Source organism: Streptomyces sp. NPDC127117 (assembly GCF_042677325.1).
GTDB lineage: Bacteria > Actinomycetota > Actinomycetes > Streptomycetales > Streptomycetaceae > Streptomyces.
Window position 1 is genome coordinate 65,768 of the sequence record NZ_JBHXTM010000014.1, and the last position, 57,671, is coordinate 123,438.

The following is a 57,671-nucleotide window of genomic DNA, read 5'->3' on the forward strand; positions in this document are numbered from 1 at the left end:
CGGCGGTCTACCCCCCAATTCACCCCCCCCCCCGTTCCGCCGGCCGCGGCCCGCCGTCGTGCCCAAGGCGGGGTGTTGCGTACAGAGTCCTCGCGGCCACCGGACGCTCCGAAACCGAGCGCCCGGTGGCCACCGTCCTCGCTCCTGCTCAGCGGCTCACAGCCTCCGCCACACGGGTACCCGAGTCAGTGGCGAAACAGCGCAAGGCGCTCATGTAACTGGTAAGGAACTCCTCCGCCCACCCGACGCGGTACTCCCCCTCGTCCGTCCGCAGCTCGACCAGCGCATGGTCACCGCTGTCACGGATGTGCACCCGCATCCCGCCCCGGGGCACCTCGTCCCGGGCAATGCGCGTGGTGGTCACAGTCAGTCCGTCGGCCGTGAGCTTCCAGGAAGAGCCGCCCGAGGTGACGTCGAAGTTCACATACCTCGGCCCGTGGCCCGTCACGGAGGAGTACCGGATCCCGTAGTTGTCCGGGTCGAGTTCCTTGACCATCAGAGCATGTGGCAGCTCCTGGTGCCGGAGGGCCCCGAAGATCGTACGGCTCTCGCTCTGCGCCAGGTCCGCAAGCGAGTCCTCACCCGAGAACCGGGTGCGCAGCACGCAGGGGGTGGCGAAGTAACCGACGGCGCGCCGCAGGTCACGGTGGGTACGGTTGGCCAGCGATCCCATGATCGCCACATCGGATGCCGTCCCGTCGTTCTCGCCGAGTGCGAGCCGCCGGTGCCGCATGGTGACCTTGAGGGCCGCCGCGCACACCGCGGTCAGGGTCACGCGTTGCTGACGGACAGCATGCATCAGCTCCGCGTGCAGTTGCTGGTCGACGGTGAACCGGTGTATCCGCAGTTTGCGTTCCGCGCGGTCCGGAATCTCGGGATCCCGGAGCCTCGACAGGGGAACGGTGGCGACTCCGTCCAGCTTCCGGCGCCAGTAGCTCAGCAGCCTGTCGCGCTCCCGGCCGGCCAGGAAACGGCGCTCGGAGTGGGCAAAGTCGAGGAACTGGAAGGGAAGCCCGGGCAGTCCGGGGCCGCCACCCGTGCTGCCCCTCGCCTCGTAGAGGGCGAACAGATCCTCGGCGAGGATCTGGCACGACTCTCCGTCCGCGATGACATGGTCCAGGACGAACCCCACGAGGTGGTGCGCGGGTGCGACGCGGATGCACCGCACCCGCAGGAGCGGGCCGGTGGCCAGGTCGAAGGGGATGGCAGCGGTTTCGGCGACGAGCCGCTTCGCGGCCTCCAGGGGCGATTCCGTCTCGGTCCCCTCCACCGTCAGGACCGCGAAGTCCAGTTCGTCCGCAGGACGCAGGGCGATGTCGTTGGCATCCGCGGGGAAGACGAACCGCACGCTCTCGTGGCGCAGCTGCAGATCGGCCAGGGCCGCTTCCAGCCGGCCGGTGTCGAGTTCCCCCTCGACGGAGCAGGCGAAGACCAGCACATTGCTCTGCTGGCTCACCTCGCGTCCGTGCACCAGGCGTTCTTCCTGCGTGAACGACGCACTGTGGACCTGCGCGCGGTCGGCTTCGTACAGCTTCATTCTGAACACGGGGAGACCTCACTGCGGGAAAGGGCTGCCGCGAGGTCCCTCGGACGTTCGGCGGCACTGAGCAGGGCGCGGTGCATCTTCTCCAGCAGGCGGGGCGAGAACCCATCGGAGCGCCAGTCCTCGTAGCGCACTCCAAATCCCAGGTCGCACCACAACTGGGCGTTGTGGCCCTCGTGTTCGCCCGAGGGCTCCAGCAGCACGAGGGGGGTGGCCGACCACAACGAGTCCAGCAGGGTGCCGCCGCCCGGCTTGCTCACCATGGCGCGTGCCGCGCGAGCCAGATCGAACGATGAGTGGTGCACGCTGCCCCGTGCGTAGGTGACGTCCGCCGGGGACCGGCCCGGCAGCAGATGACCGAGCGGCGGGTATCCGTCGTCCAGCCATGGATGCCACGCGGGGTTCAGCGCGAAGTGGCGGGCCCTTCCGTTCGCGGGACCGGCCTCCTCGACGGTATGCACGACGACGTCGATGTCATGCCCCGCATCGACGAGCTCGGCGGCCCGGTCGCGGTAGGTCCCCATGCCCCACCCGCCTCCGTGCACCAGAAGGCGAGGTTCACGCCGGTCCCACTGCAACGGCGGCTCCCGAGTGACGGGGATCGTCCAGGGCAGCGCGGTGTCCGCCCGCGAGGCGAGCCAGACCTCCTCGGTACCCGGGAGTGGCGGCCCGGCCTTCCGGAAGGACGGGGAGGCGACCGAGTCCACATGGCAGACGACCACGCGCAGCGCTCGGCCCGTGCGTTCAATGAAGCGCCGGACCAGGCTCAGCCAGAATCCGGAGAAGACGACCACGGTGTGCACTTCGCCCTCCTCCCAGCGACGTACCAATGCGTCCAGCATGTCGGCGGAGATGGCCGGCACCGGGTCGGAGGCGATGCGCTGCCCCACCCGCGCCACACGGAAATCACGGCGGAACACGTCACGTGAGGCGCTCACGGCTGCGAGCCGGTCGGAGGACAGCAGCCGCTCCAGCACCTCGACCGTGACGGGAACGCCCCGCTCCCGCAGCCGTGACGCGAGCAGCAGGCCTGGGACGTGCACTCCCAGGGCGACCCCCGAGGTGAGCACCGCGATCACCGGGAGCCGCCACGGAGTCCCGATTCCACGTCCTCAAGGGCCGAGACGAGTTGGGGGCTCACGTGGCTCCGCGCCCACGCCCGGTCGGTGGCCGTAGCCTGCCGGGGCTCCAACTCCACCAGCATGATCAGGTAGAGGTAGGCCCGGTAGAGCGCGAGTCGCAGGCGCACCGAGTCGTCGAACTTGGCCTCTCCGCCGGCGCTCGCGTAGCCGGTCAGGAATGCCTTGTCATCCTCCATGTCGGCGAAGAGCGCCAGCGAGACGAAGTCGGCCACCGGGTCGCCCCAGAACATCCGCTCGCCGTCGATCAGGCCGCTGAGCCGACGGCCGCCGGGCGGCCCGGCGAGCATCAGATTGCCCTGCCACAGGTCGAAGTGGACCAACGCGGGCCGGGTGACATCGTCCAGTACGTACGATGCGGCGGCGAGCGTCTCCCTGATCGCGGCGGTGGAACGCGGCAGCCGTGCCGCATACCGCTCCGCGTCGTCCAGAACGGCGCCGGTCATCGCGGTGTACGCCTCCCGCCAGGTGGACGTCAACGGCCCCAGCGGCTGCGCGGGGTAGCCGAAGCCCGGCCCGGTGACCGCGTGCAGGCGCGCCACCAGCCGGCCCAACTCCTCTCGCAGTCGCAGCCGTTCGGTCTCCTCCAGGGAATCGGCTGCCGCATGCCAGGGAGCCCCGGGGCACGCCGTCATGATCAGGTAGGGGCCGGTGCCCGCATCGGCGTCGGTCTCGCTGTGGACGACCCGGGGCACGACGCCGGCGTCCGCAGCCGTCGCGGCGGACTCGTAGAAGGCGACCTCGCCGGTCAGCAGCGCCCGCTCGTAGGCCAGGCCTGCCGCCGAACGCGGCGGGACCTTGAGCACCCAGTCGCGGCCCTGGTCCAGAGCGATCCGGACGACAGTGTTGTACGTACCGCCGGACAGTGGCGTGTACAGGGCCGTCTCCCACCCGCGTACACCGGCTTCCCTCAGGACAGCCTCGGCCGCCGCAACCGTCTCCTCGTACGACGTGCTCACCATCGTTCCTCCGTGACAGGGCCGGATATCCGTTGTCGTGCTGCCGCATGGATCTGGTCCATGAGCGCGATACGCGGTTCGCAGGCGCCGAGCTCGGCACCCCAGTGCTCTCCCTCCCCCCGCACCAGCGCACGGATACGTGCGAACTGCTGCGCGTAGTACGACACCGCGGGGGTTGTGGTGACTGTTCTGCTGCCGTCGGGTGCGACGACCGTGATGTTCAGGGGAACAGCTCCGGCGATGGGGAGCAGTACACCTCGCACCCGGACAGTGGCCTCACGGAACTCGTACACGTGCTCGGTGGTACGGGCCGTACCGAAGGAACTCTCCAGCGTGGCGCGCTGCCCGGTGGACAGCAGGAGGGCCGCGCAGAAGCGACGGTCCACTCCTCCGGCGCCATCGAAGTCGGAGTGTCCCGTCCCCTGGGCCTCGGCGATGCCCACCGTGTCCTGGAGGGCCTGGAGCCAGTAGCCCGCGGAGTCGTAGAAGCATCCCCCGCCGAGGTCGGAACGCCAGCGGTAGCCCTGCCCGGGCTGCACGGAGAAGGCGAATCGACTGCGCACACCGACGAGTTCACCGAAGGATCCTGCCCGCAGCCAGTCGCGCACCCTGTCGTGCCAGGGGTGTCCGAGCGTGGGCAACGCCTCCAGTACGTGGCCGCCCCCGTGCCGCTGCGCGGCAGTGATCGCCGAGTGCTCCTGCCTGGTCAGACACAGCGGCTTCTCGACAACGACATGCTTGCCCTCCCGCGCCGCACGTTCCGCCCATCGCGCGTGTGCCGCAGTGTGCAGGGAAATGTAGACCAGGTCGACCGCAGGATCGGAGATCAGGTCCTCGTAGCCCGCGTGGACACGAGGGATCGCGTGGCGGCGAGCGTAGTCCTCGGCCCGGTCGGGCACGGATGCGGCCACAGCCCGTACGGTGACGTCGTCGTACTCCTGGCTGGGGCGCATCATGGTGCGCTCGGCTATCCCCGTCGCCCCGATCAGTCCGATGCCCAGGCTCATGCCGGGACGCCTCCTCGCTTCACGTGTACACCCGCCCGCCCGGCGCAGGCGAGGGTACGGGCCTGGAGCAGCGGGAACTCCTCCGGGGCGCAGAACGCGGCACAGAACAGGCGTCCCGATGTGGTGCGGAGCGAACCTCCGACGAGCGGCAGCACACCTGCCCCAGTTCCTTCCGCGTAGAGCAGCCCATCCTCGGAGAGTGCGTGCAGCAGCCGGTCGACTCCCGCCCCCGGCTCCACCGAGACATCGCTCTGCCAGAGCTGGGCGCTCAGCCCGTGACCGGCCACTCGCCCGTCCAGACGGAGGCTGAGCAGACCCAGCGAACTCCGCGCGTTGACCTCCAGGAGCGGAACCCACCCGCCGCTCTTCGTCAGCATCGAGTCGACACCCACGGGGCCGAAGTAGCCCTCCGCCACCAGGGCTTTGGCCACCTCGTCCAGGACCGCGGTGTATTCCCTGCACTCCGCGGTGCGTGTCACACCGGGCGTCGGTGGCCCCGAGGTGTGGTGCCGGTAGCCGTCGTTCGTCATGCCCCGCAGACCGAGGTAGTCCCAAGAACCGTCGCGCTCGACCCTGAGGTGGCCGGAGAAGTCCGCGCGCCGCCCATGACGCGGCTGTACCACGAACTCGACCCGCTGCCCCCGCTCCTCCTGGCGCCGGACGTGCCTGACCAGTCGGGCACACGCCCGGGGCGTGACGACCTCCGCAGTGCCCTGGCCGCCAACCCCGTACGCGTCCTTGACCAGGGCCGCACCATTTCCCACGGCCAGTACGCGCGTCACTGCGGCTTCCAGTTCCGCCGCGGAGCACACGATATCCCCCGCGCCGGGGAGCCCGAGGCGCTGCGCCAGCGCCGTCGACCACGCCTTGCCGTTGACCCGGGCCACCGTCTCCGCGGGCGGCACCAGGGAGGCCCGCCCCACACCTGCCAGCAGCCGCTGCGTGGCAGGCAGCACCGCGAAGGGGAGGACTCTCTCCTGCCGGGTCATGGCCCGCACCAGCTCCTGGTCCTGCGCGAGCAACTCCTCGACGGCGGGCTCGTCCACGGGTGCCGCCCCGTCGCCGTCCGCCGCGAGCGGGGACAGGCAACGGTAGTCGAGGTCGAAACCCGCCGCCGCTATCGCTTCCCGGTGCCGCGCGGTCAGCGTACTGCGGGTGACCAGCAGGTCGCCGGGCGAGGTGAAGCCGAAGAGCATCTCGTCCATCCTGCCGACCACGGGGTCTGCCCCCGACGACGCCAGCCGTGGCAGCTCTGCCAGGTTGTGCGGGCGCCAGTGACGTTCAGCACCGAACGTGCCGAAGTGGACAGCAGTAGTCACTTCTGCAAATCCTGCGGCTGCGGTCCTTCGCTGCCACCAGCCAGCGGCTGGACAGTCTCGGCGCCGAACTGTCGCACCGAGCGCAGGGTCTGAAGGCTGAGGTTCTCGTACTCCAACTCGATGTCGAACTCCTCCTCGACACGCAACAGGAATTCGATTGCCTGCAGGGAGTCGAGACCCAATTCCTCTACTATGTCCGCTTCCACAGAGATCTCGTGCGCTTCGAATTTACCCTTGAAAACATCGACAAGAACCTTCTTGACACGCATTTCGATGTCGGTCTCCGGCACCATGACTCACACTCCGTTCAGGTAGAGGAGAATGCACTTCGAACAGACCGGCATCATCCCGGTCTCGGCCAGGATCGAACGAACCCGCCGGAATTTTTCGCTCTGCCAGAGATCGATCACAGGGGTGTCATAGAGGTTTCCCACCACGAACTCCGGAAAGAACTTGCAGGAGCTGACGTTTCCGTCGGCATGGACTTCCATGCGGTTGGTGACGGCCAGACAGCGCTTGCGCTGCTGGGCCGGCTGCGAGGTGCCCCGGATGAAGGACTCGACCTCGCTCTCCTCCAACTGCGGCTGGTAACGGACACGGGGCCCCCACACCCTCCCCGCGAGCCGCGCCATCGAGTCCCGCAGCACCGGGATCAGCTCCTCGGGCAGTCGATAGGTGTACGAGTGCCACGTCGGCTGCGCCGTTCCGGTTTCGGGCTCCAGCCAGGCGAAATGCTCGCGGTACACCTCGTCCATGGAGTGCGCCACGTCCGGGCTGATGTACCAGGGGAACTGGAAGTAGACGGTGTTGACGCCGACTTCCTCGGCCCACTCCATGAACTCGTACATGCGGTGCACGGTGGCTTCCGACACCATGCAGGAGACGGACACCTCGCCCCGGAATTGCCCTTTCCGCTTCAGCTCGAGCATCGCCTGGATGTTGCGCACGGTCCGCCCGAAAGTGCCTTTTCCCCGCAGCAGTTCGTGATCGGCTCCCAGCCCGTCCAGGCTGACCAGGAGGTTCAAGTGGCTGCCGATCCTCAGCAGGTCGTCCATCTTGCGCTCGAAGAGGAGGCCGTTGGTACACATGTTGACCGTTCGCGGATAGCGCTCGATGAGCCGGGAGACCTCGTCGAAACGGCCGTGCATCAGCGGTTCGCCGCCCCACAGGAACAGTTTCCCCCTGACCTCCGCCGTCGCCGAGAGAACGTCCTCGACCACGCGCGTGTCCAACTCCGTCCGCTGCTTGGCGACATCCCAGTCTCGGAAGAAGCCCTGGTCGTTCCACTGGTAGCAGTGGCTGCAGCGCAGGTTGCAGCGGTAGGTGAGCTGCAGGCTGACCTCACGCGGCACTTCCGAGGCGTACGAGACGTCGGTGCGCAGCCGGGCCCGCGACTTGGACCGGATCGACACCGTGTGCTTGATGTCGGCGAACTCTTTGTCGGTGAGCGTGCGACGTGTCTGCGGATACACGGAACCCCTAAGGTCGACGGGAATCAACGGTTGGTTCGATGCCGTGCGTGACCTGTCCGGCTCTTACGGGTCGGCGCAGGCGGACAACGGCGGGTACGAGCAGCAGGGCGACACACCCCAACAGGAGAAAGGCGGTGGAACTCAGCAGCACGGCCGACGCACCGATTCCCGCCGCAACGGGGCCCGCCAGAGCTCGCCCCGCGGGGACCAGACCGATCGAGCCGATGACGTCGTAGGCGTGGATCCGGCTGAGCGCGTGCGGCGGGGAGTGCGACTGGACGGTGGTCGCCCACATCACGGCCCAGAAGGCGTTCGCCGCGCCCCCCATGACGAAGAGGAGAGCAAGCAGGAACAGCGGAGCTCGACAGGCGATCCCCGCAGGCAGTGGTGCGAATGCCAGCAGGCTCAGCACACCGACCGCCAGGGGTCTGGCGGGCTTGAACCACCAGGCGAGCATTCCACCGACCACGGCCCCGAGGCTGAAAGCCGAGATCAGTAACCCATAGGTCGTCGCCCCGAACCTCTCAATGAGCAGAACTGCTTTGAGTACATCAAAAGGACCGAAAACCAGCAGTCCGAACAGCGCGAAAACACCCACCGTCGACCACAGCCAGGGCCGTGCCGAGAACTCGCGCCACCCGACTCTGAGTTCGCGTCGGACGTTGGGCCGGCCTTCCGGCTTCCGGACGACCACCAGACGAATGCGCCACAGAAGCACAGCGCTGGCCGCGAACGAGAGCGCGTCCAGCGCGATGACAACCGAAGCGGAGGTAGCCGCGATGACGAACCCGGCTCCCGCAGGCGCTGCCAGGGAGACGACGGACTCCGCCGACCGCACGGCGGCATTGGCCGGCTGGGTGTCACCCTGCACAATCTGCTTGAGCAAACTCCCCGCACCGGGCTGAAAGAGAGCCTGGGCCACTCCGGTACACAGGGTGATCACAAGAATCTGCCACAGTGCCGGCCTGCCCGCGAGGAACAGCAGGGCGAGAACGGCTTGCAGCGCGAACCTCGCCAAGTCTGCGATCACCATGGGAGATCGGGGCTGGAAGTGATCGAGCAGGACTCCGCCGACGAGCATCAGCGTCACGACCGGGACCATGGAGGCACCCAGCACGAAGCCCACGGCCGACGCGCCGAAGTCCTGCTCGACCATGACCGCGGTGAGTCCGATGGGGAACACGGCGTCACCGGCCCGGGAGAGCGATCGCGCAAGGACGAACCGCCTCAGGTTCGGATCGCGCAGCAGTAGCTTCACCATGCGCCGACTCCTTCCTCACTCGCCTGGGCGTATCCGGGGCGGACCTGGGCGCCGACCGACCCAGCGGTGCGGTCACGCGGACCGCTGCCGCGAGACAGCGGCACTGCACCGATCGTTCTGTTCGGCCTACGCGCATATCTGGCCACTGACAGGTTTCAATCAAAAGGAAGACCCGGCTCACAACGAAGGGAGCGGATCCACATCCCGGAACCCCCAACGCCGGGAACCGACCCGGCGAACGGGCACGGCTCCGGGCCGCGACGCACCCACGAGACTCGTTCTACGTGGCGATTTGCCGTGCACTGGCATATGCGCGATGAAGAGTGAAGCGCACCACCAACCCGGTGTCAACAGCACCCAACTCGCCCCGCGCACAGGCATTCCGAGTTCATCACCATGCCTTCGACGGCCACACCAGGGCCACTCGACCGCCATTCACCTGCAGCTTTCTGGGACATGGCTAAATATCGACCATCGGGTACACCACCCCCCGTCCCCGCCCTGCGGCACCGACAGGCCAGCCCATTCTTTTCGATAAACACGGCACTTTTAGCCTTCCCACGTACACCAAACCTGACCAACAGGCACGTTGAGTTACATGTCAGGCATTCAAGTTGATCTTCCCCGCTATCACCCAATCCACAGTCGCCAATGCTACCGAGTGGCCGAAATCCCCTCATTGCGGCGCACCCAGCTCTGCTAGCATGCAGCCATGGTGGAATTCGCGAATCCTCGATATGGCGTCAATGAATTCCCTTCCGACGGGGCCGCCAGTGAAATCCTGAACATTCCTGATCCGGAAGGTCTCGGCACGAACAATCAGGAATCCGCTCCGGAGAGCAGCCGAAGGAACCGCCATCATCTTGCGATTCGCAAGAACATCGACTCCGCACCCCGCGCACATCACTCGCCGGAACACACCACCACGGGGGATGGCATGAATAATTTCAGTAGCCAACGAGCACTCATTCCCAGATGTTCACCCATGGAACTCCATCAAAGCCGGCCCGCGACACCGCGGCGGCGGGGAGTTCGCCCGCGACCCGAACAGAGCGGACTGCCGGGTCACCTCTCACTCGCATCCGTCGACAACACCGCCGCGCGACCGGAGAACACCGACGCCGGGTACAGGGTGGCCATCGCCCTCGACAGCACGGGCGAGCGACGCGGGAGCACAGTCGACGGCACTCACACCAGGCGCCCGAGCATGGACTTCCAGGTGCAGGCGTCACCGAACGCCCACCGGCGGCCGGAGCGCGCCGACGAGACCGCGCCGGTATCGCCGAGACGGTCTCGACGAGGGAGCCCGAGCCGCACACCCACCCCGGTGCGCAACTCGTGCCATTACTGCTGGATCTATTCTTCGCGCACGCCAAAAGCATAAACTCATGCCATCGATGTAAGCGCATACGTGCTTATAGGAATCATTCAATATCTCCATACTTCAGCCATGCCCGAACTGAGAACAGAGCCAGCCATCTGTGCTCCCACCTCACAGTCACCAGCGCTCGCTCCAAAATGGAGAGAACAAGTGATCTTCCAATCCCTGAATTCGAAACAGGTCCACGCAGCAATAAACAGTGCACGCCGGGAGGTCATCCTCACACTTCCTGGTGAATTCACCTGGGACGACAACTCGGAAGACTTCGCGGCCGCCTGTTCCGCAGGAAGATCAGAGCTGCGTGTACGCGTCTTCGCCGCGCCCACCACAAAGATTTCCAGGGCATCTCCGGAAAAGGAGATAGCCCGCCTCGCGAAGACCGGCGTCGAATTCTTACGCATTCCGGAATCCGTCACACGCATGGCAGTCATCGATCGGCGGAACCTCGTCGTCGCCCGCAACAAGTGCGACTACTCGGAGGGGGCATTGATTGGCCAGAACCTGCCATTTGCCCCGATGATCGCCAGCTCGCTGGTGAGCCGGCTTCCCCCACCGGGCGATGCCTCCAACCCGTCGCGTGAGAACCCCCTGCAGGAACCCCGCGCGCAGGACGTCCTGCAGCAACTCGCCCAAGGGGCCACGGATGAGGCCGCCGCACGGGAGCTGGGCATGGCGCTGCGGACCTACAGACGAGTCGTGTCCCGCCTGATGACACAACTTCAGGCGCGGAGCCGCTTCCAGGCCGGTCTGATGGCAGCGCAACGCAACTGGCTCTGAGTGGAAGGCATTGCCAGGGCCCGACGCGCTACGGCTTCCGGACCGTCCGCCGCGGCAGCCTCCTGCCACTTCATGGCCCGGGCGGCCCCGGGCGGGCGATCGCACGACACACTGCTCCAGGATTCGTTCCCACGACTTCTTGGAGACACGGCATGACCTGCTCCCGTCCGAGAACTACCGACCCACGTCGGCCGCCGTCGGTGCTGAGGCCAGGTCCTTGATCCCAGTCGGGCGCCGGGCGGCCGGGTTTCTGAGGGACAGGCTGCTGTTGGTGAACACCATGCGCGCTGCGCGAGGACCTCTCCTCCTCGCGCTCGCAGGTGCGCTCCTGGCAAGCGCGATGGCACCGACCGGAATCGCCGCGGCTACCGGCCTGCTCGTGAGTGGCCTCCTCGATGTGCCACGTGATGACGTAATGGCCGCCTGCGTCGTACCACTGGCGGCCTTCGCCGCAGTCGTCTTCGTCGGCCGGTCCGCCCGCAGCCTCGCCGATACGCTGCGCTACCTCGCCGTCCAGCGCATCGACGGAGCCCACCGCTCGGCTCTGATCCGGCTCGCGGTCGGCACCGGGTCCATCGACGTACTGGAACGCCCCCGCGTCCAGAAGCTGCTGCGAATCGCCCAGGCCGACCGTCAGTCACGCGTGGAGCGTACCCCCGGTGTCGGGGCCACGGCCCAACTCGACCTGCTCATCCGCGGCCTGGGAGCAGTCGCATCGTGCACCCTGCTCGCCGGCTACGCCTGGTGGCTGGTCCCCGCCCTGCTCGGGCCGGCCCTGGCCAGCCGCGCCTTCGCACGCCGCCAGTGCGTGCGCCACATCGCGGTGCAGCAGAAGGGGGTGATGGAGGGGATCCGTGCCGACCACTGGAACAGGCTGGCCACGGAGTGGACGGGTGGCAAAGAGGTCCGCACCTTCGGTCTCGCCGAGTGGGCCGTCGACCGGTCCCGGGAGCACGCTCTGGCGATGTTCCGGCCCCGTTGGGCGGCCGAGGCTCGCAACAACCGTGAACAGTGGATCACGGCTGTGATCATCGGCCCTCCGCTCGTCACGGTGTACCTGCTGATGGTGTTGAAGGCCGCACACGGCGATTTTCCGGTGGCCGGTCTCACGACGGTGCTGATGGCCGGCTGGGCGCTGCTGCAGACACTCGTCCCCACCGACGTCTTCGACATCGAGGGGGGGCTGGTGGGACTGCGGGCCTACGAGAGACTTCGCGCCGAACTCTCCGCCCACCGCGACAAGGTTCCGCACCGCTTGCCGGTCGGCCCCAGACCCCCCGTGGTCCGCTTCGAACGGGTCTCCTTCACCTACCCCGGCACCGACCGGCAGATCCTCCAGGAGTTGGACCTTGAGATCCGCCCCGGCGAACTGCTCGCGATCGTGGGTCTCAACGGAGCAGGCAAGTCCACCCTGATCAAGCTGCTGTCGGGGCTGTACCGGCCCACGTCCGGCCGGATCACCGCCGACGGAACGGACATAGCCCAGGTCGCAGCCGCCGAGTGGCACCAGCAACTCTCCGTGGTCTTCCAGGACTTCGTGCGCTACCGGTTCTCCGCGGCGGAGAACGTCTCGCTGGGCCGCGCCGGACGCCCGGCGGACCGGGCCGCCGTCCAAGCAGCGGCCGGGGAGGCCGGGCTCCATGAAGTCCTCAGCCGGCTGCCGCAGGGCTGGGACACTCCGCTCTCCCGCTCCTGCGCAGGCGGGGTCGACCTCTCCGGTGGCCAGTGGCAGCAGTTCGTCCTGGCCCGCGCCCTGTACGCGGTCCGCAGCGGGGCTCGCGTCCTGGTTCTCGACGAGCCCACGGCTCATCTGGACGTACGTACGGAGTTCGAGGTGTTCAAGCGACTGACCGAGCACCGGGCCGACGCAAGCGTCGTTCTCATCTCTCACCGCCTGTCCACGGTCCGGCAGGCCGACCGCATCGTGCTCCTCGACGGCGGCCGCGTCACCGAGTGCGGCACCCATGACGAGCTCATGGCCCTCGGAGGAACGTACGCGGACCTGTTTCTCACACAGGCGTCGCGGTTCGGTGAAGGCTTCGACCAGCTGGTCCAGGAAGGCGAGGTCCGGTGAGGCAGTACATCAGGTCCACGATCGCGATGCTGCGTCTGTCCTGGCAGACCACTCCCATCCTGACCTGCGGGTTGTTCCTTCTCGACATCGCTCTGCTGGTCTCGTCCGCGGGGCTTCCCCTCGCGCTGCGCGCCACCGTCGACGCCACGACTCGCGGTGCGGTCGACACAGCCGTCGGGGCAGCCGCGGCGGCCGCCGCGATCTGCACGGTGACCGCCGTCGTCAACTCGCTCCATGTCAGCATGCGCAATCGCGTCATCGACCAGGTTTCCGAAACACGGCTCAAGCCGCGCATCGCGCGGGACATCGCCACGCTGGACGGTATCGAGCACTTGGAGCGCAGCGACTATCTGGACCGCGTGACACTGCTGCGCGGGTCGGCCTGGGGGGTCGCCGAAGGCGCCTGGGCTGCGATCACCACTGTCTTCACCGCCCTGCGACTGGGTCTCGTGCTGCTGCTGATGGGTTCGGTGAGTCCCTGGCTGGTCGGCCTCGTCGTCTTCGCCGTCGTCCCCCTGTGGTGCAACAAACGGGGCCGCACCCTGGTGAACCGAGCGGAGATCGACAGCGCGGAGGCCTTCCGGCTGCAGCGTCACCTCTTCGACCTCACGACCTCCGCCGACGCGGGCAAGGAAATCCGGGTGGCCCGCGCCGGGGCCGAACTGACTCGCAGGCAGGCCGCGGCCTGGGACGATGCGATGGTCATCCGCTCCGGTGCCCGGTTGCGTGCGACCTGTTGGCGCCTGGTCGGCTGGGCCGCCTTCGCCCTCGGTTTCGTCGGCGCGCTGACCGTGGTGGTTCATTCCTACTCACGGGGTTCGGCCTCCGCCGGAGACCTGCTCCTGGCCGTGTCCGTGGCGGCGACCCTGGAGTCGGCCGTCCAAGCTGCGGTCAACTCGGCCGGGGAAGCGCTCGAAGCGGAGAGGCTGATGCATGCGTACACGTGGTTGCGCGAATACGCGGCAACTGAGCGGTCACGTGCCGTCGGCACGCTGCCCCCGCCCGAGGTCCTGCGCACGGGGATCTCTCTGAAGAACGTCGGCTACACCCACCCCGGCAGCCACAGCCCGGCCCTGGAAGCCCTGAACCTCAGCATTCCGGCCGGTTCCGTGGTCGCCGTCGTGGGCGAGTTCGGCTCGGGCAAGTCCACACTGGGAAAGCTGCTGTGCAAGTTCTACCGCCCCACCACGGGCACCATCGAGGTTGACGGCACCGACCTCACGGAGCTGGACACCGCTCTGTGGCGCGCCCGCACCAGTGCGGCCTTCCAGGACTTCGGCCGCTACCCGCAGACGACGCTGCGGGAATCCGTGGGGCTGGGGGATCTCCCGCGCCTGGAGGACGGATCCAGGGTGGAGCGGGCCATCCGTGCCGCTGACGCGGAGGCCCTGGTCGCGAGCCTGCCCCAGGGCCTGGACACCCCCCTGGGACAAACCTTCGGGGGAATCGACCTGTCGGAGGGGCAGTGGCAGAAAGCGGCCCTCGCCCGCGCCGGCATGCGCAGCGATCCCTTGCTGTTCCTCCTGGACGAGCCCACGGCGTCACTGGACGCTCCGAGCGAACACACCATCTTCGAGCACTACATGCGCCATGCTTCCGCGCTGGCGCGCCGGACGGGCGGCATCACCGTCATCGTCTCGCACCGCTTCTCCACCGTGGCAGGCGCCGACCTCATCCTGGTGCTCGGGGACGGCAGGCTCGTCGAACAGGGAACACACGAGGAGTTGATGGAACGCGGAGGTATCTACAGCGATCTGTACGACATCCAGGCGCGGGCCTACAGCCTCGGCTGACCGGAAGTGACCGGCACGGCCAGCACGGCGGCGAGCCAGGGAGCAGCACACCAGCTGAGCAGAAAGGGCGCGGCGATCAGGACATGCTCCGGCTCGACGGCGACGACGACCGCAAGCAGACACAGCGAGAGGGCGGGCGCGGCCGCCATCATGCGCCACTGGCGGGCCGGCCCCAGACCGGCGACGGTCTTGGAATCGCTCGCCGACGCGGTCCACTCCAGGACCTTCCGCCGGCTGATGAAGGTGCGGTAGAGGGACCGGAGAGCCGCATCGGTGTTGGACAGGCTGTAGTCGCAGAGAAACACCAGCCACAGGCCCCGGCGGACCGCTTCCCGCGCGAAGGCTGCCCGAGCGGTTCGAACGCGCGTGTGCCACTGGACCCCGTGGGTGCGTGACGTGGCGTCCGCGCGCGGAGCCTGTGGCCCCGGCAGCTCCAGGAGCGCGACGGCGGGACGCAGCACGACGGTCGCGTTCAGCGCCAGAAGCACGATCAGGGTCACTGCCGTCGCCGGGCCGGTGAGCCACCCGACGGCCAGCAGAGCGATCGCGGCACTGCCGCGCAGATGCTCCATCAGGTCGTTGAGGAGGTGCCATCTGTCCAGTGCTCCGAGGGCGCAGCGCCTTCCCCGGCCCGTCGCAAAGAGCCACGGGAGCAGATGGAAGTCACCGCGCACCCAACGGTGATGACGTCTGCGATGTGTCAGGTAGTCCTGCGGTGGGCACTCCAGATAGACCACATCCGGGGCGTACCCGACTCGGGTGTGCATCCCTTCCAATTTGTCATGGCTGAGCACGGAGTTCTCGGGAATTCTGCCGTCCAGGGCCGCCATGAATTTGCGTACGTGGTACACACCGAGCCCCAGAAAAATATCGCGACCCATGAAGTCCTGATATGTTGCCGGCCGGGGAACGGTACAGGTGTGTTCGTGCGAGGCGTCGTAGAGTCCGCTCGGACGCCCTGCGGTTGCCAGCCGAAAACGGGTGAGCCCGCCCGATTCTCCGTATTCCGGGCCGGGGCGCAGAACGACATGTGAGTTCAGCGGATGGGCAAGCGCCCCCACCAGTTTACGGACACCGTCCCGCTGAAGGCGGGCATCCGCGTCGAGCGTCAGGACATAGGTGACGGGGCGAAACGTTTCAACGGTCTTCTCATCGAGGATGAAGCTGGTTGTGCGCCACCCTCCGGAAATGACACGATTGAACTCCTCAAGCTTTCCGCGCTTGCGCTCCCAGCCCATCCAGGCCCGCTCCCGGGCATTCCAGAGACGGCGCCGGACCAGCACATGAAAAGTCGTACTTCCGACCCTCTGATTCATCTCATGGACAGTACGCTCCGCGCATTCGATGAGAGAGGCATCGGTGTCCGTCCACTCGGTGTCGGAATCCGGAAGATCCATCAGCAGCGCATACACGATGTTCTGCCCGCCGTTGCCCCGCTGATTGCGTTCCACGGTCTCCAGAGCCGATGCGATGTCCCACTCGTTCTGCACGATGACGGGGCTCGCCACGCAGGTGAAGCACTCCGCGGGCACCCCGTTCCGTGACTCCAGTCTCAGGAGCGGGCGCACGGGCAGGGGTGCGATCTGCAGCAATGACATGAGCAGCGACTTGCTCAATGGAATCATCAGTGGCACCAGGAGAAGCACACCGACAAAGCCCCATACCGGGCTCGTCGCGGGGACGACGACCCGGGCAGCTGTCCAGACGAGGGCTGCGGACAGCGCGAGTTGAACACCCAGATATATTCCGGACCTGACCTTCTCGGAACCGGATATCAGAGTGTCGCGCCAGGTACGCCGGCAGCCGATGGCGGTCAGGAACTCGTCCCGCCCTGCACCGATCAGGGCCCAGCCGACGTGAGCAGCCCCCGTTTCTCCCTTCTCCCCTTGCACGGAGCGCTGGGAACATAACTCCACCGCGGCACGAGCCGTATCCAGAGCGGACTTTCCAGATCTGTTCGCCAGTTCCAGAATGATGTGCTCATAGAGGATCCGGGTCGGCTCATCACAGTGGTCGTAGAGTCCGGCCGGATCGTTGCGCAAGACATCCGCTACCCTGCCCGCACCATCTCTGTTCGGCATCCCTGACAGCTCCCCACCCAATTCACCCGCCGCCCGACGGTCTCAAAACGCATCCAACTGTGGACGCCGAGCGCGGGTCAAGGAACATGGCAGGTTCTGGCCGGGCCATTGCCCAGGGGCTCGCCGATCTGGTCCTGTAGGGCACATCCCCCAGCCGAACGAGGGACAACCATGAGAATCCTCTTCGCCGGAGCACCTGGAATCGGACATGTGATGCCGCTCGTGGCGCTGTTGAAAGAATTCCGCAGAGCAGGCCATCACACGGCACTGGCCGTGAGTGACGCTTTGCCGCAGGAGATCTTTCCACCTGGTGTGCCTCGCTACTCCAAGGGGGCGGAGTCCTTTCCGGTGGACCCGCCGACGCGCGGCCCTGCCCGGGAGCAATGGTGGGGCGAACAGAACCGGAGGATGGCCTGGGTCAGTTACCGGGACACCGCGCGCATCATCGGGGAGTTCCAACCGGACCTGATCGTGCGTGACTTCGCGGAGCGCGGTGCCTTGCTGGCCGCGGAGTCCGCCGGAGTCCGCCATGCCACGATGCTGACGGACTCCACCACCGCTCTGGAGCGGCAGCTCACGCGGGAGGGGGCCCTCATGGCCCCCCTGCGTACCGCGCTGGGGCTGACGGAGGACCTCGACGGCGCCTGCCAAGTGCCCCTCATGGGGGTGTCCTTGATGCATCCCGACTTCTACGGCACGAACGCCCGGCTCATCCCGAACGCGCGGTTCTTCCGCCCGCCCGCCCCACGCAAACCGGCCGTCCCGGCCGAGCGCGCCGGTCACGTCCCACGCATCCTGATCACCATGGGGACCACGGCGACGGTTCCCCATCTCGACTTTCTGAGTGTCGCGCTCAGCGGCTTGCGTGGCTCTGGCGCCGAGGTCGTTGTGGCCGCTCCGGACGAAATCGCGGGCCAACTGGCTTCCAGGTTCTCGTACGCCACCATCCTGGGGTTCGTCCCACTCGAACCGCTCATGGACGGGGCCGATCTCGTCGTGGGGCACGGCGGATTCGCCACCATGACCGCGGCCTTGAGCCGGGGCATCCCCCTCCACCTCACCCCGTTCCACAGCGACCAGTTCTTCAATGCCGAACGAGCCCTGTCCTGCGGATTCGGCACAGCGCTGCGATGGGAGGACTGCTCGTCGGCAAACCTCGCCGAGAGCCTCCTCACCACCGTGCACTCCACAACGATCAGAACGGCCGCCAGGGAGTTCGCTCGGCGTATGCAGACGCTGCCCGCACTGGCGCAATGCGCCGAACTGCTGACGGAGCCTCTGAGGGGAGCGGAAATCCTGTGAGTGTCCGGATCGACAGGGACTGCGGCAGCAGCAGGACCACTCGGATCGCCGAGTCCTGCCGTCGCCGCCCGCCGGCCCCGAGGTTCGCCCCCGAGCGGTGGAGGCGGACGCCCCGGAGCACGAGGCGGGCAGCAGTTCCAGCTGCAAGCGGCAGATCCCGCCGTCCGTCGTGGCATCTCACGCACTGCATCCCGAAGCTGTCCGTCCCGACCAGAACAAGCCCACAGCTCGGCTCTCCGACGAAGTCCTGGCCGGGGCCGGAACTCGTCCGCTGCCAGGAGAAGGGTGTGGATCATGCGTCAGTTGCTGGCTGACTTCAGGGACGCGCAGTGCGCGCAGCGCGTGGACTTCGCGGCTGAGGAGGCGCCGGACCGCATCGTGAGAGCACTTCGTGAGCGGGGATTCGCCCTCGTCGCGATGGGGGGATCCGGAGAGGCCGACGTAGCGCTCAAAACCCTGGCCACCGCACTGCACCTGGGCGACCCGTACGTTCCCGCCCTCTATCAGAACGCGTCGGCACGCGAGTACTCCGCCTCCTACAGTGACATCCGCAGCGATGCCGAGGACCGGCATCCGGGCTTCAGTACGACCGCGGGGCAGGGCTGGCACGTTGACGGTCTTCTCGACGCCATCGGTGTCATCAAGACCACCGTTCTCTTCTGTGTCCGGGCCGCCCATCGAGGCGGCGAGACGCTGCTCTTCAATTCGCCCGCCGCGTTCGCCGCACTCCGCAGGACTGACCCGGCGGCAGCGAAGGCACTTCTCTCACCCGTCGCCCTCAGGCGCCGGGCCACCATACCGGGCGTCGATGCGAGCGCCACGGGCCCCGTCTTCCGCACCGAGCCGAACGGTGACCTCATTACCCGCTACACGGACAACGAGACCTGTGAATGGGCCTTCTCCGCCGGGCCGCCCGGCGGGCTCCACCGGGCGCTGGAGTTCCTCCGCGCGGCATCCGAAGAGCCGCGGTACCGGCTGTCGGTGCGTCTGGCGGCGGACGAGGCTCTCGTCTTCCGCAACGACCGGCTCTCGCACGGCCGCCAACCGTATGAGGACACCCCGGACACACGCCGGCACCTCGTCAGGGCTCTCTACACGAAGGCCCCCACGGCGACCGGCCTGCCTGGCCCCCGCTGATCGCGTCGGCCCCGATTCCCGACGAAGGAGAGACAGTGGAAACAACGCACCGACACGGCACGGCGCCCACTGCCGAGGCGAGCGGCATCACGCGCATCCGGCAGGCCCTCACGCGGTTCCGCCGGCACGAGAGGTCCGCCGTCGATGCCGTGAACCTTGTACCCAGCGAGAACCGGATGTCGCCGCTCGCGCAACTTCCTCTCCGCAGCGACTTCTACAATCGGTACTTCTTCAACGACCGGCTCGACCCTGCCTTCTGGCAGTTCCGCGGCGGCCAGGAGGCCGCTGAGCTGGAAACGGATCTGGCCCTCAACAGCCTCGCCCACCTGGCCCGAGCCCCTCACGTCAACGTGCGGCCCATATCCGGGATGTCGGCCATGATGATCGCCATGGCCGGCCTCGCAGGCCCGCCCGGCGCGACGGTGGTGTCCATCGAAGCCTCGTCCGGAGGGCACTACGCCACGTCTGACGTGGCCGCGCGGCTCGGGTTCTCCTCGCGTACCGTGCCGGTCACCCGGGGCGTCGTCGATCCGGAACGGCTGGGGCGCGTCCTGCGCGAGGAGCAGCCGCGACTCGTCTACCTCGACCTGCAGAACAGCCTGCATGAGCTGGATGTGCGTGGCGTCGTCCGCCTCATCGAGGAGCACTCCCCCAGCACTCTGCTGCACGTGGACTGCAGCCATACCTTGGGCCTGGTCCTCGGCGGGGCGATGGCCAACCCTCTCGACGAGGGCGCGGACAGCACGGGCGGCTCGACCCACAAGACCTTCCCCGGGCCGCACAAGGGCGTCCTGGTCACCCGGGACGCCGAGCTGCGGAACCGCCTACGGGACGCGCAGTTCAGGATGCTCAGCAGCCACCATTTCGCGGAGACCCTCGCCCTGGGCTTCGCCGCGGCCGAGTTCTGCCACTTCGGCGCCGACTACGCGGCACAGGTGCTCGCCAATGCCCGGCTGTTCGGCTCCCTCCTCAGGGAGGCTGGCTTCAATGTCGTTGCCGACGACGACGGGCCTGCCACCAGCACCCACCAGGTGTGGGTACGGATCGGCTCAGCGGCAGACACCGACGGCTTCTCGCAGGCGCTGTACGACCTCGGGATCCGGGTCAACGTCCAGGTCGACCTGCCCGGGGTGCCAGGGCCCGTGCTCCGGCTGGGAGTGAGCGAGCTGTCCTTCATCGGCGGCGGTCCGGAGGCCTTCACCGCTCTCGTCGACGAGTTCAGGAACGCGCGGGACGGTCTCCATCAGGACGGCAAGGGCGGTCGGCGTGTCCTTGAAGTCTGCGGGGCCCCGCACTACTTCACGGATCTTGGCTAGGGCCGTCCCGCATTCCCCGGCAGGCGCTCGACTACAGCTATGACACCTCGCCACGTTGCCGGAACATCCGAACACATCAGGTATGCGGACATCATCCTGCCCTGCGATGCTCCGCAACCAACGCCACGCGCTCATCCACCGGGGCCGGCACGTGGAGCGCCTCTACGAAGTCACCTTGAGCGGCTTCATGGACCGGCTGGCCACCGAGGTACGTGCAGGGTGAGCCGCATCGCGTGTGCGGGACCGCTGAGTGCGGGACTGTGCAGCGAGCACCGCCCATCTACCGGTTCATATCCAACAGACCGCTAGCCAATGGAGTGAGATCATGGAGTACCGGGACATCGGGATTCGACCCGTCGTGACCGCGCAGGCCAACTCGACCCCGCTCGGTGGGTGCACCCTCAGCGAGGGCGTGGTCGCGGCGATGAGCAATGCCGCGAAGTACCACGTCAACATGGATGAACTCTGGCAGGCCGCCGGCGACTTCATGGCCGAGGTGACAGGGACCGAAGGCGCGTGCCCCGTCACGGGCGCAGCCGCCGGGATGGCCATTTCCGTTGCCGCGTGCATTGCGGGCAGCGATGCCCTGAGCATCCAGCGCCTGCCTGATGCCGGTGGGCTGCCCAATGAGATCGTGCTGCAGAAGGGCCATTCCATCAGCTACGGGGGGGCACCGATCACCCAGATGATCGCACTCGGCGGCGGAAAGGCCGTCGAGGTGGGCGCCGTCAATGAAACACAGGTGAGTCACATCGCCGGCGCCATCACGGAACGGACAGCGGCGCTGGTATACGTCACATCTCACACGCACGCGGTCCACCGAAAAGGGGTGTCGCTCGACGAGATGATCGCTGTCGGCCGGGAGCACAACGTCCCCGTCATCGTTGACGCCGCGGGCGAGGAGGACCTGCGCCGCTGGCCGACGTCGGGAGCCGACCTGGTGATCTACAGCGGTCCCAAGGCGCTGGGCGCCCCGACTTCTGGTTTCGTGTGCGGGCGCGCGGACCTGATCGCAGCCTGCCGTGAGCAGTACCACGGCATTGCCCGGCCCATGAAGGTCGGCAAGGAGAACCTGCTGGGGCTGCTCCAGGCCATCCGTGAATACACGTCCGTCACGGCGGACGAGAGGGCCCAGGCCCAGCGAGTCAGGATGACGCGGCTCTCGGATCGGCTGGACAAGATGCCCGGCCTTTCCACCCGCGTGATCCAGGACGAATCCGGGAGAAGCATCTACCGGGTGTTGCTGACCATCGATCCGATGACGGCCGGACGGAACGCCACCACCCTCGCGAAGGAGATGGCCGACGGTACGCCGTCCGTCTACCTTCGCGACTTCAAGATGCATCTGGGCCAGCTCGAGGTTGACCCCCGCGGGCTCACTGCGGACGGCGAGGAGGCGGTTGTTCGCCGGCTGGGGGAACTGCTACGGGAAAGGGCATCATGAAAGGGAACGCCCCGGCCGGCGTCCGGTACGGCGCCGAATGAACCGACCGGGGGCACGGTCCCGCTGGTCGGGCGCCGAACTCCCCGGCCATCCGCGTCATGCCGCACAGTACGCGCAGGAAGGTGACGCATCGCCGGTCGCGGAAGCACTTCGGGACGACGGCCTTGTCGTCCCGCGTCTGGAGGAAACACCTTCGAGGCGCCGCACCGGGCACAGGGAGCTGCGAGGCCGGTGAGGTGTATATCAACGGCTGGGGATCGAACCGCTGACGGTCTCGAAAACGATCCGGCGACGGATCTCGCAGCTGCCTGGGTCATCCTCCCGGCATCGGCCAGGCTTGGGAACCAGCCCTCCCCGGGGGTCGGAAAACATGGGGGCACCGCAGACCGGCGGGCGCACGGTCGCCTTCTCTCCCAAAGCTGTTGATCAAAATTCAGCATGTTCTCGCCGCACCGTCGGACCCTGATCAGGTCCGACGACACCGCGATTCGGACGCCTCCCCGTGCACGTAGGCGCCGAAGGCGAAGGCATCCACAACGAGGCCGGCCACGCGCTTGCCCCGTCGAATCGATGTGTGACTCTCCAACCGCCCTCCACCGCCGCTGCCGCGCCCTGGCATCGACGGGCCGGTCAGGGGGAAAGGCAGCTCCTTGCCCACCGCAGGGGCGCACGCCTAGGCTGAATGCGCTTTCAGTGGAAGAGGAACCCGGGCACCGGAACGCCGCGACACCGGGCAGCGCATCCCCACAACCACGCGCCACCAATTGGCAGGAGAGGCTGAGCATCAGTATGAGCACCCCCACGGTGTACGACGTCGCCGCACGGGCGGGCGTCTCCATCGCGACAGTGTCGCGCTTCTACCGGACCCCGGGGGCGGTGCGACCCGAGACCCGCGACCGAGTGCAGGCAGCGGTGGATGAGTTGGGCTATGTGCCGAGCGGAACCGCACGTGGGCTCGCCAACCGCACCACTGGCGTGCTCGGCCTCTGTTTCCCCGACTTCCACGACGCCGGGGCGGCCAACGCGGCGCAGGCCGATGACACCGAACTGATGTTGTACTCCGACGAGGTCATCCGCGGCATGCAGCGTGCGGCGGGACGTCACGGCTACGCACTGTTGCTCACCAACTCGCGCGATCGCCATGCCGGCGAACAACTGGCTGAGGCTGCCGGACGGGTGGACGGGATGGCCGTGCTCTCGAAAACGGTCTCGCCCGAGACACTGGAGGTGGTGTCGCGTCGATTACCCATCGTGATGCTCGCCGGCCGACGGGATGATGCTCACGATCACGTCCAAGTGGCGAATTCCAAAGGCCAGTTGGAGCTGACTCGGCATCTCATCGTCGATCACGGCCTTCGCCGGCTCACCTTCGTCGGTGGCCCGTCGGACTCTCCCGACTGTGAAGCCCGCTTCCAGGGATTCCTGGCCGCCCACCATGAAGCCGGCTTACCACTCCCCGAACAACCGCACATTCGGGGCGACCTCACCCAGGCCGCCGGGCACCGGGCTGTCATGAAGATCCTGGACGGACGGGGCGAGCGACCTCAGGGAGTGGTCCTGGCAAACGATCAGATGGCAGTGGGTGCCTTACGCGCCCTGGCATCGCGCGGCATCCGTGCACCGGAAGAGATGGCCGTGACCGGCTTCGACGGGATCGCGCTGAGCCGACTGGTACAGCCCACATTGACAACCGTACGGCAGCCCATGGCGCGTCTTGGCAAGGAAGCTGTGGAGCTGCTCATCGCACGGCTCAAGGACCGGAAGCGGGCCGCTGTGGCACGGCTGTTGCCGGTCAAGGTCGTCCGCCGGGCAAGCTGCGGCTGCGAGCCCGACAGACGCGGCTCCGAATGACCCGACAAGCGAGGGACTGCGCTGCAGCCCGGTGTCCGGGAAATGCCTCCCACCATTGAGGCGCACGTAGCCGAACCACCGCGGAGAGCTACGAGACCCCGTACGGGCGGTTCCGGATCCAGAACAAGGACGCCTGGATCGCCGGATGCCGGGGCGCGTGCGAGCGCGAGAGGCAAGCACGGGGAAAACGGCGACCTATAGCAGGGCAGTGGTGATCGCCTGCCCCCGCACCGCGCTGTCCAGCACCGTGAACAGGGCCAGCAGCGCGACGAGGGAGTGGCCGGCCAGACCGCACACCGCGACGGCGAGTCCGATGCCGAGGACGGCGCGGACACTGCTGCGCAGCCTCAGCCGGCCCGGGTCCGGGGCGACGAACATCCTCTTCAGCACCAAACGCTTCGCGGCCCCTGACTCAAGCCGGGCAGGTCCACTGGGCCATTGGCACATTCACTGCCGGGGCGGTGCGCCATCAGTAAGCCAACGGACCGGCGGGGTACCGAAACCCCGGCCGGTGACCGCACCGCCCCCGCGCCGATCGCTACTCCTCGCCCGGCCGCACCGCCGTGACCTCATCGGCCGGGGTCAGCAGGTCTGTCAGACGGCGGGCCGAAGCGTCCCAGGACCAGGACTCCCGGACCCACTCGCGGCCCGCGGCGCCCATCGCCGCCCGGTCGGGGTCCAGGAGTATCCCGGTCAGCGCCTCGGCGACGGCCGCGGGGTCGGTGCCGTCCACGACCCGGCCGGTCCTGCCGTCGAGGACGGTGTCCGGGGCGCCGCCCGAGTCGCCGACGACCACCGGCAGACCGCTCGCCGCCGCCTCCAGGAACACGATCCCGAGCCCCTCCGCCTCCAGACCGGCCCTCCGGGTACGGCACGGCATCGCGAAGACGTCCGCCGCGGCGTAGTAGGGCGGGGTGTCGGTGTGCGAGACGCCGCCCGCGAAGTGGACCGCTCCCTGACCGTGCCGCGCCGCGAGTCTGCGCAGCCGGGCCTCGTCGGGCCCCCGGCCGACCACCACCAGCTCGGCGTCGGGCACCTTGCTGCGGATCAGCGGCAGGGCCCGGATGAGGGTGTCCTGGCCCTTGCGGGGGACGAGCCTGGCCACGCAGAGGATGACGCGCTTGCCGTGCAGGGCGAGTTCGGTGAGGGGGTCGGGGCCGTCGTCGACGCGCGGCCGGTACACCTCGGCGTCGACCCCGGGAACCAGCCGGCTCATACGGGCGCGCGGGCCGAGCGCGGGCTCGATCCGGGCGCGGGTGTACTGGCCCAGATACGTGACCACGTCGACGCCATCGCCTATCCGGCGCATCAGCCCGCGCGCACCGGGGGTTCTGGCCCACCAGATCTCGTGGCCGTGGGTGGTCGCCACGATGCGCCGTACGCCGCTGCGCCGCAGGGCCGGTGCCATCAGGGCCAGCGGGGCGGCGGCGCCGAACCAGACCCGGTCGCAGCCGTGGGCCCCGGCGATCTCGACGGCCCTGCGGGTGACCCGGCCGGTCGGCAGCAGTGTGCGGGCGGCATCCCGTACGACGGGGAACGGCAGGCCCACGTCGTAGGCGGTGTCGCCGGGCTCGTGCGAGGTGTAGACGACAACGTCGTCGTCCGGCACCCGGGTGGCCATCGCGTGCACGAAGGTCTCGATGCCGCCCTGGCGTGGCGGGAAGTCGTTGGTGATGACAAGGGTGGAGCCCATGGACTCTTCGGTTCCTTCGGTCGTGGACGGAATCGGTCGGACCGTGTGCGGAGGGCGGCTCATCGCCGTGGGTCGCGGGGCGCGACGACTCGCCGGGCGGCCCTCGGCCGCTCGGTGGTCCCGGGTCGTACGCCCCTGGGCTGTGGCGCTCCTGCCGTCATTCGGGCATGCCGGAGCGATCGACGTGCGCGGGCGCCGTGTTGTGTGCGCTGCGTTGTGCCGGCGGGTCTTGTTGTGCCGGTTGTGTTGTGCTGGTCGCGCGGTGCGGGGTGTGTTGTGGGGCCGGCTCAGTAGCCGGAGGGACGCACCAGGCCCGTTTCGTAGGCGTGGACCGCTGCCTGGGTCCGGTCGCGCAGACCCAACTTGGCCAGGATCCTGCCCACATGGGTCTTCACGGTCTGTTCGGCGACCACGAGACGCACGGCGATCTCGGTGTTGGACAGGCCCTGTGCGATCAGGGCCAGGACCTCGGTCTCACGTTCCGTCAGCTCGCCGGTACGGTCCTTGAGCGGGGCTCGTGGGCCGGCGCTGACCCGGGCGAACTCGGCGATCAGCCGCTTGGTGATGTTCGGCGCGAGCAGGGCCTCGCCCTCCGCCACCACTCGTACCGCATGGGCGAGTTCGTCGGCAGAGGCGTCCTTCAGGAGGAACCCGGACGCGCCCGCGCGCAACGCCTCGTAGACGTACTCGTCGAGATCGAAGGTGGTCAGGACGAGAACCTTCACGGTGGCACCGTCGGCCCCGGTGATGACGCGTGTCGCCTCGATTCCGCCGAGCCGGGGCATGCGGATGTCCATGAGGACGACGTCCGGGGCGAGTTCGGCCACCTTCTCCACGGCGTCGGCACCGTCCACCGCCTGGCCGACGACCTCGATGCCCGGTTCGGCGTTCAGCAGCACCGTGAAGCCCTGCCGGACCATCATCTGGTCGTCGGCGATCAGTACGCGGATGGCCGTCATCGGGTGTCCTCGGCAGGGTCGGCGGGAGCGGCGGAACCGGCGGGCTCCGCGGTGGGTGGTGCGGGCAGTATCGCAGTGACTTCGTAGCCGCCGCCGGGGGTCGGGCCGGTGGCGAGTTCGCCGCCCAGCATCGCGGCGCGCTCGCGCATGCCGAGCAGGCCGTGGCCAGCGCCCGTGGTGGGCGGGGCGGGGCGGTCCGGCGCGGTGTTGGTGACCCGTACCGTGACCCCGGCCACCCGGTGGCGGATCTCCACCCGCACCCGGGCCCCCGGTGCGTGCCGCATCGCGTTGCTGAGCGCCTCCTGCACGATGCGGAACGCGGACAGCTCGACGCCCGGCGACAGTGGGCGCGACTCCCCGGTGGTCTCGGCGGTGACCTCGACGCCGGCGCCGCGTGCGTTGCCGATCAGTTCGTCCAGCCTGTCCAGCGTGGGCTGGGGGGCGTGCCGCGCGGCCTGGGGCAGGGGGTCCTCGGAGCGCAGTACGCCGAGCACCCGGCGCAGTTCGGTGAGCGCATCGACCGCGTTGCGGCGGATGCCCTCGACGTTCTCCCGCAGTTCGTCGGACGGGTTCTCGACCAGGTGCGGGACGACCTGCGCCTGGATGGAGATGACCGACATGTGGTGGGCGACCACATCGTGCAACTCGCGGGCGATGCGGTTGCGTTCCTCCAGCAGGGTGCGTCTGGAACGCTCCTCTGCGGTGAGTTCCTCCTGTACGACCAGCTTCGTACGGACCACCACGAGGCCGCGCAGGGCACCGCCCACCACCACGGTGAGAACGAGGGCGGCGATCGCGAGGCGGATGTCGTGGGCGCTGCGCCACGGCGTGCTCGCTCCGCAGGCGAGCCCCAGCAGCAAGGTGATCGTCAGGGTCTCGGCGGCGATCCGGGGACGCACCCGTAGCGCGAGCAGGAACAGCACTCCGGCCTGCATCGCGATCCCGGCCCCGCTCCAGGGGTACGCCCCACTCCACGGGAACGCCCTCTGACCGGCGTTCGCGGCGAACGGGGTGACCATCACCATCCCGATCATCGACGCCCACCAGGCCGGCACCGGCCGGTACAGCGCGACGACGAACGCCACCGACTGGATCCCGGCGAACAGGATGCCGAGCTGGATGCCCATCCCGAAGTCGAAGGCGTACTGGTTGGTGCCGACGATGAGCACCGCCACCGCGAGCATCACCAGCGGCACCATGATCACCGGCCGCCATTCCAGCCAGCGCGGCCGCCCCACCTGCCCGTTCGGATCGGCCGCCAGTGTCAGGAGGTCCTTGCGCAGGATGCCGGGCCATGCCCGCAGTGCCTGCGCCGAACGTCTCGTCATGTCCCCCGGGTTCACAGCTCGCACCTTAGGGCCTTTCATTCGGATCATGCCGGACGCGTCCGGACCGGAGGCCCCAGGACGGGCTCTGGTCGTACCGCGGCGCCACCGGCCGGGTGGTGCGTCCCTCGCGGACGACCAGGCTCTTCCTTCGCGGCCGCCGCTGTTCGTGGCCGCGGAAGGCCAGCCAGCAGATCAGCAGCGCCACCGCGAACGCCGGCAGCCAGGCCAGCCGGGCCAGCACCCAGCCGGGTTCGTCGGGCATGGTGTGCAGACCCGGCAGCGACCCGCCCACCCACAGTCCGGTCGCGGTGGCCGCGATCATCGCCGTCTGGTGCCACAGGAACACCGTCATCGCCGAGAGGTTCACCGTCGCCACCACCGCCCAGAGCGCGGGGCGTCGCAGTGCCCGGCGCAGCGGGCCGATCAGCAGCAGCGCCGCCCCGCACTGCGCGAGACCGAAGGTGACCACGGCGAGGGTCGGCGGGTCGAGGTTGGAGACGGCCACGCCGGGGACGCCGACCATGGCCGCGGGGTACCCGGCCCACAGGATGAGTGCGACGGTGGCCGCGGCGCCGCCGAGCAGCAGTGTCCAGCCGGTCCGGCGGCTCTGCAGTTCGCCCCGGGACCAGGCCGCACCCAGGCAGTACGGCACCAGCCAGCCGGCCGCCACATTGACCGAGGCTAATCCGCCGGGCGCGTCCAGGCCGAACCGGTAGAGGTCGACGACCACTACGACGGCCAACGGCCACAGCGGATGGAGCTTCGCCACCAGCGGGGTCGCCGCCGTCAGCGCCGCGAAGACCACGAGGAACCAGAGCGGGGACCACACCAGTTTGCACAGTGCGCGCACGGTGTCCTGATCCACGCCGGAGGCGAGCATCACGCAGGCCGCCACGGCCCACACGACGGGCACCACGGCCAGCGGGCGCAGCAGCCGGCTCATCCGGGCACGGAGCCACCGGCCGTAACTCTCGCCCCTGGCGCGGGCGCAGGCGTGGCTCTTCGCGCCGACGAGTCCGCCGACCAGGAAGAAGAGCGCGAGGGTCTGGAGCAGCCAGGACACCGGTGTGAGTCCGGGCAGGTACCGGAGCGGGCTCGCCCCGTGCACGGTGCCGCTGTCGACGACGAGTGCGGTGACCAGCCAGTGGCCGAGGACGACGCCGAGGATGGCGATGGCGCGCAGTGCGTCGACGGCCCGGTCGCGGTCGGCGGGGGTGGCGGATTCGATCCGCCGGGCGAAGTCACCCATGGCGCTCTCCCGTGGGCTCTGCGGATCCGGCCGCCCCGGCCACGATCCGGGCCATGTTCCTCAGCGGTTCGGAACCGGTCTTCAGGTAGTCGCTGTGACCGCCGGATCCCGCCTCGAAGGGTTCGGCGCCGAACGCGGGCGAGACCGGGTCCGTGCCGAACCCGATGCCGGCGAAGGGCAGGCGGAGTTCGATGTGAGGTACGCCGGCGATCCAGTCGCCGCTGCCGCGGCCCGCCCAGACGGTGGCCGGGGTGTGCAGGGCGGCGGCGTTCCGGTAGCCGGTGCCCGGGCTGCCGTACAGGACGATGTCGGAGACGCGCAGACCGTGCGCGGCCCGCGCGCAGACGACGGAGCCGTAGGAGTGGCAGAGCAGGGTGGTCCGGGCGGCGGGCCTCAGACGTGTCAGCTCCCCGATGAATCGCGCCAGTTCGGGGGCTGCCTCGATGGCCCGGGTCGAGGTCAGCGAGGCCGGGCTCACCGTCGTCGGCGTGCGGTATCCGAGCCAGGCGACCACCGCCGAGCGCCCGCCCAGCTCCTTGCGCAGGGCGCGGGCGCCGTTGCGCAGCCGCCAGTAGTGGTCGATGTCGATGCCGGCGCCGGGGACCAGCACGGCGATGCGTTCCGCGTGGGACAGATCGCCGACGACCTCGGCGGAACGGCCGCCGTCCCGGCCGTCGAAGGTGAGGAAGCGGCGGCCGGGGTCGGCCAGCTCGTGCAGCGCGGCGGCCCGCTTGTGGTCGCCGTGGCCGGCCGCCGCCCGCTCGGCCGCGCCGATGTCGGCCCGGGTCTCGGCGTACCGCTCGGCCAGGGCATCGGGCGTGGCGGTGCGCAGCGGGACGTGGGCGGCCGGGGCGGGTGCCGGAACGGCCGCCGGGACCGCGGCGCCCGAGACGGGGACGGCCACCGAGGCGGCCACCAGTGCGGCGAGCAGGCCGCGGCGCAGCCGGGATCTGCGCGGATGGGACTGCATGGCGGGTTGTTCCTCCCGTACCTGGTGGCTGTGGTGCTCAGGTACAGAAGCTATGAACAGCGCCCCGTAGTCGGCGTCCAACCGGGGTGTGAACCTGTTCCGTAGCTCTCAGGGACTACAGGTATGACACGTGGGCCGGGGCGGGGTGGCTCTCCGCGACGGGGGCTGCTGTGCCGTTGGTACAGTCGCAGCCCGGATCGTCGTACCAGAAGGAGGCCGGTGGACCATGGCGGTGGACGCCCTCGACACCCGTATCCTCCGGTTGCTCATCGAGCAGCCGCGTACCAGCGTCCGTGAGTACGCGCGCATCCTCTCCATCGCCCGGGGCACCCTCCAGGCCCGGCTCGACCGGCTGGAGCGGGACGGTGTGATCACCGGCACCGGACCGGTCCTGTCCCCCGCCGCCCTGGGGCACCCGGTGCTGGCCTTCGTCCATCTCGAAGTCACCCAGGGGCATCTCGACGAGGTGGGCGAGGCGCTCGCCGCGGTGCCGGAGATCGTCGAGGCGTTCTCGACGACCGGCGGCGGGGATCTGCTGGCCCGGGTGGTGGCCCGGGACAACGGGCACCTGGAGGATGTGATCCAACGGCTGATCCAGTTGCCCGGAGTGGTCAGGACGCGTACCGAGGTGGCGCTGCGGGAACGGGTGCCGCACCGGCTGCTGCCGCTGGTCGAATCGGTCGGCCGTACGGCGGCCGGCGGCCGGATCTGATCGGCGCGACGGGGGCCGCGTACGGCCGGCCGTTCACGGCGTCACGATCCCGTCCCGCGCCCGCCCGGCGGGATCCGGCTTCCTGATCTTGCCGGTGGCCGCCATCGGGGCGGTTCCACCCGCGCCCCGCCGGCCACCGCTGCCTGGCCGAGCGGTGAACCGGGCGGGATGGGCCTGGAGGGCGCCGTACAGCTCGCCCACCGCAAGGAACTCGCGGCGATCATGGACCCCGGGGAGCGCGAACGGGTCTTCCGGGAGCGGGTCGCAGAGCTGTACGAACACGGCAAGGCGGTCAACGCCGCGGCGGCTCTGGAGATCGACGCGGTGATCGACCCGGCGGACTCTCGTGCCTGGATCCTCTCCGCGCCGGACGGCTGGGCGCCGGACAACGCGCCCGGCGGTCGCCGCCCGTTCGCCGACACCTGGTGTGAAGACCGCTCCGCGGCGCCGGATATCCGGCCATTCGACCGCCCTGAGCGGACAGAACCGCTCCACGGGACCGCGAGGTCCGGCGGCCCGATATCCTGATCTTGCCGCGCGCCCCCCACCTCGCCCCGACCCCGTCGGGTCGCCGCCGTGGCAGCAGAAGCGGCCCACAATTCGAGATTGGTGCACAGTGCTGGTAGCTGGTCGGTACCGGTTGGTTTCCCCCATCGGCCGTGGCGGCATGGGTGAGGTGTGGCGTGCCTCGGACGAAGTCCTCGGCAGAGCGGTCGCCGTGAAGTTGCTGCTCGGCGACCACGCGGACGAGTCGGCCACCGCCCGGTTCCGGCTGGAGGCGCAGACCGCGGCCCGGCTGAGCCACCCCCATCTGGTGGCGGTGTTCGACTTCGGGGCCTGGGAGGACCGCTTCTACCTCGTGATGGAGCTCGTCGAGGGCAGAAGCCTGGGCGATCTGCTCGCCGCCGAGGAGCGGCTGGGGGCAGGACAGGTCGCCCGGATCGCCGGTCAGGCGGCGGCGGGGCTGGCCGCCGCCCACCGCCAGGGCGTCGTGCACCGCGACATCAAGCCCGGGAACCTGATGCTGGACGCCGAAGGGTCGGTCAAGATCGGCGACTTCGGTATCGCCCAGTTCGTCGACGACCCCTCCGCCGCGCTGACCACCACGGGGCAGATCGTCGGCACCAGCCTCTATCTCGCCCCGGAGCGCGCGCTCGGCCGTACGGCCGGTGCGGCGTCCGACATGTACTCCCTCGGCTGCGTGATCTACCAACTCCTGCTGGGCGATCCACCGTTCCGCTCGGACACGGCGACCGCCACGCTCTATCAACATGTCGACACAGCTCCGGTGCCGCTCCGTCAGCGGGGCGTCGACCTGTCCCCGGCCTTCGACTCCTATTTGCTGGGGCTGCTCGCGAAGCAGCCCGAGGACCGGCCGAACGCCCAGCAGGTCGCCGAGTGGTTCCAGAGCGATGCCTGGCGGGGGCAGCCGGAGCCGCTGCCGATGTACGCGCCCACTCCTCACCCTGCGGCACCCGGCGTTCCGCACGGACCCGCCCCGGCCGGCACGGGTCTGCCCCGCACTCCGGCGCCCGCCCCCGCGTACGGCTCCGCCGAGCAGAGTCCGGGCCCGGCGACGTACCGGCTGCCGCAGTCCGGTGGCCGCAGACGGCGCCCGGCGGAGCGGACCGTGCCCGTCCGGCGGCGCACCGGCGCCCGGGAGGCGATCCGGCGCCGTCCCAGGGTGGCGAGCGCCATCGCCGGTACGGTCGCCTTCATCGCGGCCGTGTACCTGGGGATGACCCTGTTCTCCCCGGACTCCGCCCCGGCCGACACCCCGGACACCGGCTCCACCGCCTCCACCGGCCCCGAACCCTCCGGTCCCGCGTCGGCACCGCTGCCGCCGGCCGGGGACGAGGAGGACGAGGAGGACTGACGCCGCCGGGCCGGGCGGACGCGGGTTCTCCTCGACCCGATTCCGCCGGGCCGGGCCGACGGCAGTTCCGCTCGGCCTGACCCCGCGTCAAGCAAGCGTCAGGACCCCGCAGCTCCGCATCAGCGGTTCGTCAACGCGGGGCCTGCGGGCCGGTCGGCTGTCTAGCGTCGCTGCCATGCAACGCCACATCGGCCTGCGGTGGCCGTCTCCTCCCGGCATGACCGCCCATGACCACGGCTGGGCCGCGGATCTGCGCTTCGCGGTCCACTGCGCCGTCGCACTCCTCGGGCTGCTGCTGGCCGTCGATGCGGCGGCCCGTCATCTCACCTGGCCGCGTGCCCTGTTGTGGGCGGGGCTCTCCGCCCTGTTGTGCGCGGTCCTGGTGCCGCCACGGGTCCGCGCGGGTGCCGGATGGCTCTCGTCTCGGGGACTGCTGTACGAGCGCTCGGTGCGCACCGACCGGCTGGTGTCGGCGCGTTGGTCGGACGGAATCGCCCAGCGGCTGGTGCTCCGGGATTCCGACGGCAACCGGGTCGAGGTCGACCCGGAGGTGTTCCTCGCGAACCCGGCGCTGTGGCACCGGCTGGACGAGGACGTGCGCGGCTGCGTGCAGCGCGGGACGCTGCGGTGCGGGGTGACGGCGCTGCGGCAGCTGGCCGACCGTATCGACCGCAGACACGCGCGAGCGGTGTTCACGGCCTCCGGGCTGGAGTGACCGCCCCGCCCATCACCGGTGTTGTGCGATCCCACCAGCGCGGCTTGACCAAACTTGCCAAGTCCCCCGGAAACCTTCGCAGTTCATTGACGAGTCCATGACGACATGTGAGTGTTCGGTCGCTCGATCACGGACACCACGGGCGCGGACGGCCGACGACGGCCGGGGCAAGTGCGTCATCGTACGCGGCTGCCCGTGATCGAGGCCCCCCGAGTCAAGGAGCCTCGATGAAACTCAGACCGTTGACGGCCGGGACGACCCTGGCCGTCCTCGCCGCAATGCTGGTCGTCACCGGCGGGCAGTCGGCGTCCGCCGAACCGTCCCCGCCCGCCCCCTCCGCGCTCTCGGCCGCCGTGTCCGCGGCCGACCGGGCGGTCGCCAGTGGTCTCGACACCCTGGCGAAGGGGCCCGAGGAGCGGTACGAGCGCCAGATGGTGACCCCGTGGGTCAAGGGCATGTACTCCGTCGCGTACCAGCGCACCTACCGCGGACTGCCGGTCGTCGGCGGGGACGCCGTCGTGGTGGCCGACTCCGAGGGCCGGGTCCGCGGCACCCAGTCCGCGGTGTCCCGGCGGATCAACGTGGCGACCGTGCCCACCGTTTCCGCGAAGGCGGCCGAGACCACCGCCCGCAAGAAGCTCCGCACGGTGAAGCGGGTGGAATCGCGCCGGCTCGTGGTCCGTGCCACGGACAAGTCCTCCCGGCTGGCGTGGGAGACGGTGCTCACCGGGCGCACCGCCGAGGCCCCCAGCCGGCTGCATGTCTTCGTCGACGCGGGCACCGGCAAGGTGATCGACAGCTACGACGACGTCAAGGCGGGCACCGGCAACAGCCAGTGGAACGGCCCGTCACCGCTGGCCATCGACACCACCGCCTCGGGCGGCAGCTACTCGCTGCGCGACCCCAACCGGCCCGGTCTGAGCTGTGCCGACTACAGCACGGGCAGTGTCTTCACCAAGTCGAGCGACTCCTGGGGCACCGGCAACGCCTCCAGCAAGGAGACCGGCTGCGTCGACGTCATGTGGGCGGCGCAGCACGAGTGGAACATGCTGAAGGACTGGCTGGGCCGCAACGGACACAACGGCAACGGCGGCAGCTGGCCGGTCGAGGTCGGGCTGAACGACGTCAACGCCTACTGGGACGGCTCATCGGTCTCCATCGGCCACAACAACGCCAATCAGTGGATCGGCGCGATCGATGTGGTGGGCCATGAGTTCGGCCACGGCATCGACCAGTACACACCCGGCGGCGCCAACAACGAGTCCGGTCTCGGGGAGGCCACCGGCGACATCATGGGCGCCCTGACCGAGGCGTACACCAATGAGCCGGCTCCGTACGACGACCCGGACTACACCGTCGGCGAGAAGATCAACCTGGTCGGCAACGGGCCGATCCGGATCATGTACAACCCGGGCCAGATCGGCGACCCGAACTGCTACAGCTCCTCGATACCCAACACCGAGGAGCACGCGGCGGCCGGTCCGCTCAACCACTGGTTCTACCTGCTGGCCGAGGGCTCGAACCCGGGCGGCGGCAAGCCCTCCAGCCCCACCTGCAACAGCTCCTCGGTCACCGGTGTCGGCATCCAGAGCGCCGGCAAGGTCTTCTACGGCGGCATGCTGCTGAAGACGAGCGGGATGACCTACAAGCGCTACCGCACGGCAACACTGACCGCCGCGAAGAACCTCGACCCCGGCTGTGTGCTCTTCGACCGGACCAAGGCCGCCTGGGACGCCATCAGTGTCCCCGCGCAGAGCGGCGACCCGACCTGCACGGCCAGTGGCAACAACGACTTCACGATGTCCATGGACCCGGCGTCGGGCTCGGTGAAGCCGGGCAGTTCGGTGACGGCCGCGGTGCGGACCGCGGTCAGCTCCGGGAGCGCGCAGTCGGTCGCCCTGACGGCGAGCGGCCTGCCGAGCGGTGTCACCGCGGCCTTCAGCCCGTCGTCGGTGCAGGCCGGGGCGTCCTCGACGATGACCGTGTCGGCGTCCTCGAACGCCACGCCCGGCGCGTACACCTTCACGGTGAAGGGTGACGGCACCCAGAGCCACACCGCGCAGTACACCCTGACGGTCGACAACGGGGGCGGCAATCCGGGCGGCAGCGCACCGGACATCAGCGTCGCCAACGTACAGGCGCACCTGACGCAGCTGAACACCATCGCCACCCAGAACGGCGGCAACCGCCGGGCCGGCAGCGCCGGTTACACGGCCTCCCTCGCCTATGTGAAGAGCAAACTGCAGGCCGCCGGCTACACCGTCAGCGAGCAGACCTGCACCAGCTGCACCTACCGCGGCAACAACCTGATCGCCGACTGGCCGGGCGGCCCGTCCGACCAGACGATCATGTTCGGTGCCCACCTGGACGGCGTTTCGGCCGGCCCCGGCATCAACGACAACGGTTCGGGCTCGGCCACCCTGCTGGAGAACGCCCTCACGCTGGCCCAGCGCAACCCGACCATGACGAAGCACGTCCGCTTCGCCTGGTGGAACGGCGAGGAGCAGGGGCTGCAGGGCTCCGAGTACTACGTCGGCCAGCTCAGCTCGGCCCAGCGCAGCGCCATCAAGGCGTACTACAACTTCGACATGGTGGCCTCGACCAACGGCGGCTACTTCATCAACAACGTCAACTCGGCCGCCTCGGCGCCGATGAAGGAGTATTGGGACTCGCTGAACCTCTCGCCGGAGGAGAACGTGGAGGGCCAGGGACGGTCCGACGACTACTCCTTCCAGCAGGGCGGCATCCCCACCTCCGGGTACGCGACCGGCGCCAGCGACACCAAGACGTCGGCGCAGGCCGCCAAGTGGGGCGGCACGGCGGGCCGTTCCTACGACTCCTGCTACCACTCGTCCTGTGACACCACGGCCAACATCAACGCGACCGCCCTCGACCGCAGCGCCGACGGAGTCGCGTACACCGTGTGGAAGACCTCGGTCGGCAGCACCGCGCCCGCCGACGACTTCTCCGTCTCGGTGAAGCCGGTCTCCGGCAATGTCCAGCCGGGTGCCTCGGTCACCGCCACGGTGTCCACCGCGACCACCGGTGGCTCCGCACAGTCCGTGCAGCTGACGGCCTCCGGCGCGCCGAGCGGCGTCACCGTCTCGTTCGCCCCGGCGTCCGTGCAGTCGGGCTCCTCCTCGACGATGACCGTCTCCGCCGGGGCCCAGGCCGCGGCGGGCACGTACACCATCACGGTGACCGGCACCGGCAAGGCCACCCACACCACCACGTACTCGCTCGTCGTCGGTGGTGGCGGCAGCACCTGCCAGGCCCGGCAGGTCGTCGCCAACGGCGGCTTCGAGGACGGCGTCGCTCCCTGGACCCAGTCGGACGGAGTGATCAACAACCGGACGTCGGAGAAGCCGGCCCACACGGGTGCGTACACGGCCTGGTTCGGGGGCTGGGGATCCACTCACTCGGACACCGCCTCGCAGTCGCTGACCGTTCCGTCGGGCTGCTCGACGTACAAGCTGTCGTTCTATCTGCGCACCGACACGGACGAGTCGGCGGGCGATCCGACCGCGTACGACACCTTCACCGTGAAGCTGGGGACCAAGACACTCGCGACGTACTCCAACGTGGACGCCGCCGGCTCCTACGCCCAGAAGACCTTCGACGTCGGTGCGTTCGCCGGCCAGACGGTCACCCTCGGATTCACCAGCAGTGAGGACGCCTATCTGCAGACCAGCTTCGTCGTGGACGACGTGACGCTGAACGCAAGCTGATTCCAAGGAAGTTCACCATCCGGGGCGGGGCGTGTGCACACACGTCCCGCCTCCGGCGCGTCAGCGGACGACGGCCGCCAGCCTGCGGGTGAAGTCGTCGGTCTCCGGCCGGTTGTCCTGCCGGGCCGCCAACCGGGTGTGCAGTCCCCGCAGTTCCTGCCCGAGCAGCGTCGACGCGGTGACCTCGGTGGTGTCCAGGACCGGTCCGGCGATGGCGATCGCCGCCTGCGGGTCCTGGGCACAGGCATGGGCGTCCGCCATCCGTACCTGGAACAGCATCCGCGCCGAGTGCATGTCCGGCGGGAGCAGACCGAGCGCGGAGCCGGCCGCGTCCACGGCGCGCAGCGCCAGCCGGCGGTCCCCGGTCACCGCTGCCAGGTCCCGCAGCGCCCCGGCGGCGCCGGACTCCACCCGCAGGCGCACGGAGGCGACGGAGAGCCATGGCGCCTCCGTCTCGTCCTGTTCACCGACCCGGTCCAGCTGCGACCAGGCACGGTCGATGTGGGCCAGGGTCTGCCGGGCGTCGCCCCGTACCGCGTGGCCTCGCGCCAGGTACAGATCGCTCATCGCACCCGCCCAGTACCGGCCTGCGGCGGCCTGCCGGATCGCGCCTCCGTAGGCGAGAGCGGACGGGCCGTCGCCCTCCAGCCGGGCCAGGGTGCTCATGTCGCTGAGCGCGGCCACCTCCGTGCCGACATGACCGGCCAGCTGGGCCCAGACCAGCGAGCGGTCGAGCCAGGCCATCGCCGTCGCGTTACGGCCCCACAGCAGCCGCAGACAGCCGGCGGACTGCGCGTACTCGGCCGCCAGGGGTGCGAGTTGGCGCTGATACGGCGCCGAGGGCAGCGCCATCCAGCGGAGCATCGCGTGCAGGGTGCGCTCGACCACTGCGGTCGCTCCGGGCCAGGCACGTTCCTCGTCGGCCCGCAGGCAGACGGCGAGGAGCGCCGTCAGGGCGTGCACCGTGTCGATGTCCAGCGGAGGGTGCGACACGTCGGCCGGGCCGAGCGAACAGAAGGCGGAGTGCAGGGCGATGACGTCGGCGAGCACAGGGACGGTGCAGCCGTCCCGGCCGTGCACCGGGCACATCAGCCCGTAGCTGGGCAGACCGCTGGGCAGGACGGTGTCCGGCGGCAGCATCGCGAGCAGGGTGCCGCCCGCGGGCTCCCCGGGCAGCGGGCCCTGCCGTGCGGGGGCCGGTGCGGGAAGTGTTCCCACACTGTCCTCGCCCGTGCGGCCCGCTCCTTCGGCCTCGGCCGCCTCGCAGGCGGCGAGCAGGGCGCCGCCCGCCGTCATCAGCGCGTCCAGCCTGCGGGCCAGCGGCAGCGGGGTCCTGCGGGTGCCGTGCTCCAGCTTGCTGATGGCGGTGTGGTCGTAGCCGACGCGGGCCCCCACCTGGGCCTGGGTGAGCCCGGCACGCCTGCGCCACTGGCGCAGGCGGGTACCGAAGACTCGCCATGCCTCCGCGGTGCGGGCATCCGGCGCCGGGCCCATGCCCTCGGTCACCCGGAACTCCGCGGAGCCCCGCCGGATTCCCCACCCGTGCCATGCTCATGGCTCATAGCCGGGAAGGATAGCGAGCGCGCGGGCGCGCTGTCCCCCGGGCGGCGGGAAGACGGCGCCGCCGCTCGACTCCCCTGCCCGGACGGCCGGTCAGGAGGGACCGCCCGACCACCCGGGTTCGGTCCACCGGGCGGTTCCGGGCAGCCCCGGCCGGAGTCCTGCCGGTGGGTACCGGGACGGCTGGAAGGAGACGGCGGCGAAGGTACGCAACGGCCGGCCGGGAACCCGGGCCATGCAGACCGGTACTGATTCGTCGGCGAGCGGCCCGGCATCGCGCACGGTCCTGTCCCGGGGCAACTGCCCCTCCAGGACGCGCAGTCGGGCCTCCGAGTCCTGGACGCGCCCCTCGGCCCGCAACTCCGCCGGCGCGCCCGGATCGATGTCCGTTCCGGCCAGGGGGTGGTTGGTGTGGATGACACGGCTCCCCTCGGCCTCGGCGCCGGTCACCGCGCCGCCCGCCGAGCGGGACGCCCTGGCCGTGCTGCCGATGCTCGTCCATGTGCCGTCGCACCATCCGTCGGCCGACCGCACGAGCCGGTGGGCGAGCCGCTGATCCCGCTCGACCGGTCGCTGCGGCCCCCGGCCTGGGTCTTTCGTTTGGATCGGGCCGGATCAGGGAGTGGGGTCCGGTGTCGTGCGTCGCAGGGCGGATCAGGGAGCCGGGTCCGGTGTCGTGCATCGCAAGGCGGAGGAAGGAACCGGATCCGGTGTCGTGCATCGCAAGGCGGAGGAAGGAACCGGATCCGGTGTCGTGCATCGCAAGGCGGAGGAAGGAGCCGGATGGAGTCTCCCCCGGTCGAGCGGGGCCGAGAGCTCGGGGAAAGAGCCCTGGCCACCGAGGACAACGCGGCGAGGTGCGGCACCGGGGCACGCGAACCCGGCATGATCCAGACGAGAGGCCCAGTCCTCCGGGAGGCGGTGACCGGCGGCGGGCTGGTCGCCGGCGATGTCGTCGGGGGCGAAAACACCCAGGTGGCCCAAGCGCCGGCGGCGGCCGGCCGGGGTGGAGCCGTGGTCTGTGACGATCCGCGTTTCGGGCCGGTGGGCGTACCCGTCAGCGTGGTCGGACATCCGCCGGGCATCCGGCTCCTCGCCGTCCGTGACCGGCGGCACCGCGCCGCGGGACTGGTCTCGGACATGCCGCAAGGACTCCAGGACTTCCGCGTGGACCGGCACGGAGAGCCGATCCTGCCCGAGTCCGACAACGCACCACCTGAACCGACGGGCCGTCATGTCACGTCGGGCACAAGCGGGATGGGGGAATTCGGCCAGGTGAACGCAATGGCCGGAAGATTCACGCGGAAGCCGCATGAACGGGTCGCCCGCCGGGCATATGACGGGAACCGACTGGGGGTGGTGGCAATGGGCCGCATCAGGATCGTCCGACGACCGCAGATTCCGTCCCGCCCGCCGCCCCTCGACCTGAGGACCCCGTCGGGCCGCCCGTTGCCGTACTGAGCGCGGAGCCCGGCACCTCGCCGCACGTCGCGGAGCACCGCCCGCCCGGTCCGGTGGGCACGCCTGGGGCGTCCTCCTGCGTGATGATGACGGGCAGGGACCGTCGCGGCGAGCGGCCACAGCCGGAAGCGTCGCGTCGGCCGACTCGGAAGGTGCGGCCGTCATGCACTCATTCGGTACGCGGAGGCCGGGCGCCGCATCAGCGGTCGCGCTGGCACTGCTCGTCGCCGCACTGGCGGGCTGCCGGAACGGCGGCGCGACTTCCGCGCCGAGCAGCTCCGAGCCGTCCGGGCCTGCCGGATCGCGCGCCCATGTCCTCGCCGTGAAGATCGACAACGTCGGACCCGCCCGCCCCCAGACCGGGCTCGACAAGGCGGACATCGTCTATGTGGAGCAGGTCGAGGCCGGCCTCAGCCGTATGCTCGCCGCCTATTCGTCCCGGCTGCCGTCCGTGGTCGGCCCGGTGCGCAGCGCCCGGGAGTCGGACCTGGAGCTGCTCCGCCAGTTCGACCGGCCGGCGCTCGCCTTCTCCGGCGCGCAGAGCAAGCTCCTCCCGGCCATCGCGGCGGCCCCGCTGGAACCGCTGACCCCCGAGACGGACCCGGACGCGTACTTCCGGGCCGACGACCGCGCCGCACCGCACAACCTCTATCTGCGTCCCGGGCGCGCCTCCCGCACGCCCACCGGCGTGAGCGCTGCCGAGGACATCGGGCTGCGTTTCGCCGCCGCCGTGCCGGGCGGCAAACCCGTAGCCGGTCGCACGGTGCGCTACCCGGCGGCGCGCTTCTCGTTCACCTGGTCGGCCGAGCGGAGTCAGTGGCTCGTCTCCATGGACGGCACCCCGGCCCGTACGCCGGACGGGGCCCGGCTCGGCGCGGCCGACGTGGTGATGCAGTACGTGAAGGTGCGCCCCTCGCTGTACCAGGACCGGTGGGGCAGTAAGTCCCCGTACACCGAGACGGTGGGTTCGGGCTCCGCCGTGGTGCTGCGCAACGGCAAGGAGTACGACGTCGTGTGGTCGCGCCCGGCGGCCGGTGCGGCGACCTCCTTCACCACCCGGGACGGCGAGCGGATGACCTTCGCCCCGGGCCAGGTCTGGATCGTCTTCGCATCGAAGTGACACGACCGGCCGGTGCGGCAAGCCCCTCGGCACGGAGCCACCGTTACGGAAAACCGCAGGGTGGCGGGTGCGGAGAACCGCATCCGGTGCGGCGGCAATCCTCGTACCGGCGCCGGTCGTGGGTTCCTAGCGTTGCCGGTGAGGCGCAGCGGACTTCTCGCGCCTCACCGCAACGGCGCAGGAGTCGGTTCATGGATCTCGTCATTCTCGGTCTGCCCCAGGAACCCGCGGGCGGTGTCGCCGGCTGGGCGGCCGGCCTCGTCGACACCATGGGAGGTCCGGGAGCCGGCCTCGCCATCGCCCTGGAGAATCTCTTTCCGCCGCTGCCCAGCGAGGTCATTCTCCCGCTGACCGGGTTCGCGGCGGGCCAGGGTGTCATCGGTCTGGCCTCCGCGCTGTTCTGGACCACGCTGGGTTCGGTGGTGGGGGCGGTGGCTCTGTACTGGATCGGGATGCTCTTCGGCCGCGAGCGCATGCACGCGATCTGGGCGAGGCTTCCGCTGGTGCGTGGCTCCGATCTGGAACGTACGGAGCAGTGGTTCGCCAGACACGGCACCAAGGCCGTCCTGCTGGGCCGCATGGTGCCGATCTTCCGCAGTCTCATCTCCGTGCCGGCCGGGGTGGAGCGCATGTCGCTGCCGCTGTTCGTGGCACTGACGGCCATGGGCAGCCTGTTGTGGAACTCGGTGCTCGTGATGGCCGGTTACTGGCTCGGTGACCGCTGGGATCTGGTGGAGACCTATGTCGGGTTCCTGTCCAAGGCCGTTCTCGTCCTGGTCCTGGTGGCCTTCGCCGGGTACGTGGCGGTGCGGCTGCGCTCCAATGGCCGGGCGCAGCACCGCCGGGTTCCATGAGCCCGGCAGCGAGCCCCCGTTCGTCGCCGGTGGCCCCCGCCGCCCGGCCGGAAGGATCTTGTCGTGCCCCTGCCGCGCGACTAGCCTCGACAACCGTGCAGGGGGACTTCGCGGACGGTACGACCGACCGGCCGCCACAGGCGCCCGGTCAGGAGCGCGACGGGGCGGGCGTGCCGGCGACTCGGCCGTATCCATGGCCCCGCAGGGCCGTCGGTGCTCTGCTCGGGTGCGGCACCGCCCTGTTCGGACTGTTCTACTTCGCCGTGCCGGGCGGGTTGTCGCTGCCGTTCGTGCTGTGGCCCCGTACCCGGCCGCGTGCGCTGGCCCTGCTGAGTGCCGGGGCTCGCGGGCTCACCGGGCTGGAGCGGGTCCGCCGCAGTGTCTTCTTCGGCGATGTGTTTCCCGCGCACCACGTGTCCGACCGGGATGTCCTTCGCTACCTGGCCGCCCGCACCTGCGCGGGGATCCTGTTCGCCGGGGTGCTCGCGCTGCTGGGATACGGGGCGGTGCTCGCCGGACTGCTGGCGGCGGGGGTGGTCCGAGACCCCACCGACTGGCAGGGGCTGCTGCCCCAGGCGCTCCTCGGCGGGATCCTGCTCTTCCTCGACGTTCAAGGGGTCGTCTCGCTGAACGCGCTCGACTCCCGGTTGGCGCGCGAGCATTTCGGGCCCTCCGAGCGGGAGTTGCTGGAGCTGCGCATCGCCGAACTGGCCGCCAGCCGGGCCGGGGTGCTCCGGGCGGTCGACACGGAACGCAGACGCATCGAACGCGATCTCCACGACGGGGTGCAGCAGCGGCTCGTCGCGCTGGCCATGCTATTGGGCCGGGCTCGCCGCAACCGCAGGCCCGAGCAGGCCGAGTTGCTGCTCCAGCAGGCCCACCGGGCCGCCCAGGAGGTCCTCATGGAGCTGCGTGAGGTGGCCTGGCGGGTCTACCCGTCGGCGCTCGACGACCTGGGACTGGAAGAGGCCCTCGGCGGCGTGGCCCGACGCTGCGGCATTCCCCTGCACATCGAGTTCTCACTGCCGCTGCCGTTGCCCCGGCCGGTGGAGACCGCCGCCTACTTCGTGGTCTGCGAGGCCGTGACCAATGCGGCCAAGCACGCCCGGGCGACCCGGATCCTTGTGCGTGTCCGGGGCGACGGGGACCGGGTTTCGGTCTCCGTCGAGGACAACGGCACCGGCGGCGCGGATCCGCTGGGCGGCGGACTGTCCGGGCTGCGCAGCCGGGTGGACGCGCTGGACGGCCGGCTGTACATCGACAGCCCCTGCGGGGGGCCCACCACGATCACCGCGGAGTTGCCGTGCGCGTAATGCTCGCCGAGGACTCGGCCCTGCTCAGAGAGGGCCTGGCCCTTCTGCTCGCCGAGGAGGGCCATGAGGTACTCGCCTCGGTGGGGGACGGCGACTCCCTCGTCCGGGCGGTCGAGGCGGACCGGCCGGACCTCGTCGTCGTCGATATCCGGATGCCGCCGACCCACACCGACGAGGGGCTGCGGGCCGCGCTGGAGATCCGCGAGCGGTGGCCCGCGGTCGGTGTGCTGGTGCTCTCCCAGCACGTGGAGCGCAACTACGCGGTCCGGCTGCTGTCCCAGAACGCCGACCGGGTCGGCTATCTGCTCAAGGACCGGGTGGCGCAGGTGGACGAGTTCCTTGAGTCGCTGGAGCGGATCCATGCCGGCGGGGCGTCCATCGACGCGGAGGTCGTACGGCAGTTGGTGGTGCGGACCACGCATGCCGACCCCCTGGCGAGGCTGACTCCCCGGGAGCGCACCGTGCTGCAGGAGCTGGCGCAGGGCCGCAGCAACGCGGCCATCGCGCAGCAGCTGCACCTCTCGCTCAGTTCGGTCGAGAAGAACCTCAACTCGGTCTTCGAGAAGCTGGATCTGCCACGCACCACCGGTTACAGCAGACGGGTGCTCGCGGTGCTGCGCTATCTGGAGTCGTAGCGGAGCCCTCCGGCCGGCCCGCCGCGGCCCGGCTCCACCGAGTGACACTCCGTCAGAGGTGTTCACCTCACCGGGCGGCCGGTCAGCAACGGGGAGTTGCCATGGTTTCGGACGGTCCGCGTCTTGAGGTTCCCTCAGGAGGGTGCGGGATTCCCGGACCGGGTCACACACGGGCCGTCCTTGATCGATGATGAGGCGGATGGCTGCCGTCCCCTGTACGGCACCGGCTCCAGGAAGGGGTTCCCGATGCGGGAAACGACGCCAGACCGGTCCGGGTCCGACGCCCGGTCCGACCACGGCCCGGACGAGGAAGCCCAGGTGATCGTGGTGGGGGCGGGGCCCGCGGGTTCCGCGGCGGCCTTCCACCTCGCCAGGGCGGGCGTCGATGTCCTGCTGCTGGAGAAGTCGCACTTCCCCCGCGAGAAGGTGTGCGGGGACGGTCTGACGCCCCGTGCGGTGCACCAGCTCATCAGGATGGGCGTCGACATCAAGGCTCCGGGGTGGACCCGTTCACGCGGCATGCGCTGGGTGGCCGGGGAACATCAGGTGCACATCGACTGGCCCGCGCTCGGCCGGTACCCGGACTTCGGTCTCTCGCGCAGCCGGCACGATTTCGACGACATCCTCGCCCGGCACGCCGTCGCCGCCGGAGCACGGCTGCGCAGCGGTGTGAAGGTGACCCAGCCGCTGACCGACCGGGCCGGCCGCATCACCGGTGTCACCGCGACGACCGGAGCGAAGGAGCCCCTGGCATTCCACGCGCCGATCGTGATCGCCGCCGACGGCGCCTCCGCCCGACTCGCCATCGCCATGGGTCTCCAGCGGGACAGGAACCGGCAGATCGCGACGGCCGCCCGCCGTTACTACCGCAGCCCCGAGCGCTCCGCGGAGGAGTATCTGGAGCTGTGGGCCGACCTCCGGTTCCCCGGGAGCGATCACTACCTGCCCGGGTACGGCTGGATCTTCCCCATGGGCGACGGCCGGGTCAACGTCGGCCTGGGCGCGCTGCCGCACCGTCGGCACGGCAAGGCCGATCTGCGCGCCACCCTGGACGAGTGGCTGGCCCGTACCCCCGAGGCCTGGGGGCTGCGCGAGGAGAACGCGGAGGGACCGGTCCGCAGTGCCGCCCTTCCGCTGGGCTTCAACCGCCATCCCCTCTACACCCGCGGGCTCCTGCTCGTCGGCGACTCCGGAGGCATGATCAGCCCCTGGAACGGCGAGGGGATCGGCCAGGCCATGGAAGCCGGTGAGGTCGCCGCCGAGACCGCGGCCCTGGCCCTCGCCCTGCCCCGGGGGCCGAGGCGCGAGCAGGTACTGCACGGCTACCCGGTCGAGATGAACCGCCGCTGGGGGCGCTACTACCGCCTCGGCAACACGGCCGCCGATCTGATCTTCAGCCGCTCCGGTTTCCAGCCGGTCCTCAACCGTTACGTCATGGGGTCGCCGTTCTTGCTCGACACCCTGGCCCGGCTGCTCACCAACCTCACCGACAAGCCCTCGCACGACCTGGTCGACCATCTGCTCAACGGGGTCGTGCGTCTCGTACCGGAACCGAAGGTCCGGCGCAGGCGCTGAGCCGGATCCGGTCCGCTTGGCGGGCGTGGACGGCGCACCGGGCGGCCCCGGTGCGCCGCTCCCCCGGCTACGCGTCGATCGCCGCCCCATATGCCCGTATCCAGCGACGGAGTTCTCAGCGATCCGCCGCCGTACGTCCACGAGCCGTGGCCATGACCCCGCCAGGACCGGCCGAGAGTACCCGGACCACACCTTGGCCGGTGTTCTCACCGGGGGCGGAGGCCGGCAGGCCGTAGCGGCCGTCCCGGTTCGGGTCGGTCAGCCTGACCCGGCCGCCCCAGCGGTCGCCCTTCTCGGCGGCGCCGGGCACCTGTGCGGAGTTCTGGTCCCAGGACCTGGCGCCCGTGGCGGTCAGTCCGTCCGCCGAGCTCCGCAGCACCCAGACCGCTCCCGCGTCCGGCACCGTGCCGGTGTCCTCGCCGGACGGTACGTGCGCACGAGCGGCTCCTTGGCCCAAGGATCACCGGGCGGGTGCGGGGGGCGGTGGCCTGAAAGGGCCCGTTCCTTTCCGACGTACCGTTTGACCGGTGCATGGGGCAAAAGGGTTGCGCGAGAGGGCCGCGGGCACGCCTCAGGGGCGGCGGCGGGGTTTGCCGCGCTTGGCGGCCTTGGCCCCGGCCGAACCGCTCCGCGGGTTCTTGCCACCCGACTTCCCGCCCGACTTCCCGCCCGATTTGCCGGTCGTCCTACCGGTCGCCTTGCCCGCTGCGGGCTTCCGCCGGGCACCGCCCGATTCGGCGCGCCCGGCCTTCGGCTGGGCCGGGGTCTTGGGGCGGCCCCGTGTGCTGTTGACGGTCCGGCCCCGCACGATGCCGATGAACTCCTCCACCAGATCGGTGGTCTCGTCCTCCGGCCACGACAGCGCGACGCGCGATTCGGGGGCGTCCGGCACCGGCCGGTACGTGAGGTCCTTGCGGTGGTGGAGGCGGGCGAGCGACTGCGGTACGACGAGCAGTCCCACTCCCGCCGCCACCAGCTCGACGGCGTCCGCCGTGGTGGCGGGTCGCTCGTTGGCCGGCCGCCCCGGGCGGTCCTCCCAGTCGAGGACGTCGTCGAGTGGGTGCAGCACGATGTCGTCGGCCAGGTCCGCGGCCGGGACCTCGTCGACGGCCGCCATGATGTGGTCCTTCGGGATCACGACCACGGTCGTCTCGGCATAGAGCGGGATGGCGCTGAGGGCCGTCCGGTCGATTGGCAGCCGTACGAGGCCGGCGTCGGCCTCACGTCCCCGCAGCGCGTCGGACGCCTCGGCGGCCGACACCCCCACAAGGGTCAGCGGGACGCCGGGCAGCCGCTCGTTCCAGATCCGCACCCACTTTCCGGGTGTCACCCCCGGGACATACGCGAGCCGGAACGAAGGGGTTTCTTCCGAGCTTGTCACTCCGCCAGGTTACCGGCCCTGGTCAGAGGTAGCGCACATGCTCGATACCCTTGTCCGTATGACGTCGCACAAGACCGCCCAGACGATGAAGCCCGCGACCGCGGCAAAGAAGCTGGGTGTGTACCTAGAGGCCACCCCCGCCGAGTTCCAGGAGGGTGTCGTCTCGCGCACCGAGCTGAACACACTGCAGGCCGATCCGCCCGAGTGGCTGCAGGAACTGCGACGCAACGGCCCGCACCCCCGGCCGGTGGTCGCCGCGAAGCTCGGTGTCTCGATCTCGGGTCTCGCCCGTGGCGGAGTCACCGAGGCCCTCACGACGGAGCAGATCGAGGCGCTGAAGAAGGAAGCCCCCGACTGGCTCCAGCAGGAGCGCGCCACCCAGGCCGAGGTCCGTAAGGAAGCGGTGCGGATCAAGGAGAAGAACGCGGCCCGCGACCGGGCCGACGACGCGCGTTCCTGAGGAAGCCCGTCCCGGGCGAAGCCGCCTGCCCCTGTCCGGGGCGGGCGGGGAAGCCCTCAGCCGTCGGCGGCCACGCCCAGCATCCGGGCGTGCAGCGCGCGGACCTCTTCGGCGAGCGAAGGATCGGGTCCTGCCACCGGGATGCCGGGGGCGACGGCGTTGATGGGCAGGGCCGCGACCGGCCCCGCGCCGAAGCCCCAACTCCGGCGCCACGCCACGAGTTGGTCGCAGCTCGACGCGTACACGATGCGGCCCAGCCCCACCCAGGCGTGGGCCGCGCTGCACATCGGGCAGTGTTCGCCGGATGTGTAGACGACGCTGGTGCGCCGCTCCTGCGGAGACAGGTTCTCGGCCGCCCAGCGGGCGATCTCGAACTCCGGGTGGCGGGTCGCGTCGCCGCCCCGGACCCGGTTGCGGTCCTCGAAGCGGACCGTGCCGTGCTCATCCACGAGGAGCGAGCCGAACGGCTCGTCGCCGGCCGTGAGCGCCTCGCGCGCGAGACCGACGCAACGGCGGAGGAACTCGCGGTCCCCCTCTGTGACAGACTGCGGCTCGTTCACTGTGCTCATGGCATCAGGCTAACAGCCGAACGGCATTCGGTATACCATTCACGTCACGGTGGGCGGCCCCGTTGCGGCCCTCCCCCGCATGCCGGCCGGCCGCGACAGCCGGTCCGCCGACGGCGACACGGAGGCACGAGCCAGTGAGGAACGCTCCGGCGAACAGCGCCGCACGGGAAACGGTCTGGAACGCGCCGGGTATGCCCGCGCTGCTGCTCCTGACGGCGACCGGATTCTCCGGGTTCGCGGTACTGCTGCCCACCGCGCCGCTCTGGGCCGTGCACGGCGGAGCCGATGCCGCCGGCGCCGGTTCGGTCAACGCGGTTCTGATGCTCTGCACCGTGTTCGCCCAGTCCCTGGTCCCGACGGCGATACGCCGCCTCGGCTGGCGGACCACGCTGGTCTGCGGGATGGTCCTGCTCGGCGTTCCCGCGCTCCTGCATCTGCTGACCGCGCAGCTCGGCGTGGTGCTCGCCCTCGCCGCGGTGCGCGGACTCGGGTTCGGGGTGCTCACGGTCTGCGGCGCCGGTGCCGTCGCCGAACTCGTCGAACCCGCGCGGCGCGGGCAGGCGATCGGTGCGTACGGTCTGGCGATCGCCGGGCCGCAGTTCATCCTGGTGTCGACCGCGCCGTGGGTCGCGCAGAACGTCGGCTTCGAGGTCGTGTTCGCCATCGGTGCGCTGCCCCTGCTCGGCGTGGCCCCCGCGCTGCGGCTGGCCCGCCGGCTGGACGCCCGCCAGGCCGGGGCCGAGAACGTACCCCGCCAGGACGGCGTGCCGGACAAGCGGGCCGCGTACCTTCCGCTGCTGCGGCCGATGCTGCTCCTGCTCGGGGTCACCACGGCAGGTGGCGCCCTGATCACCTTCGCCCCGCAGATGAGCGACGACCCCACCGCGACGCTGGCCGGACTGCTGCTCCTCACGGGAACGGCGGCGGTCGCCCGCTGGCGGTTCGGAGCGCTGGCCGACCGGTACGGGACGGGGCCGTTCCGCTGGCCGCTGGTGACCGTCACAGCGGTCGGGCTCACCCTGACGGCCTGGGCGGTGGCCACTCCGGGGACGACGGAACCGGTGCCGCTGCTGGCCGGAATGGCTCTGGTCGGGGTCAGCTACGGCGGGCTGCAGAACCTGACCCTGGTCGATTCCTTCGCCGCCGTCGACAACCGGTCCAGCGGCATCGCGAGCGCCGTGTGGAACGTCGGGTTCGACGCCGGTACGGGAGTGGGCGCCCTCCTCGTCGGCTATCTGGCGACGGGGGCCTCGTTCTCCGTTGCGCTCATGGCCACGGCCGCGCTCTCCCTCGCCACGCTGCCGCTCGCCTTCGCGGGCCGGCGCGGCGCCGGTCCCCGTCGGCCGGCCGGCTGACACCCGATCCATTTGGTATACCATCACTTCATGGCTCATGTGATACTGACGAACGTCCGCCCCTGGGGTACGGCGCCCGCGGACATCGTGATGTCCGGCGCCGAGATCCTCTCCGTGGTGCCCGCCGGAACGACGGGCGACGAGGGCGATCGCCTCGACGGCGGCGGTCTCCTCGCCCTGCCCGGCTTCATCAACGCGCACGCCCATCTCGACAAGAGCTGGTGGGGGCAGCCATGGGTCTCCTACGGCGGCGAGGCCACGACCCAGGGACGCATCTCCCACGAACGCGCGGAACGCGGCGCACTCGGTATCCCGAGTCCGTCCTCGACCACCGCCGTGCTGCGCGAGTTCCTCCGGCACGGCACGACGGCGGTACGCAGTCATGTGGACGTCGACCTCGGTGTCGGGCTGCGCGGGATCGAGGTGGTCCGCGAGGCGGTGGCCGGGTTCGGCGGCGCGATCGAGGTGGAGATCGTCGCGTTCCCGCAGGACGGTGTGGTGCGCCGTCCCGGCGTGCTGGACCTGCTCGACCAGGCGGCCGAGGCCGGGGCGACGGCGATCGGCGGCCTCGACCCCGCTTCGATCGACCGCGACCCGGTCGCGCAGCTCGACGGCCTCTTCGACATCGCGGAGCGACGTGGTGTCGGACTCGACATCCATCTGCACGACGGGGGTGAGCTCGGCGCCTTCCAGATCGAGCTCATCGCCCAGCGCACCCTGCGGCTGGGGCTGCGGGGCAAGGTGACGGTCTCGCACGGCTTCGCCCTGGGCGAGCTTCCGGCGGACCGGCAGCAGCGAGTGCTCGAAGCCTGCGAGGAGGCCGGTGTCTCCTGGGCGACCGTGGCCCCGGTCCGCACCGCGCCGCTGCCCTGGCGCGGGATGCGGGACCGTGGTGTCGGGATCGGCCTCGGCACCGACGGAATCCGGGACCTGTGGTCGCCGTACGGTGACGGCGACATCCTGCGCGTCGCGCTCAACTTCGCCCGGCTGCACGGTCTGCGCACCGACGAGGAGCTCGCCTACGCGGTGGAGCTGGCCTCCACGCGTGCGGCGGGCTTCGTACACCGCGACACCCACGACATCGTCGCGGGGGCGCGGGCGGACATCGTGCTGCTGGACGCCGAGAACGTCCAGGACGCCCTGGTCCGCTCGCCGGGCCGGCAACTGGTGGTCGCCGGTGGGCAAGTGGTGGTCCAGGACGGCGAACTGCGGGTCTGATCCCGGTCGGTGAGAACAGGTGCGGCCGCGGCGGACATATTCCGCCGCGGCCGTTCCCGTACGGCGACGCAAGGGGCGTCCCGCGCACACCCCGGCCGCGCTACGGCATCTGCACTCCGCTGTACCCGAGCAGTCGGGGAACCCGTACCGCGAGCGTCAGCAACACCGCGACCAGCAGGATTCCGCTGAGGAACACGGTGGCTCCGACCCCCACCGACCGGGCCGCCGCGCCGAGCCCCAGCGAGGCGAACGGCATGACGCCGATGGCGAGTTCCTGGAGGCCGAGGGCGCGCCCCCGCACCTCCGGCTCGGTCGTCATCAGCAGCAGGGTGGTCTGGAGCACACCGAACGAAGCGCTCATCAGTCCGATGCACGCCATCAGCGCGAACGAGAGCGGGACCGTCCGGGACAGTGCGAACAGTGACCACAGCGCGCCCCACGCGGCGGTGCCGATCACGAACAGCCCGCCCTTGAACTTGAAGTCGCCGAGCATGGCTATGACCAGCGATCCGGCGAGACCGCCCAGACCCCCGCAGGTGAGCAGCCATCCCAGGCCCGCGGCGTCGAGCCCGAGGACCTCCTTGGCGAACACCGGCATGAACGCCTGATGGACGGGCCACAGCAGGACGTTGGCGGCGAGGGTGACAAGCAGCACGGCCGAGGTGAGCCGGCTGGTCAGGACCGTACGGAAACCGCTGGTGAGCATCTTCAGCACGGGCTCCGGGCGGCCCGGCGTCGGGCGGCCCGCGCCGCGCAGCGGCCACAGCGCCGCGAGCGACACCACGTACCAGGTGGTGGAGATCCACAGGGCGGTGGGCGCGCCGAAGGCGCTGATCATCGCTCCGCCGATCGCCGGTCCGATGACCTGCGTCATGTTCATCGCCAGCGCGTTCAGCGCGTTGGCGTTGCTCAGGTTCTCCCGTCCGACGAGATCGAGGACGAGTGAGGCGCGCGGCGGCTGCGAGGGGGACTGCGCCAGGCCGATCGCCAGTCCCCCGGCGACCAGCGCCCCGTACGACACCTGGCCGAACGCCGCCATGGCCGCCACCACGACGACCGCGCCCAGCGCCCACAGGCAGGCGATCATGAGCAGCCGGACCCGGTCGTAGCGGTCGCAGAGCACTCCGGCGAAGGGGCCCAGGAGCATGGGGGCGAGCCGCACGGCGGTGAACACGGCGAGCAGGAACTCGGAGCGGGTGGTGTCGAAGACGAGCCAGCCCATGACGAGCGTCTGGGTCCACGCGCCGCCGTAGAAGAACAGGTTGGAGACCCACAGGAGACGGAATCACGGACTGGTGCGCAGCGAGGCCAGTGCCCGCCGGGCGCCCGCAGCCGGGCGCGGCTCCCTCGGCTCGAACCGTGCCGGCGCTTCCACCGGCTCTTTCTGCGACAACGCACCCCTCCTCGTCCGACACCCCGTCCGCGGCCCGCGCCTTTCACGGGGCGGGCCGACGAAGGGCGGGGTGATCACTCGCCGGAAATGGTATCCCGAAAGTGCAGACCCGGCCGGTGCGCCCGCCGGACCGGTGGTACGCGAGCAGGCTCGGCGCTCAGCGGGGCGGGAGCGCCCTCCCGGCGAAGCCGTAGGCGGTCCAGTTCTCCTCCACCCGGCTGCGGATGCGGTCGGGGAACGAGTGCCGGAATGATGCCGTGACGCCCTTGGTGACGCCCTCGAACTGCTCGGGCAGCAGGCAGCTGGTGACGGACTTGCCGCCGCGGCCGGTCCGGACCTCCTCGGGGGTGAGGTAGGGGACCATCGGGATGCCCGGGGCCTGAGGGTAGCCGTACGTGCCGGTGCCGGGGTGGTGGCGGGTCGCCATGGCCCACACCACCTGGTCGATGTCGGTGATGTCGATGTCGTCCGCCACCAGCAGGACCTTGGGTACCAGCCATCCGGTGTGGGAGCCGAAGAGGACCTCGGCGACCGCGTCGGCCAGTTCCCTTTCGTTCATCCCGCTCCGCGCCAGCCGCCGGATGTCGATGGACACGACGATCCAGCAGGTCGCGGCTTCGTAGGAGCACCAGGCCAGGTCGACGGGCAGGCCGCTGGAGCGCAGCAGCTCCAGGCTGACGGCGGAGATCATGGTGCCCCAGATGGTGTGGTTCTCCTCCGGGGGCTGGCCCGCCACGCAGATCGGCAGGATGGGGTCGTCGCGGAAGGTCATCGCCGCGACGTGGAAGACGGGCTGCGGCTTGCTCTCGGCGAAGGCGTATCCGTGGTACTCCCCCATCGGCCCCTCGGGGGCGGTCTCGTCCGGGCTGATCCAGCCCTCCAGGACTATCTCGGAGTTGGCCGGGACGTGCAGGTCGTGCAGCTCGGTGCGGACCACCTCGACCGGACTGCCCGCGAGGGCACCGACGTAGCCGTCCTCGTTCACCTCGGCGGGCAGCGGCATGCCCGCGGCTGCCAGGGCGGCGGGCGGGGCACCGAGCACCATGGCCCACGGTGTGGGCAGGCCCCGGTCGCGCCACATGGCGTGGATCATGCCGAGGTGCTGCTGGGGCATGGCCGGGCCGACCAGGGTGGTGCGCCCGTGCAGCATGGCGCGGCTGATCGACCAGCTGGTCCACCGCCCGTCGGGGGTACGCACCACGTGGTAGCCGTAGGTCCCGAGGTAGCGGCCGCCGTCGTGTTCGTGCAGCAGTGGCACGGGGAAGCGCTCCAGGTCGACGTCGTCACCGGTGAGGATGTTCTCCTTGCAGGGCCCGGTCTCCACCACGCGCGGCGCGAGGGGTTCGGCGTGCATGGCGGCGATGAGACGCTCCAGCAGCTCGCGCGGGGTGGTGCCGGCGGGGAGGCCGAAGTGGGCCGCGAGCCTGCCGTAGGTGTTGCCGCCGACGCCGCTCAGGCCGGCCGGCGCTCCGAGCATGCGGAACCCCGCCTCGGTGCCGGTCGGATTGCTGAACAGCGGGGCGGGGCTGTTCGTCTCGTAGACGCGCCGGGTGATGGCCGCGGCCTCCAGCAGGGGGCTGACCGGTTCACGGATGTCGACGGCGTCGCCCGTGGCGAGCAGATTCTCCACGAAGTCACGGAAGTTGAGCGCGCTGCCTCGTTGGGTCATGACAGGGCCTTTCTCAGAGTGCGTCGAAGTGCTCCGGCCGCTCCACGGGCCGGGCGGGGTGGCGGGGTCCGCCGTTCGGTGCGCGGCGGTCGCGACGTGCCGGGCGATCCGCGGCAACCGCCCCGAATCCCTGCCACCGCCGGGCGGTGGGAAGTTCGAGGTCGAACTGGTCGAGGACGCGGGCCACGATGTGCTCGACGATGTCGTCGATGCCACTGGGCCGGTTGTAGAACGCCGGGACCGGCGGCATGATCACCGCGCCCATCCGCGTCAGGTCCAGCATGTTCTCCAGGTGCACGGCCGACAGCGGGGTCTCCCGGGTCACCAGGACGAGCCGGCGCCGCTCCTTGAGCACCACGTCCGCGGCCCGGCCGATCAGCCCCTCCCCCTGACCGGTGCGGATGGAGGCCAGCGTCTTCATGCTGCACGGCACGACCACCATGCCGTCGGTCCGGAACGACCCGCTGGAGATGTGGGCGCCCTGGTCGTCCGGGCCGTGGCACACCGAAGCGAGCGCCTCCACCTCGCGTGACGAGTACGGAGTCTCCTGCGCCAGCGTGGTCCGCGCCCAGCGGCTGATGACCAGATGCGTCTCGACGCCCAGCTCCTTCAGTGCCTCCAGCAGGCGCACCCCGATGGGCGCGCCGGTGGCACCCGTCATGGCGACCACGAGCTTCATCGCACCCTCCTTCCGTTCACGAACGTCACACACAGTTATTCCGTACACGTCCTACTTGGCTCCACGGTAAAGTACGTGTACGTCATAATCAACTCGGCGGAGGCAGCGAGCGATGTCGCAGGAGAACGAGGCCCCGGGCGTTCGGCTCGACGCCATCAACGGGGTCGGCCCGCTGGCCCGACAGCTGAACCAGGCACACACCCGGCTCTGGTACGAGCAGGTGCACCAGGACCTGACGGGCCCTCAATTCACCGTCCTGACCCTGCTGCACGCCCATGGCGACATGGATCAGGGCACGCTCGGCTCGCTGGCCCATCTCGACAAGTCGACCACCGCCCCGCTCCTGGACCGACTGCGACGGCGCGGGCTGGTGGAGCTGGCCCAGGACGAGAAGGACCGGCGCCGCAAACTGGTGCGCATCACCGGGAGCGGCCGGGAACTGGCCGTCCGGCTCGCGCCCGCGGTCGTGGAGGTGAACGAGGAGATGCTGTCGCCGTTCTCGCCCGAGGAACGGGAGCAGTTCCTCGGCCTGTTGCGGCGCGCGGCGCAGCGGCGCGAGCGGTGACGGCGGCTCGACGCGCCGGGGGACGCTACCGGGCGTCGCCGGACAGCCGGTGCGCCCGCAGGGCTACGTAGAGTTCGGCGGCGTCGACCGGTCGGGACGGAGCGCGGCCGGTCAGCTCCGTGATGCGGGCGATCCGGTACAGCACCGTGTTGCGGTGGCAGTGCAGCCGGCGTGCCGCCTCGGCGGTCGAGCCGTCCGCGGCGAACCATGCGTCCAGGGTGCCGAGCAGGACCTCGTCACCGCCCTCGCCGGACAGCAGCGGACCGAGCACGTTCTCGCCCAGTTCGGCGGCGGACTCGGCGTGGGCGGCGACCAGGGCGTCGATCGGGGCGCTCCCGTAGCGGTGGACGCCGACGGCCGCCGGAGCCACGCACTCCAGGGCGATCCGCGCCTGGCGCAGCGCTTGGGGCGCGGCGGCGAGCGTACCGAACGGCCGGCTCACCCCCACCCGGCCGATCGCCGCCTGCCGCACGGTCCTGAGCAACGCTGCGGTCCCGGCTTCGCCCGCCGGTGCGACCAGGCCCAGCCGCTCGCCCAGCTCGGTGGTCCACACCGACGCCACATCGGCGTCGGCCAGCCGGGCGCCGACCGCGGGAAGCGGGTCCTCGCCATCGCGCCCCAGCTCGCCGGCCACGATGTGGAACGAGGCCCGTTCCGGCAGTCCCAGGGCTCGTTGGACGGCGGCGGCGCTGCCGAACCGGACGTCGTTGGATCCCTCGAACACGTGGAGCAGTGTGACCCGTCGCGCCACCTGCTCCTGGCGTTCCCGGTCGTCGGCGACCTGGCGGTAGGCCTCGGTCGCGGCTGTGGAGCAGCGGTCGAGCACGGCCCAGAAGTGTGTGGAGCGGCGCAGCAGTGCGTCGGCCTGTTCGCCGGTGGTGGCGCGGGCGATCGCCCACTCCCAGATCTCCATGCCGCCGAGCCGGAAGGCGTGCAGCAACGCCGGGAGCGGGACGCCGTGTTCGGCCTTGATCCGCCCGGCCCGCCGGGCCGTCTCCTCGCAGACGTCCCCGCCGCCGGTCTCCTTGCGCAGGAGGGCCTCGATGTTGGCGTGCACGAGGTCGCGGAGCAGGGCGGGAGGGAGCGGGCTCTCGGTGTAGCCGGACTCGTCCGCGGCGATCTTCCGGACGGTCACATCGGTGAGTTCACCGACGGAGGCGAGGATCTCGGCGAAGACGGGCCCGCAGCCCGTGGTGTCGCGCATGCCGCAACCGTACCCGCCGCATGTCGGTCGTATTGTGCGGCGGCACAGTGCGGTCCGGTGGATCTCGCGGTGCCCGCCCATGGCCGGGCGTCCGGATATCCGTCATCTTGGTGTGGTCCGGGGAGACCTTGTGCCACGAACCGACTCCGCAGCACGGCTCCCGTCCGTGCGTCGTGATCGAAGGAGAGCACCATGACTGCCGCAGCACCCGAAGGCAGCACCGGAACGGCGACCGGGGAGGCGCCCGCACTCGACACGTTGCTGGCCGAACTCGCCCGGGGTGAACGGCGTTGGGCGGCGACGTCCCTGGCCGACCGGGGCGCGCTGCTGACCCGGGTGCATGCCACGGTCTGTGCCGAGGCCGAGAACTGGGTACGGGTCGCGAGCCGGATCAAGCTGCTGCCGGAGCACTCGCCGCTCGTCGGCGAGGAGTGGCTCTCCGGCCCGTACGCGCTGCTGACCTCCCTGGACGCGCTCGCCCGCACGCTCCGGACGATCGCTTCGGGCCACGGCCCGCTGGACGGCGCGAAGTTCGGGCGGGCACCGGGCGGCCGGGTGACCGTGCCGGTCCTTCCGCTCACCGTTCGGGACCGGCTGCTCCTGAACGGCTTCAGCGCCGAGGTGTGGATGCCGCCCCGGGTCGACGCGGACACCGTACGGCGCCGGGCGGGCCTAGGCGCGCTGCACCCCGAACGCACCACGGGCATCGGTCTGGTGCTCGGCGCCGGCAACGTCACCTCCATCGCACCGCTCGACGTGCTGTACGAACTGGTCGCGCACAACCGGGTCGTCGTGCTGAAGCTCAACCCGGTGATGGACGATCTCGAACCGGTCTACCGGCGCGCGCTCGCCCCGCTCATCGACCACGGTGTGCTGCGCATCGTGACCGGCGGCGGCGATGTGGGCGGCCGTCTCGCGAACCACCCGGACGTCGCGCACGTCCACATCACCGGCAGTCTCACCACCCATGACGTCGTCGCCTTCGGTCCCGGCGAGGAGGGCCGGGCCCGCAAGGCCGCCGGCACCCCGCTGCTCGGCAAGCCGATGACCAGCGAACTCGGCGGCGTCTCCCCGGTGATCGTGGTCCCGGGCGCCTGGAGCGCCGCCGATCTCCGCTACCAGGCCGAGCACATCGCGACCCAGCGGCTGCACAACAGCGGCCACAACTGCATCGCCTCGCAGGTGGTCGTGGTCAGCGGGGACTGGCCGCAGCGCGAGGCATTCCTCGGGCATCTGCGGGACGCCCTGCGGACGGCCCCGGCCCGGCCCGCCTGGTATCCGGGCAGCGCGGACCGGCTGGCCGACGCGGCGCGCAGCCATCCGGGGGCCGAGTGGCAGGGCACGGAGGGCTCACGGCTGCTGATCGAGCTCCGGGGCGGCGACGCCACGGCGGAGGTGGGGACGACCGAGTACTTCGCCCCCGTGCTCGGTGTGCTCACCCTCCCCGGCCTGGGCGCCGAGTTCCTCGACCGGGCCGTCGAACACGCCAACCGGGACCTCTTCGGCACCCTCGGGGCGAACATCGTGATCGACCCGGTCACCTCCAAGCGCCTGGGCGGGGCATTCGACCGTGC

General features: G+C 70.2%; 46 protein-coding genes and 2 pseudogenes (1 of these 48 cut by a window edge). 24 read left to right on the plus strand and 24 right to left on the minus strand.

All coding sequences use genetic code 11. The annotated features are described in order from the left end of the window. Positions 1-148: 148 nt before the first annotated feature. The 8 genes from ACFVH0_RS14985 to ACFVH0_RS15020 are packed head-to-tail and all read right to left on the minus strand — an operon-like array spanning position 149 to position 8,700. Complete coding sequence (locus ACFVH0_RS14985) at positions 149-1,537, minus strand: condensation domain-containing protein (RefSeq protein WP_385820139.1); 1,389 nt, start codon at positions 1,535-1,537, stop codon at positions 149-151. Next, positions 1,534-2,622 carry a hypothetical protein gene (locus tag ACFVH0_RS14990; RefSeq protein ID WP_385820141.1) on the minus strand — a complete coding sequence of 363 codons (1,089 nt, stop codon included), beginning with the start codon at positions 2,620-2,622 and terminating at the stop codon, positions 1,534-1,536. The genes ACFVH0_RS14985 and ACFVH0_RS14990 overlap by 4 nt, the downstream gene beginning before the upstream one ends. Next, complete coding sequence (locus ACFVH0_RS14995; RefSeq protein ID WP_385820142.1) at positions 2,619-3,644, minus strand: phosphotransferase family protein; 1,026 nt, start codon at positions 3,642-3,644, stop codon at positions 2,619-2,621. Before ACFVH0_RS14995 ends, ACFVH0_RS14990 begins: the two co-directional genes overlap by 4 nt. After that, positions 3,638-4,648: a Gfo/Idh/MocA family protein gene (locus tag ACFVH0_RS15000; RefSeq protein WP_385820144.1), complete on the minus strand. Its 1,011-nt coding sequence runs from the start codon at positions 4,646-4,648 to the stop codon at positions 3,638-3,640. Before ACFVH0_RS15000 ends, ACFVH0_RS14995 begins: the two co-directional genes overlap by 7 nt. Further along, positions 4,645-5,967 (minus strand): hypothetical protein, encoded by a 1,323-nt coding sequence (locus ACFVH0_RS15005; RefSeq protein WP_385820146.1) that lies wholly within the window; start codon positions 5,965-5,967, stop codon positions 4,645-4,647. The genes ACFVH0_RS15000 and ACFVH0_RS15005 overlap by 4 nt, the downstream gene beginning before the upstream one ends. Continuing rightward, positions 5,964-6,260 carry an acyl carrier protein gene (locus ACFVH0_RS15010; RefSeq protein ID WP_385820148.1) on the minus strand — a complete coding sequence of 99 codons (297 nt, stop codon included), beginning with the start codon at positions 6,258-6,260 and terminating at the stop codon, positions 5,964-5,966. Before ACFVH0_RS15010 ends, ACFVH0_RS15005 begins: the two co-directional genes overlap by 4 nt. 3 nt (positions 6,261-6,263) lie before the next feature. Further along, a complete protein-coding gene (locus ACFVH0_RS15015; RefSeq protein ID WP_385820150.1) occupies positions 6,264-7,439 on the minus strand; it encodes a radical SAM protein in 1,176 nt (391 codons plus the stop codon). A gap of 7 nt (positions 7,440-7,446) precedes the next feature. Next, entirely contained in the window at positions 7,447-8,700 is a 1,254-nt protein-coding gene (locus ACFVH0_RS15020) for an MFS transporter (protein WP_385820153.1), read from the minus strand. Positions 8,701-9,412: 712 nt separating this feature from the next. Here ACFVH0_RS15020 and ACFVH0_RS15025 point away from each other — a divergent pair. The 4 genes from ACFVH0_RS15025 (at position 9,413) to ACFVH0_RS15040 (ending at position 14,725) form a co-directional block, all read left to right on the plus strand. After that, positions 9,413-10,084 carry a hypothetical protein gene (locus tag ACFVH0_RS15025; protein WP_385820155.1) on the plus strand — a complete coding sequence of 224 codons (672 nt, stop codon included), beginning with the start codon at positions 9,413-9,415 and terminating at the stop codon, positions 10,082-10,084. 147 nt (positions 10,085-10,231) lie between these two features. After that, on the plus strand, positions 10,232-10,858 hold the full coding sequence (locus ACFVH0_RS15030) for a hypothetical protein (RefSeq protein ID WP_385820157.1): 627 nt from the start codon (positions 10,232-10,234) through the stop codon (positions 10,856-10,858). Between the two features lie 280 nt (positions 10,859-11,138). Next, entirely contained in the window at positions 11,139-12,932 is a 1,794-nt protein-coding gene (locus ACFVH0_RS15035; protein WP_385820159.1) for an ABC transporter ATP-binding protein, read from the plus strand. Beyond that, complete coding sequence (locus tag ACFVH0_RS15040; RefSeq protein ID WP_385820161.1) at positions 12,929-14,725, plus strand: ABC transporter ATP-binding protein; 1,797 nt, start codon at positions 12,929-12,931, stop codon at positions 14,723-14,725. Before ACFVH0_RS15035 ends, ACFVH0_RS15040 begins: the two co-directional genes overlap by 4 nt. Here the strand turns inward: ACFVH0_RS15040 and ACFVH0_RS15045 are convergent. Next, positions 14,710-16,767, minus strand: a complete 2,058-nt coding sequence (locus tag ACFVH0_RS15045; RefSeq protein WP_385820163.1) for a hypothetical protein — start codon at positions 16,765-16,767, stop codon at positions 14,710-14,712. The two genes, ACFVH0_RS15040 and ACFVH0_RS15045, sit on opposite strands and share 16 nt — an antisense overlap. Before the next feature lie 261 nt (positions 16,768-17,028). Here ACFVH0_RS15045 and ACFVH0_RS15050 point away from each other — a divergent pair, with 261 nt between their 5' ends. The 5 genes from ACFVH0_RS15050 to ACFVH0_RS15070 all read left to right on the plus strand — a co-directional run bounded on the left by ACFVH0_RS15050 (position 17,029) and on the right by ACFVH0_RS15070 (position 23,856). Beyond that, on the plus strand, positions 17,029-18,108 hold the full coding sequence (locus tag ACFVH0_RS15050; RefSeq protein WP_385820165.1) for a glycosyltransferase: 1,080 nt from the start codon (positions 17,029-17,031) through the stop codon (positions 18,106-18,108). Between the two features lie 294 nt (positions 18,109-18,402). Continuing rightward, positions 18,403-19,245, plus strand: a complete 843-nt coding sequence (locus tag ACFVH0_RS15055) for a TauD/TfdA family dioxygenase (protein WP_385820167.1) — start codon at positions 18,403-18,405, stop codon at positions 19,243-19,245. Positions 19,246-19,394: 149 nt separating this feature from the next. Then, a complete protein-coding gene (locus ACFVH0_RS15060) occupies positions 19,395-20,561 on the plus strand; it encodes a hypothetical protein (protein ID WP_385820169.1) in 1,167 nt (388 codons plus the stop codon). A gap of 325 nt (positions 20,562-20,886) precedes the next feature. Further along, positions 20,887-22,005, plus strand: coding sequence for a hypothetical protein (locus tag ACFVH0_RS15065; protein WP_385820171.1), 1,119 nt, complete (start codon positions 20,887-20,889; stop codon positions 22,003-22,005). Between the two features lie 789 nt (positions 22,006-22,794). Then, the gene (locus tag ACFVH0_RS15070) at positions 22,795-23,856 is read left to right on the plus strand and encodes a LacI family DNA-binding transcriptional regulator (RefSeq protein ID WP_385820174.1); all 1,062 of its coding nucleotides are present in this window, start codon (positions 22,795-22,797) and stop codon (positions 23,854-23,856) included. Between the two features lie 198 nt (positions 23,857-24,054). Here ACFVH0_RS15070 and ACFVH0_RS15075 read toward each other — a convergent pair. The 6 genes and pseudogenes from ACFVH0_RS15075 to ACFVH0_RS15100 form a co-directional block, all read right to left on the minus strand. Then, a pseudogene (locus ACFVH0_RS15075) lies at positions 24,055-24,246 on the minus strand (FUSC family protein); the annotation flags it as partial. A gap of 148 nt (positions 24,247-24,394) precedes the next feature. Continuing rightward, complete coding sequence (locus ACFVH0_RS15080; RefSeq protein WP_385820176.1) at positions 24,395-25,549, minus strand: glycosyltransferase family 4 protein; 1,155 nt, start codon at positions 25,547-25,549, stop codon at positions 24,395-24,397. Positions 25,550-25,836: 287 nt separating this feature from the next. After that, on the minus strand, positions 25,837-26,508 hold the full coding sequence (locus ACFVH0_RS15085; RefSeq protein WP_385820178.1) for a response regulator: 672 nt from the start codon (positions 26,506-26,508) through the stop codon (positions 25,837-25,839). Beyond that, the gene (locus ACFVH0_RS15090; RefSeq protein ID WP_385820180.1) at positions 26,505-27,836 is read right to left on the minus strand and encodes a sensor histidine kinase; all 1,332 of its coding nucleotides are present in this window, start codon (positions 27,834-27,836) and stop codon (positions 26,505-26,507) included. Before ACFVH0_RS15090 ends, ACFVH0_RS15085 begins: the two co-directional genes overlap by 4 nt. 25 nt (positions 27,837-27,861) lie before the next feature. Continuing rightward, a complete protein-coding gene (locus ACFVH0_RS15095; RefSeq protein ID WP_385820182.1) occupies positions 27,862-29,085 on the minus strand; it encodes an acyltransferase in 1,224 nt (407 codons plus the stop codon). After that, the gene (locus tag ACFVH0_RS15100; protein ID WP_385820184.1) at positions 29,078-30,055 is read right to left on the minus strand and encodes an alpha/beta hydrolase; all 978 of its coding nucleotides are present in this window, start codon (positions 30,053-30,055) and stop codon (positions 29,078-29,080) included. The genes ACFVH0_RS15095 and ACFVH0_RS15100 overlap by 8 nt, the downstream gene beginning before the upstream one ends. A gap of 226 nt (positions 30,056-30,281) precedes the next feature. On the opposite strand from ACFVH0_RS15100, the gene ACFVH0_RS15105 reads away from it, so the two are divergent. The 5 genes from ACFVH0_RS15105 (at position 30,282) to ACFVH0_RS15125 (ending at position 37,086) form a co-directional block, all read left to right on the plus strand. Then, positions 30,282-30,767 carry an Lrp/AsnC family transcriptional regulator gene (locus ACFVH0_RS15105; protein WP_385820186.1) on the plus strand — a complete coding sequence of 162 codons (486 nt, stop codon included), beginning with the start codon at positions 30,282-30,284 and terminating at the stop codon, positions 30,765-30,767. A gap of 168 nt (positions 30,768-30,935) precedes the next feature. Next, positions 30,936-31,295, plus strand: a complete 360-nt coding sequence (locus tag ACFVH0_RS15110; RefSeq protein ID WP_385820188.1) for a hypothetical protein — start codon at positions 30,936-30,938, stop codon at positions 31,293-31,295. Between the two features lie 139 nt (positions 31,296-31,434). Beyond that, entirely contained in the window at positions 31,435-32,643 is a 1,209-nt protein-coding gene (locus ACFVH0_RS15115) for a protein kinase (RefSeq protein WP_385820190.1), read from the plus strand. 175 nt (positions 32,644-32,818) lie between these two features. After that, positions 32,819-33,358 carry a hypothetical protein gene (locus ACFVH0_RS15120; protein ID WP_385820191.1) on the plus strand — a complete coding sequence of 180 codons (540 nt, stop codon included), beginning with the start codon at positions 32,819-32,821 and terminating at the stop codon, positions 33,356-33,358. A 227-nt stretch (positions 33,359-33,585) separates the two neighbouring features. Next, positions 33,586-37,086, plus strand: a complete 3,501-nt coding sequence (locus ACFVH0_RS15125) for a M28 family peptidase (protein ID WP_385820193.1) — start codon at positions 33,586-33,588, stop codon at positions 37,084-37,086. Between the two features lie 60 nt (positions 37,087-37,146). Here ACFVH0_RS15125 and ACFVH0_RS15130 read toward each other — a convergent pair whose 3' ends face one another. Then, positions 37,147-38,592 (minus strand): helix-turn-helix domain-containing protein, encoded by a 1,446-nt coding sequence (locus ACFVH0_RS15130; protein ID WP_385820194.1) that lies wholly within the window; start codon positions 38,590-38,592, stop codon positions 37,147-37,149. Between the two features lie 147 nt (positions 38,593-38,739). Next, entirely contained in the window at positions 38,740-39,180 is a 441-nt protein-coding gene (locus ACFVH0_RS15135) for a hypothetical protein (RefSeq protein WP_385820195.1), read from the minus strand. A gap of 1,090 nt (positions 39,181-40,270) precedes the next feature. On the opposite strand from ACFVH0_RS15135, the gene ACFVH0_RS15140 reads away from it, so the two are divergent. From ACFVH0_RS15140 to ACFVH0_RS15160, 5 genes are all read left to right on the plus strand, one after another. Further along, positions 40,271-41,227, plus strand: coding sequence for a DUF3048 domain-containing protein (locus ACFVH0_RS15140; protein WP_385820197.1), 957 nt, complete (start codon positions 40,271-40,273; stop codon positions 41,225-41,227). A gap of 191 nt (positions 41,228-41,418) precedes the next feature. Continuing rightward, positions 41,419-42,081, plus strand: coding sequence for a DedA family protein (locus ACFVH0_RS15145; protein WP_385820199.1), 663 nt, complete (start codon positions 41,419-41,421; stop codon positions 42,079-42,081). Positions 42,082-42,176: 95 nt separating this feature from the next. Further along, positions 42,177-43,394: a sensor histidine kinase gene (locus ACFVH0_RS15150; protein WP_385820201.1), complete on the plus strand. Its 1,218-nt coding sequence runs from the start codon at positions 42,177-42,179 to the stop codon at positions 43,392-43,394. Next, the gene (locus ACFVH0_RS15155; protein WP_385820295.1) at positions 43,394-44,029 is read left to right on the plus strand and encodes a response regulator; all 636 of its coding nucleotides are present in this window, start codon (positions 43,394-43,396) and stop codon (positions 44,027-44,029) included. The genes ACFVH0_RS15150 and ACFVH0_RS15155 overlap by 1 nt, the downstream gene beginning before the upstream one ends. Before the next feature lie 246 nt (positions 44,030-44,275). After that, positions 44,276-45,604 (plus strand): geranylgeranyl reductase family protein, encoded by a 1,329-nt coding sequence (locus tag ACFVH0_RS15160; RefSeq protein WP_385820203.1) that lies wholly within the window; start codon positions 44,276-44,278, stop codon positions 45,602-45,604. A 67-nt stretch (positions 45,605-45,671) separates the two neighbouring features. On the opposite strand, the pseudogene ACFVH0_RS15165 reads toward ACFVH0_RS15160, so the two are convergent. Next, positions 45,672-46,028 (minus strand): annotated as a pseudogene (locus ACFVH0_RS15165) (esterase); the annotation flags it as partial. 147 nt (positions 46,029-46,175) lie between these two features. Beyond that, complete coding sequence (locus tag ACFVH0_RS15170) at positions 46,176-46,985, minus strand: LysR family substrate-binding domain-containing protein (protein WP_385820205.1); 810 nt, start codon at positions 46,983-46,985, stop codon at positions 46,176-46,178. Positions 46,986-47,043: 58 nt separating this feature from the next. Between ACFVH0_RS15170 and ACFVH0_RS15175 the strand changes: the two genes are divergently transcribed. Next, on the plus strand, positions 47,044-47,445 hold the full coding sequence (locus tag ACFVH0_RS15175) for a DUF5997 family protein (RefSeq protein ID WP_385820207.1): 402 nt from the start codon (positions 47,044-47,046) through the stop codon (positions 47,443-47,445). A 56-nt stretch (positions 47,446-47,501) separates the two neighbouring features. Here ACFVH0_RS15175 and ACFVH0_RS15180 read toward each other — a convergent pair whose 3' ends face one another. Beyond that, positions 47,502-48,014: a nucleoside deaminase gene (locus tag ACFVH0_RS15180; RefSeq protein WP_385820209.1), complete on the minus strand. Its 513-nt coding sequence runs from the start codon at positions 48,012-48,014 to the stop codon at positions 47,502-47,504. A 134-nt stretch (positions 48,015-48,148) separates the two neighbouring features. Here ACFVH0_RS15180 and ACFVH0_RS15185 point away from each other — a divergent pair, with 134 nt between their 5' ends. Both ACFVH0_RS15185 and ACFVH0_RS15190 read left to right on the plus strand, forming a co-directional pair. Continuing rightward, complete coding sequence (locus tag ACFVH0_RS15185; RefSeq protein ID WP_385820211.1) at positions 48,149-49,369, plus strand: MFS transporter; 1,221 nt, start codon at positions 48,149-48,151, stop codon at positions 49,367-49,369. A 30-nt stretch (positions 49,370-49,399) separates the two neighbouring features. Continuing rightward, a complete protein-coding gene (locus tag ACFVH0_RS15190) occupies positions 49,400-50,587 on the plus strand; it encodes an amidohydrolase (RefSeq protein ID WP_385820213.1) in 1,188 nt (395 codons plus the stop codon). A 100-nt stretch (positions 50,588-50,687) separates the two neighbouring features. On the opposite strand, the gene ACFVH0_RS15195 is transcribed toward ACFVH0_RS15190, so the two are convergent. The 3 genes from ACFVH0_RS15195 to ACFVH0_RS15205 form a co-directional block, all read right to left on the minus strand. Beyond that, positions 50,688-51,863 carry an MFS transporter gene (locus ACFVH0_RS15195; RefSeq protein WP_385820297.1) on the minus strand — a complete coding sequence of 392 codons (1,176 nt, stop codon included), beginning with the start codon at positions 51,861-51,863 and terminating at the stop codon, positions 50,688-50,690. 274 nt (positions 51,864-52,137) lie between these two features. Continuing rightward, positions 52,138-53,649: a UbiD family decarboxylase gene (locus ACFVH0_RS15200; protein WP_385820215.1), complete on the minus strand. Its 1,512-nt coding sequence runs from the start codon at positions 53,647-53,649 to the stop codon at positions 52,138-52,140. Positions 53,650-53,662: 13 nt separating this feature from the next. Beyond that, positions 53,663-54,328 (minus strand): non-oxidative hydroxyarylic acid decarboxylases subunit B, encoded by a 666-nt coding sequence (locus ACFVH0_RS15205; RefSeq protein ID WP_385820217.1) that lies wholly within the window; start codon positions 54,326-54,328, stop codon positions 53,663-53,665. Between the two features lie 112 nt (positions 54,329-54,440). On the opposite strand from ACFVH0_RS15205, the gene ACFVH0_RS15210 reads away from it, so the two are divergent. Beyond that, on the plus strand, positions 54,441-54,893 hold the full coding sequence (locus ACFVH0_RS15210; protein ID WP_385820219.1) for a MarR family winged helix-turn-helix transcriptional regulator: 453 nt from the start codon (positions 54,441-54,443) through the stop codon (positions 54,891-54,893). A 25-nt stretch (positions 54,894-54,918) separates the two neighbouring features. Here the strand turns inward: ACFVH0_RS15210 and ACFVH0_RS15215 are convergent, their stop codons facing one another. Beyond that, positions 54,919-56,097 carry a PucR family transcriptional regulator gene (locus ACFVH0_RS15215; protein WP_385820221.1) on the minus strand — a complete coding sequence of 393 codons (1,179 nt, stop codon included), beginning with the start codon at positions 56,095-56,097 and terminating at the stop codon, positions 54,919-54,921. Between the two features lie 192 nt (positions 56,098-56,289). Here ACFVH0_RS15215 and ACFVH0_RS15220 point away from each other — a divergent pair, with 192 nt between their 5' ends. Further along, positions 56,290-57,671: the 5' portion of an aldehyde dehydrogenase family protein gene (locus tag ACFVH0_RS15220; protein WP_385820223.1), read on the plus strand. Its footprint extends 358 nt past the window's final position; the window shows 1,382 of its 1,740 coding nt (coding positions 1-1,382); the start codon lies at positions 56,290-56,292; its stop codon lies off the right edge, out of view.

Bases quoted from the DNA above. Each gene is read 5' to 3' on its own strand.
- ACFVH0_RS14985 (WP_385820139.1), bottom strand. From the start codon at position 1,537: ATGAAGCTGTACGAAGCCGACCGCGCGCAGGTCCACAGTGCGTCGTTC.
- ACFVH0_RS14995 (WP_385820142.1), bottom strand. From the start codon at position 3,644: ATGGTGAGCACGTCGTACGAGGAGACGGTTGCGGCGGCCGAGGCTGTC.
- ACFVH0_RS15000 (WP_385820144.1), bottom strand. From the start codon at position 4,648: ATGAGCCTGGGCATCGGACTGATCGGGGCGACGGGGATAGCCGAGCGC.
- ACFVH0_RS15010 (WP_385820148.1), bottom strand. From the start codon at position 6,260: ATGGTGCCGGAGACCGACATCGAAATGCGTGTCAAGAAGGTTCTTGTC.
- ACFVH0_RS15020 (WP_385820153.1), bottom strand. From the start codon at position 8,700: ATGGTGAAGCTACTGCTGCGCGATCCGAACCTGAGGCGGTTCGTCCTT.
- ACFVH0_RS15025 (WP_385820155.1), top strand. From the start codon at position 9,413: ATGGTGGAATTCGCGAATCCTCGATATGGCGTCAATGAATTCCCTTCC.
- ACFVH0_RS15035 (WP_385820159.1), top strand. From the start codon at position 11,139: ATGCGCGCTGCGCGAGGACCTCTCCTCCTCGCGCTCGCAGGTGCGCTC.
- ACFVH0_RS15055 (WP_385820167.1), top strand. From the start codon at position 18,403: ATGCGTCAGTTGCTGGCTGACTTCAGGGACGCGCAGTGCGCGCAGCGC.
- ACFVH0_RS15065 (WP_385820171.1), top strand. From the start codon at position 20,887: ATGGAGTACCGGGACATCGGGATTCGACCCGTCGTGACCGCGCAGGCC.
- ACFVH0_RS15070 (WP_385820174.1), top strand. From the start codon at position 22,795: ATGAGCACCCCCACGGTGTACGACGTCGCCGCACGGGCGGGCGTCTCC.
- ACFVH0_RS15080 (WP_385820176.1), bottom strand. From the start codon at position 25,549: ATGGGCTCCACCCTTGTCATCACCAACGACTTCCCGCCACGCCAGGGC.
- ACFVH0_RS15085 (WP_385820178.1), bottom strand. From the start codon at position 26,508: ATGACGGCCATCCGCGTACTGATCGCCGACGACCAGATGATGGTCCGG.
- ACFVH0_RS15090 (WP_385820180.1), bottom strand. From the start codon at position 27,836: ATGACGAGACGTTCGGCGCAGGCACTGCGGGCATGGCCCGGCATCCTG.
- ACFVH0_RS15095 (WP_385820182.1), bottom strand. From the start codon at position 29,085: ATGGGTGACTTCGCCCGGCGGATCGAATCCGCCACCCCCGCCGACCGC.
- ACFVH0_RS15100 (WP_385820184.1), bottom strand. From the start codon at position 30,055: ATGCAGTCCCATCCGCGCAGATCCCGGCTGCGCCGCGGCCTGCTCGCC.
- ACFVH0_RS15105 (WP_385820186.1), top strand. From the start codon at position 30,282: ATGGCGGTGGACGCCCTCGACACCCGTATCCTCCGGTTGCTCATCGAG.
- ACFVH0_RS15110 (WP_385820188.1), top strand. From the start codon at position 30,936: ATGGGCCTGGAGGGCGCCGTACAGCTCGCCCACCGCAAGGAACTCGCG.
- ACFVH0_RS15115 (WP_385820190.1), top strand. From the start codon at position 31,435: ATGGGTGAGGTGTGGCGTGCCTCGGACGAAGTCCTCGGCAGAGCGGTC.
- ACFVH0_RS15120 (WP_385820191.1), top strand. From the start codon at position 32,819: ATGCAACGCCACATCGGCCTGCGGTGGCCGTCTCCTCCCGGCATGACC.
- ACFVH0_RS15125 (WP_385820193.1), top strand. From the start codon at position 33,586: ATGAAACTCAGACCGTTGACGGCCGGGACGACCCTGGCCGTCCTCGCC.
- ACFVH0_RS15140 (WP_385820197.1), top strand. From the start codon at position 40,271: ATGCACTCATTCGGTACGCGGAGGCCGGGCGCCGCATCAGCGGTCGCG.
- ACFVH0_RS15145 (WP_385820199.1), top strand. From the start codon at position 41,419: ATGGATCTCGTCATTCTCGGTCTGCCCCAGGAACCCGCGGGCGGTGTC.
- ACFVH0_RS15155 (WP_385820295.1), top strand. From the start codon at position 43,394: ATGCTCGCCGAGGACTCGGCCCTGCTCAGAGAGGGCCTGGCCCTTCTG.
- ACFVH0_RS15160 (WP_385820203.1), top strand. From the start codon at position 44,276: ATGCGGGAAACGACGCCAGACCGGTCCGGGTCCGACGCCCGGTCCGAC.
- ACFVH0_RS15175 (WP_385820207.1), top strand. From the start codon at position 47,044: ATGACGTCGCACAAGACCGCCCAGACGATGAAGCCCGCGACCGCGGCA.
- ACFVH0_RS15180 (WP_385820209.1), bottom strand. From the start codon at position 48,014: ATGAGCACAGTGAACGAGCCGCAGTCTGTCACAGAGGGGGACCGCGAG.
- ACFVH0_RS15190 (WP_385820213.1), top strand. From the start codon at position 49,400: ATGGCTCATGTGATACTGACGAACGTCCGCCCCTGGGGTACGGCGCCC.
- ACFVH0_RS15200 (WP_385820215.1), bottom strand. From the start codon at position 53,649: ATGACCCAACGAGGCAGCGCGCTCAACTTCCGTGACTTCGTGGAGAAT.
- ACFVH0_RS15205 (WP_385820217.1), bottom strand. From the start codon at position 54,328: ATGAAGCTCGTGGTCGCCATGACGGGTGCCACCGGCGCGCCCATCGGG.
- ACFVH0_RS15210 (WP_385820219.1), top strand. From the start codon at position 54,441: ATGTCGCAGGAGAACGAGGCCCCGGGCGTTCGGCTCGACGCCATCAAC.
- ACFVH0_RS15215 (WP_385820221.1), bottom strand. From the start codon at position 56,097: ATGCGCGACACCACGGGCTGCGGGCCCGTCTTCGCCGAGATCCTCGCC.